At 70.7% G+C, this 56,472-nt stretch carries 49 protein-coding genes and 3 tRNA genes (1 of these 52 only partly in view); 25 read left to right on the plus strand and 27 right to left on the minus strand.

The window, feature by feature from the left end:
* Positions 1–315: 315 nt before the first annotated feature.
* Together DEJ35_RS12230 and DEJ35_RS12235 are read left to right on the plus strand one after the other, a co-directional pair.
* Positions 316–1,527 carry a sensor histidine kinase gene (locus DEJ35_RS12230; RefSeq protein WP_258369922.1) on the plus strand — a complete coding sequence of 404 codons (1,212 nt, stop codon included), beginning with the start codon at positions 316–318 and terminating at the stop codon, positions 1,525–1,527.
* On the plus strand, positions 1,524–2,195 hold the full coding sequence (locus DEJ35_RS12235) for a response regulator transcription factor (RefSeq protein ID WP_110861974.1): 672 nt from the start codon (positions 1,524–1,526) through the stop codon (positions 2,193–2,195). Before DEJ35_RS12230 ends, DEJ35_RS12235 begins: the two co-directional genes overlap by 4 nt.
* On the opposite strand, the gene DEJ35_RS12240 is transcribed toward DEJ35_RS12235, so the two are convergent.
* Positions 2,192–2,944 (minus strand): TetR/AcrR family transcriptional regulator, encoded by a 753-nt coding sequence (locus tag DEJ35_RS12240; protein ID WP_258370330.1) that lies wholly within the window; start codon positions 2,942–2,944, stop codon positions 2,192–2,194. The genes DEJ35_RS12235 and DEJ35_RS12240 overlap by 4 nt on opposite strands.
* A 79-nt stretch (positions 2,945–3,023) precedes the next feature.
* Between DEJ35_RS12240 and DEJ35_RS12245 the strand changes: the two genes are divergently transcribed.
* Positions 3,024–3,866, plus strand: coding sequence for an NAD(P)H-binding protein (locus tag DEJ35_RS12245; RefSeq protein WP_110861969.1), 843 nt, complete (start codon positions 3,024–3,026; stop codon positions 3,864–3,866).
* Here DEJ35_RS12245 and DEJ35_RS12250 read toward each other — a convergent pair.
* From DEJ35_RS12250 to DEJ35_RS12295, 10 genes are all read right to left on the minus strand, one after another.
* Positions 3,859–4,620: a triose-phosphate isomerase family protein gene (locus DEJ35_RS12250; RefSeq protein WP_110861967.1), complete on the minus strand. Its 762-nt coding sequence runs from the start codon at positions 4,618–4,620 to the stop codon at positions 3,859–3,861. The two genes, DEJ35_RS12245 and DEJ35_RS12250, sit on opposite strands and share 8 nt — an antisense overlap.
* Entirely contained in the window at positions 4,617–6,323 is a 1,707-nt protein-coding gene (locus DEJ35_RS12255; RefSeq protein ID WP_111192819.1) for a dihydroxyacetone kinase family protein, read from the minus strand. Before DEJ35_RS12255 ends, DEJ35_RS12250 begins: the two co-directional genes overlap by 4 nt.
* Positions 6,320–7,711: an MFS transporter gene (locus tag DEJ35_RS12260; RefSeq protein ID WP_110861963.1), complete on the minus strand. Its 1,392-nt coding sequence runs from the start codon at positions 7,709–7,711 to the stop codon at positions 6,320–6,322. Before DEJ35_RS12260 ends, DEJ35_RS12255 begins: the two co-directional genes overlap by 4 nt.
* Before the next feature lie 121 nt (positions 7,712–7,832).
* A complete protein-coding gene (locus tag DEJ35_RS12265) occupies positions 7,833–8,612 on the minus strand; it encodes an SDR family NAD(P)-dependent oxidoreductase (RefSeq protein ID WP_111192820.1) in 780 nt (259 codons plus the stop codon).
* Between the two features lie 17 nt (positions 8,613–8,629).
* Positions 8,630–9,583 carry a 3-hydroxyacyl-CoA dehydrogenase family protein gene (locus DEJ35_RS12270; RefSeq protein ID WP_110861959.1) on the minus strand — a complete coding sequence of 318 codons (954 nt, stop codon included), beginning with the start codon at positions 9,581–9,583 and terminating at the stop codon, positions 8,630–8,632.
* A complete protein-coding gene (locus DEJ35_RS12275; RefSeq protein WP_111192821.1) occupies positions 9,580–10,590 on the minus strand; it encodes a sugar phosphate isomerase/epimerase in 1,011 nt (336 codons plus the stop codon). The genes DEJ35_RS12270 and DEJ35_RS12275 overlap by 4 nt, the downstream gene beginning before the upstream one ends.
* A 92-nt stretch (positions 10,591–10,682) precedes the next feature.
* Positions 10,683–11,399, minus strand: coding sequence for a GntR family transcriptional regulator (locus DEJ35_RS12280; protein WP_111090800.1), 717 nt, complete (start codon positions 11,397–11,399; stop codon positions 10,683–10,685).
* A gap of 35 nt (positions 11,400–11,434) precedes the next feature.
* On the minus strand, positions 11,435–12,427 hold the full coding sequence (locus tag DEJ35_RS12285; RefSeq protein WP_111192822.1) for a matrixin family metalloprotease: 993 nt from the start codon (positions 12,425–12,427) through the stop codon (positions 11,435–11,437).
* A gap of 76 nt (positions 12,428–12,503) precedes the next feature.
* Entirely contained in the window at positions 12,504–13,463 is a 960-nt protein-coding gene (locus DEJ35_RS12290; protein ID WP_111192840.1) for a GNAT family N-acetyltransferase, read from the minus strand.
* A gap of 309 nt (positions 13,464–13,772) precedes the next feature.
* Positions 13,773–16,400, minus strand: a complete 2,628-nt coding sequence (locus DEJ35_RS12295) for a carboxylate--amine ligase/circularly permuted type 2 ATP-grasp protein (protein ID WP_258378477.1) — start codon at positions 16,398–16,400, stop codon at positions 13,773–13,775.
* Positions 16,401–16,487: 87 nt separating this feature from the next.
* Between DEJ35_RS12295 and DEJ35_RS12300 the strand changes: the two genes are divergently transcribed.
* Together DEJ35_RS12300 and DEJ35_RS12305 are read left to right on the plus strand one after the other, a co-directional pair.
* Positions 16,488–17,204: an ABC transporter ATP-binding protein gene (locus tag DEJ35_RS12300; RefSeq protein ID WP_111192823.1), complete on the plus strand. Its 717-nt coding sequence runs from the start codon at positions 16,488–16,490 to the stop codon at positions 17,202–17,204.
* The gene (locus tag DEJ35_RS12305; RefSeq protein WP_111192824.1) at positions 17,201–18,490 is read left to right on the plus strand and encodes a hypothetical protein; all 1,290 of its coding nucleotides are present in this window, start codon (positions 17,201–17,203) and stop codon (positions 18,488–18,490) included. Before DEJ35_RS12300 ends, DEJ35_RS12305 begins: the two co-directional genes overlap by 4 nt.
* Positions 18,491–18,567: 77 nt before the next feature.
* Here DEJ35_RS12305 and DEJ35_RS12310 read toward each other — a convergent pair whose 3' ends face one another.
* From DEJ35_RS12310 to DEJ35_RS12330, 5 genes are read right to left on the minus strand one after another with little or no spacing between them, the layout of a single operon-like run.
* Positions 18,568–19,446 (minus strand): ABC transporter permease, encoded by an 879-nt coding sequence (locus DEJ35_RS12310; protein WP_110861945.1) that lies wholly within the window; start codon positions 19,444–19,446, stop codon positions 18,568–18,570.
* A complete protein-coding gene (locus DEJ35_RS12315; protein WP_111192825.1) occupies positions 19,443–20,384 on the minus strand; it encodes an ABC transporter permease in 942 nt (313 codons plus the stop codon). The genes DEJ35_RS12310 and DEJ35_RS12315 overlap by 4 nt, the downstream gene beginning before the upstream one ends.
* Positions 20,381–21,601: a PotD/PotF family extracellular solute-binding protein gene (locus DEJ35_RS12320; RefSeq protein ID WP_220036895.1), complete on the minus strand. Its 1,221-nt coding sequence runs from the start codon at positions 21,599–21,601 to the stop codon at positions 20,381–20,383. Before DEJ35_RS12320 ends, DEJ35_RS12315 begins: the two co-directional genes overlap by 4 nt.
* Entirely contained in the window at positions 21,598–22,779 is a 1,182-nt protein-coding gene (locus DEJ35_RS12325; protein ID WP_375342440.1) for an ABC transporter ATP-binding protein, read from the minus strand. The genes DEJ35_RS12320 and DEJ35_RS12325 overlap by 4 nt, the downstream gene beginning before the upstream one ends.
* Before the next feature lie 30 nt (positions 22,780–22,809).
* On the minus strand, positions 22,810–24,264 hold the full coding sequence (locus DEJ35_RS12330; protein WP_111192826.1) for an aminobutyraldehyde dehydrogenase: 1,455 nt from the start codon (positions 24,262–24,264) through the stop codon (positions 22,810–22,812).
* A 133-nt stretch (positions 24,265–24,397) separates the two neighbouring features.
* On the opposite strand from DEJ35_RS12330, the gene DEJ35_RS12335 reads away from it, so the two are divergent.
* The 8 genes from DEJ35_RS12335 to DEJ35_RS12375 all read left to right on the plus strand — a co-directional run bounded on the left by DEJ35_RS12335 (position 24,398) and on the right by DEJ35_RS12375 (position 34,697).
* The gene (locus DEJ35_RS12335; RefSeq protein ID WP_375342441.1) at positions 24,398–24,880 is read left to right on the plus strand and encodes an Lrp/AsnC family transcriptional regulator; all 483 of its coding nucleotides are present in this window, start codon (positions 24,398–24,400) and stop codon (positions 24,878–24,880) included.
* Entirely contained in the window at positions 24,877–26,304 is a 1,428-nt protein-coding gene (locus DEJ35_RS12340; protein ID WP_111123756.1) for an aspartate aminotransferase family protein, read from the plus strand. Before DEJ35_RS12335 ends, DEJ35_RS12340 begins: the two co-directional genes overlap by 4 nt.
* 2 nt (positions 26,305–26,306) lie before the next feature.
* Positions 26,307–27,671: an FAD-binding oxidoreductase gene (locus tag DEJ35_RS12345; protein ID WP_111192827.1), complete on the plus strand. Its 1,365-nt coding sequence runs from the start codon at positions 26,307–26,309 to the stop codon at positions 27,669–27,671.
* Positions 27,671–29,014, plus strand: coding sequence for an NAD(P)/FAD-dependent oxidoreductase (locus DEJ35_RS12350; protein WP_111192828.1), 1,344 nt, complete (start codon positions 27,671–27,673; stop codon positions 29,012–29,014). Before DEJ35_RS12345 ends, DEJ35_RS12350 begins: the two co-directional genes overlap by 1 nt.
* A gap of 710 nt (positions 29,015–29,724) precedes the next feature.
* Positions 29,725–30,759 carry a nitrilase-related carbon-nitrogen hydrolase gene (locus DEJ35_RS12360; RefSeq protein WP_111192829.1) on the plus strand — a complete coding sequence of 345 codons (1,035 nt, stop codon included), beginning with the start codon at positions 29,725–29,727 and terminating at the stop codon, positions 30,757–30,759.
* Positions 30,756–31,799 carry an agmatine/peptidylarginine deiminase gene (locus DEJ35_RS12365; protein WP_111192830.1) on the plus strand — a complete coding sequence of 348 codons (1,044 nt, stop codon included), beginning with the start codon at positions 30,756–30,758 and terminating at the stop codon, positions 31,797–31,799. Before DEJ35_RS12360 ends, DEJ35_RS12365 begins: the two co-directional genes overlap by 4 nt.
* A gap of 99 nt (positions 31,800–31,898) precedes the next feature.
* Positions 31,899–33,311 (plus strand): APC family permease, encoded by a 1,413-nt coding sequence (locus DEJ35_RS12370; RefSeq protein WP_111090807.1) that lies wholly within the window; start codon positions 31,899–31,901, stop codon positions 33,309–33,311.
* Between the two features lie 21 nt (positions 33,312–33,332).
* A complete protein-coding gene (locus DEJ35_RS12375) occupies positions 33,333–34,697 on the plus strand; it encodes an NAD-dependent succinate-semialdehyde dehydrogenase (RefSeq protein WP_111192831.1) in 1,365 nt (454 codons plus the stop codon).
* 280 nt (positions 34,698–34,977) lie between these two features.
* On the opposite strand, the gene DEJ35_RS17345 is transcribed toward DEJ35_RS12375, so the two are convergent.
* The 4 genes from DEJ35_RS17345 to gabT form a co-directional block, all read right to left on the minus strand.
* The gene (locus tag DEJ35_RS17345) at positions 34,978–35,136 is read right to left on the minus strand and encodes a hypothetical protein (RefSeq protein WP_181420130.1); all 159 of its coding nucleotides are present in this window, start codon (positions 35,134–35,136) and stop codon (positions 34,978–34,980) included.
* A gap of 76 nt (positions 35,137–35,212) precedes the next feature.
* Positions 35,213–36,583 (minus strand): NAD(P)/FAD-dependent oxidoreductase, encoded by a 1,371-nt coding sequence (locus tag DEJ35_RS12380; protein ID WP_110861924.1) that lies wholly within the window; start codon positions 36,581–36,583, stop codon positions 35,213–35,215.
* Positions 36,580–38,067 (minus strand): NAD-dependent succinate-semialdehyde dehydrogenase, encoded by a 1,488-nt coding sequence (locus tag DEJ35_RS12385; protein ID WP_111192843.1) that lies wholly within the window; start codon positions 38,065–38,067, stop codon positions 36,580–36,582. The genes DEJ35_RS12380 and DEJ35_RS12385 overlap by 4 nt, the downstream gene beginning before the upstream one ends.
* Positions 38,068–38,135: 68 nt before the next feature.
* Complete coding sequence (gabT, locus tag DEJ35_RS12390) at positions 38,136–39,497, minus strand: 4-aminobutyrate--2-oxoglutarate transaminase (RefSeq protein ID WP_111192832.1); 1,362 nt, start codon at positions 39,495–39,497, stop codon at positions 38,136–38,138.
* 92 nt (positions 39,498–39,589) lie between these two features.
* Here gabT and DEJ35_RS12395 point away from each other — a divergent pair, with 92 nt between their 5' ends.
* Together DEJ35_RS12395 and DEJ35_RS12400 are read left to right on the plus strand one after the other, a co-directional pair.
* Complete coding sequence (locus tag DEJ35_RS12395) at positions 39,590–41,125, plus strand: PucR family transcriptional regulator (protein ID WP_110861920.1); 1,536 nt, start codon at positions 39,590–39,592, stop codon at positions 41,123–41,125.
* Positions 41,126–41,145: 20 nt separating this feature from the next.
* Positions 41,146–41,763: a TetR family transcriptional regulator gene (locus DEJ35_RS12400; protein WP_110861918.1), complete on the plus strand. Its 618-nt coding sequence runs from the start codon at positions 41,146–41,148 to the stop codon at positions 41,761–41,763.
* Here DEJ35_RS12400 and DEJ35_RS12405 read toward each other — a convergent pair.
* Entirely contained in the window at positions 41,746–42,432 is a 687-nt protein-coding gene (locus DEJ35_RS12405) for an NUDIX domain-containing protein (RefSeq protein WP_111123772.1), read from the minus strand. The genes DEJ35_RS12400 and DEJ35_RS12405 overlap by 18 nt on opposite strands.
* 90 nt (positions 42,433–42,522) lie before the next feature.
* Here DEJ35_RS12405 and DEJ35_RS12410 point away from each other — a divergent pair, with 90 nt between their 5' ends.
* The gene (locus DEJ35_RS12410) at positions 42,523–43,002 is read left to right on the plus strand and encodes a hypothetical protein (protein WP_111192833.1); all 480 of its coding nucleotides are present in this window, start codon (positions 42,523–42,525) and stop codon (positions 43,000–43,002) included.
* Between the two features lie 75 nt (positions 43,003–43,077).
* On the opposite strand, the gene DEJ35_RS12415 is transcribed toward DEJ35_RS12410, so the two are convergent.
* Positions 43,078–43,164, minus strand: a tRNA-Leu gene (locus tag DEJ35_RS12415).
* Positions 43,165–43,250: 86 nt separating this feature from the next.
* Here DEJ35_RS12415 and DEJ35_RS12420 point away from each other — a divergent pair.
* The 7 genes from DEJ35_RS12420 (at position 43,251) to pknB (ending at position 52,379) form a co-directional block, all read left to right on the plus strand.
* A complete protein-coding gene (locus DEJ35_RS12420; protein WP_111192834.1) occupies positions 43,251–43,931 on the plus strand; it encodes a DUF3662 and FHA domain-containing protein in 681 nt (226 codons plus the stop codon).
* The gene (locus tag DEJ35_RS12425) at positions 43,928–44,479 is read left to right on the plus strand and encodes an FHA domain-containing protein (protein ID WP_110861913.1); all 552 of its coding nucleotides are present in this window, start codon (positions 43,928–43,930) and stop codon (positions 44,477–44,479) included. The genes DEJ35_RS12420 and DEJ35_RS12425 overlap by 4 nt, the downstream gene beginning before the upstream one ends.
* A gap of 6 nt (positions 44,480–44,485) precedes the next feature.
* Positions 44,486–45,838 (plus strand): Stp1/IreP family PP2C-type Ser/Thr phosphatase, encoded by a 1,353-nt coding sequence (locus DEJ35_RS12430; protein ID WP_110861911.1) that lies wholly within the window; start codon positions 44,486–44,488, stop codon positions 45,836–45,838.
* The gene (locus DEJ35_RS12435) at positions 45,835–47,268 is read left to right on the plus strand and encodes an FtsW/RodA/SpoVE family cell cycle protein (RefSeq protein WP_110861909.1); all 1,434 of its coding nucleotides are present in this window, start codon (positions 45,835–45,837) and stop codon (positions 47,266–47,268) included. Before DEJ35_RS12430 ends, DEJ35_RS12435 begins: the two co-directional genes overlap by 4 nt.
* Positions 47,265–48,719: a penicillin-binding protein 2 gene (locus DEJ35_RS12440; RefSeq protein ID WP_110861907.1), complete on the plus strand. Its 1,455-nt coding sequence runs from the start codon at positions 47,265–47,267 to the stop codon at positions 48,717–48,719. The genes DEJ35_RS12435 and DEJ35_RS12440 overlap by 4 nt, the downstream gene beginning before the upstream one ends.
* Entirely contained in the window at positions 48,716–50,458 is a 1,743-nt protein-coding gene (locus DEJ35_RS12445) for a serine/threonine-protein kinase (RefSeq protein ID WP_111192835.1), read from the plus strand. Before DEJ35_RS12440 ends, DEJ35_RS12445 begins: the two co-directional genes overlap by 4 nt.
* Positions 50,459–50,582: 124 nt before the next feature.
* A complete protein-coding gene (gene pknB, locus DEJ35_RS12450; RefSeq protein ID WP_258369917.1) occupies positions 50,583–52,379 on the plus strand; it encodes a Stk1 family PASTA domain-containing Ser/Thr kinase in 1,797 nt (598 codons plus the stop codon).
* A gap of 99 nt (positions 52,380–52,478) precedes the next feature.
* Here the strand turns inward: pknB and DEJ35_RS12455 are convergent, their stop codons facing one another.
* Positions 52,479–53,123: an aminodeoxychorismate/anthranilate synthase component II gene (locus DEJ35_RS12455; protein ID WP_110861901.1), complete on the minus strand. Its 645-nt coding sequence runs from the start codon at positions 53,121–53,123 to the stop codon at positions 52,479–52,481.
* Between the two features lie 81 nt (positions 53,124–53,204).
* Here DEJ35_RS12455 and DEJ35_RS12460 point away from each other — a divergent pair, with 81 nt between their 5' ends.
* Positions 53,205–53,459, plus strand: a complete 255-nt coding sequence (locus DEJ35_RS12460) for a cell division protein CrgA (protein ID WP_110861899.1) — start codon at positions 53,205–53,207, stop codon at positions 53,457–53,459.
* A gap of 348 nt (positions 53,460–53,807) precedes the next feature.
* On the opposite strand, the gene DEJ35_RS12465 is transcribed toward DEJ35_RS12460, so the two are convergent.
* Positions 53,808–54,662, minus strand: coding sequence for a rhomboid family intramembrane serine protease (locus tag DEJ35_RS12465; protein ID WP_111192836.1), 855 nt, complete (start codon positions 54,660–54,662; stop codon positions 53,808–53,810).
* Positions 54,663–54,669: 7 nt separating this feature from the next.
* A complete protein-coding gene (locus DEJ35_RS12470) occupies positions 54,670–55,209 on the minus strand; it encodes a peptidylprolyl isomerase (RefSeq protein ID WP_027466924.1) in 540 nt (179 codons plus the stop codon).
* A 115-nt stretch (positions 55,210–55,324) separates the two neighbouring features.
* Between DEJ35_RS12470 and DEJ35_RS12475 the strand changes: the two genes are divergently transcribed.
* Positions 55,325–55,900: a hypothetical protein gene (locus tag DEJ35_RS12475; RefSeq protein WP_051597033.1), complete on the plus strand. Its 576-nt coding sequence runs from the start codon at positions 55,325–55,327 to the stop codon at positions 55,898–55,900.
* Between the two features lie 380 nt (positions 55,901–56,280).
* On the opposite strand, the gene DEJ35_RS12480 is transcribed toward DEJ35_RS12475, so the two are convergent.
* Positions 56,281–56,353: transfer RNA gene (locus tag DEJ35_RS12480), tRNA-Ala, on the minus strand.
* Positions 56,354–56,409: 56 nt separating this feature from the next.
* Positions 56,410–56,472, minus strand: a tRNA-Ile gene (locus DEJ35_RS12485); it runs 14 nt beyond the window's last position.

The raw sequence follows: 56,472 nt of genomic DNA on the forward strand, positions 1-56,472 counted from the left end.
ATTGCACCGCCGATGGTTCGCCGGGGGCACTGAGCGGCCGTCCAAGGTGGCCGGATCACGCAGAGGGTGTCCCGGATGCGCCGGTCCCACGGCTCCGGGTCCACCGCCGGCTTCACCCGGCAGGACGAGGCCCTTCGGTCGACCGCCCGATGCCCTCGGCCGTCCGGTTGCGCAGGCTGGGAACATGCAGACCTCGACCAAGCACACGATCGCCACCCTGCTGCTCTGCGCGGCGATCGTGGTCGCCACCGTCATCGCACTCATGGCCATGACCCCGCCCGCGTGACGCCGGTGCGGCATGGGAGGATCGCTCTCGTGACCGAACGGGGCAGGTTCCTCCGGCCGCTCGCCACCCGGTCGATCGTCATCGACGTGGCCTGGGCGGTCCTGGCGGCGTTCGTCTTCCTGCTGCCCATCGACCTCGAGCTCGAGCACGCGAGCCTCGCCGCGGTGCTGTCGGCCTCGGTGGCGATCGCCCTGCGTCGCGTCTCCCCGTCCGCCGCGATGGCGATGGTCGTCGTCCTCGGGGTGATCCAGGTCGGCGGCGGCGAGCGCCCGTCGCTGGTGGACCTCGCGCTGTTCGTCGTGATCGGCACCGCCGCCGTCGTGGGCACCCGCACCGAGGTCGTCGTCTCCGGCGTGCTCGCGGTCGTCGCCGGAGCGGGTGCGACGGTCTACCTGGCGTCGACGGGCTTCCGGTTCCTCGTGCTCATCAACGGCCCGCGCGACCAGGCCTTCCTGGCGATGGCCGCCCCGGTGACCGCGCTGCTCGGGGTCTGGGCGGGCGGGGTCGCCGTCCGGGCCTTCCGCTCCCGCGACCGCGAGTCGGAGCGCCGTGCCGACGCCGAGGCCGCAGCATCACGTGCCGAGGCCGTCGCCACCGAGGCCGAGGCCACCGCCACCCGCGCCATCGACGTCGCCGAGTCCGAACGCATCCGCGCCGACATCGCCCGCGACGTGCACGATGTCGTCGGCCACTCGCTCGCGGTCATCATCGCGCAGGCGGACTCGGTGCCGTTCCTCGACGACGAGGCGCGCATCCGAGCGGTCAGCGCCACCATCGCGAGCACCGCCCGGAGCTCCCTGGTCGAGGTCCGACAGGTCCTCGGGCACATCGACGGCTCTGCCGAGGCGACCGGCCCGGGCTCACTCGAGGAGATCGTGCAGGGCATCCGCGACGCCGGGGTCGACGTCGACCGCACGGTGCGCGGGGTCCCGCTGGCCCTGCGCCCGGACACCGGCACCGCCGCCCGCCGTGTGCTGCAGGAGATGCTCACGAACGCCCTGCGCCACGGTGCCCCCGGCAACCCGGTCGTCGTGCGGGAGACCTGGCGGAACGCCGACCTGGTGCTCGAGGTCGAGAACGTCGCCGGCGACGGCAGCACCGCGGGCTCGGGCCGCGGGATCGACGGCATGGACTCGCGCCTCGGCGCCCTCGGTGGGTCGTTCGACGCCGCCGTGCTGGACGACGTGTTCACGGCACGCGCCCGCATCCCGTTCGACGTCCAAGGGGGACCCGTCCGATGACCGAACCGATCAGGATCCTGCTCACCGACGACCAGGCGCTGTTCCGCGCCGGACTCCGGGTGGTGCTGGACGCCCAGGACGACATGCGCGTGGTCGGTGAGGCCTCCGACGGCGCCGAAGCGCTCGCACTCATCCCCGAGGTGCGCCCCGACGTGGTGCTGCTCGACATGCGGATGGCCGGCATGGACGGCGTGGAGACCGTCCGGCAGCTCCACTCCGGCGCCGTCCCGGGCCCGCTGCCCCGCGTCGTCGTGCTCACCACCTTCGGGCTCGACCCGGCGGCGGCGACCGCGATCCGGCTCGGCGCCAGCGGGTTCCTGCTCAAGGACACCACGCCGCCGTTCCTGTTCGCCGCGGTGCGGGCCGTGCACGAGGGCAGCTCGGTCATCGCACCGAACGACCTCGCGCAGCTGTTCGGCACCGACGTCGCGCGGGCCCCGGCACCGCAGCCGCCCGAGTTCGCGACCCTGACCGAGCGGGAGCGCGTCGTGTTCGGGTGGGCGTCCCGCGGCCTGTCGAACGCCGAGATCGCCACCAAGGAGTACGTCACCGAGTCGACGGTGAAGACCCAGATCTCGAGCATCCTCGGCAAGTTGTCGCTGCGGGACCGGGTGCAGCTCGTCGTCTACGCACACGACCACGGGCTGGCGGGCACCCGCGAGGACTAGTCCGCGGCGATCCGGTCGAGCCACTCCGCGAGCATCGTCCGCTCGGCTGCCGACAGTCGATCGAGCCGGGACGCTGCGGCACGGAGTGTGATCGCGGCGCTCGTCACGGCGTCACGCCCCCGGCCCTGACCACCCGGGGCCGCGCCGCCGTCGTCCGTCGTCGCCCCGCTCGGCACGAGGATCCTCCCGAGCACGGCCTCCAGGACGTCATCGGCGAGTGACGGGTCCCGCTCGTCCGCCGGAGCGGCCAGGATCGCGAGCACCGCACCGGTACCGGCCGCGTGCACGAGCTCGACCGCGCGGCGCTCCGGCACGGCCAGTCGTCCGGCCTCGGCCACCCGCCGGATGCGTTCGGCGAGCAGCGCGGTGCCGGCGCGGGCGGCTGCCGACCGACGACCGCGCTCCGGGTCGCTCAACAGCACGAACAGGTCGGGGTTCGCCAGCCCGAAGCCGATCGTCATCGACCACCCGGTGCGCAGGTCCTCGACGGGGTCGGTCGCCTCGTCACGAGCAGCTCGGACGGCGTCGGCCTTCATCGCCGAGAACGTCGCCATCGCGTGCTCGGCGACCGCTTCGAGCAGGCCGTCCTTGTCACCGAACAGCCGGTAGATGGTCGGTGCCTGGACGCCTGCGCCGTCCGCGACCGCCCGCGTGGTCACCGCCGCGGCACCGCGTTCGCGCAGCATGGAGCCGGCGACCTCGACGATGCGCGAACGCGTCTCGTCACGCTGACTTCCCTGCTCGACCACGGAACAACGATAACGGATGTGTGCTATCACTGTGTTACCAGCGATACCAACACGCTGTTTCCACCGATACGGAGAAGTCATGATCGTCATCACCGGGGCCACCGGAGCCCTCAACGGCGCCACCGCCGACCACCTGCTCGAGCACCTCGCGCCGTCCGACCTGGCGGTGGTGGCCCGCGACCCCGCCCGCGCCCAGCGGTTCGCCGACCGTGGCGTCGAGGTCCGCCGAGGCGACTACGCCGAGCCGGAGACCCTGCCGGCGGCCTTCGCGGGCGCCGACCAGCTCCTGCTCGTCTCGTCGAGCGACCCGGCCGCCGACGCCGTCGCGCTGCACCGTGCCGCCGTCGACGCAGCCGTGGACGCCGGCGTCGGCCGGGTCCTGTACACGAGCCACCAGGGCGCCGCGCACGGTTCGCCCTTCGTACCGGCAGCGCACCACGCCGCCACCGAGGACCTGCTCCGCGACTCGGGGCTGCCGTGGACGAGCCTTCGGAACGGCTTCTACGCGCACAGCGCCGCCTGGATGACGGGCCCGTGGCAGGAGACCGGCACGGTGTCCGTCCCCGTCGACGGCCCGGTGTCGTGGACCGCCCGCGAGGACGCCGCCGAGGCAGCCGCCGCGATCCTGCTCGCCGACCAGCCGTTCGACGGGCCGGTGACGCTCACCGCTCCGGACGCGCCGACCTTCGCCGACCTGGCTCGGCAGGCGTCCGAGGTGTCCGGTCGGACGATCGGGTTCGAGGCCCTGGGCGAGGACGAGTGGCGTGCCCGTGCGCTGGCCGCGGGACAGGACCCGCACATGGTCGGGTTCCTGCTCGGCATGTACCAGGCCGCCGAGCGGGGCCTGTTCGCCGGCACCGATCCGCTGCTCGGCGAGCTGCTCGGTCGCGCCCCGCGCCCGGTCCGCGACCAGCTCAGCTGAGCGACGCGACCTCGTCGAGGATCGCCCGGATCGCGGCGGGGTCGTGGGCGAACCGTCCGAGGAACAGCCCGCCGATCCGGCCCTGCCCCCGGGTGAGCAGGCCCGGTCCGGCACTGCCCCCGTAGAGGACGGTGCTGCCGTGCAGCTCGGGCCGGGTGGCGAGGTGCTGCTCGATCCCGTCGAGCACCGCGACGATGTGGTCGTCCGGTGCGGGTGCCGGTGCGCCGATCGCCCACACCGGTTCGTAGGCGACGGTCAGGGGTTGGGCGAGACCGTCCGCGACGGCGGTCGAGACGGCCCGGTCGAGCTGCGCGGTCACCGCCGCCACGGCCTGCGTCGGATCGGAGGCCCGGTCCGGCTCCCCGACGCAGACCAGCGGACGCAGGTGGTTGCGGTAGGCCGCGTGCACCTTCCCCGCGATCGTCGCGTCGTCCTCGTGGAACAGCGAGCGCCGTTCGGCGTGCCCGATCTCGACCAGGTCGACACCGATCTCCCGCAGTTCGGCGCCGGAGACTTCTCCGGTGAACGCGCCCGCATCGGCCCACGACAGGTCCTGCGCGGCGAGCTGCACACCGGTGCCGGCGAGCAGGTCACGCACCGGGACGAGCGCCGGGAACGTCGGCGCCACGAAGAGCGACGCAGCACCCGAGCACACCGCGGGGTGTCGCCGGGCGATGTCCGCGACCTCAGCCGCCCACGACAGCGTCCGGGCGTGCGAGAAGTACGTCTTCAGCGACACCCCGACGGTGATCACGGGGCGACCGTCTCCACGACGAGGGCGAAGGACAGCGCGCCGGGGTCCGCGGTGCCGACGGCCTGGTCGGCGTGCGTTCGCGCCCGGCCCATCTTCGGCACGAGGGACTCCGTCGCGTCCGCTGCCTGACGGGCGGCACGGACGGCGTCGCCCCAGGCCTCGGCGAGCGCCGCCCCGGCGTCGAGCCGGGTGCGGAGCACCTCGTCGAACGGAACCAGGGCGTCCACCATCGTCTTGTCACCGACGGTGGCACCGAACGCGAGCACGGCCTCGGTGGCCGCGCGGACCCCCTGCGCGACGGTGGCACCGGACGGACGCGAGTCGTCCCCGACCACGCGACCCAGTGCCTCCAGGGCGGCGCCCCAGATCGCACCGGACGTGCCGCCGGCCTTGTCGGACCAGGCGTCCGCGGCGACCAGCAGGACGGTGCCGGCACCGGCACCGCGGGTGACCGCGTCGGCAGCTGCGGCGTCGGCGGCGTGCGATCCACGCTGCATCCCGATGCCGTGGTCGCCGTCGCCGGCCACGGCGTCGATGCGGCCGAGTTCGTCGGCGTGCTCGTCGAGGACGGCGCGGACCGCGGCGAACCCGGCGGCGACCTGCTCGGCGACCGCGCGGGACTCGTCGGTCGCCGGGCCGATGCCGACGCCCTCGGCGTCCGCCACCACGGTGGACGGGTCGACGCGCTGTCCGGCGACCGCACCGCCCTTGCGGTAGGCGGGGGTGTCCGCGGGTGCTGCCCAGAGTTCCTCGAGCTCGTCGTCGAGCCAGAACAGCGTCAGGGAGACCCCGGCCATGTCGAAGCTCGTGACGAGTTCGCCGACCTCGGGCTCCACGATGACGACGCCGGCGTCCGTCAGGCGCCGCTGCACCGAGCGGTAGACGACGAAGAGCTCCTCGTACTTGACCGAGCCCAGACCGTTCAGGATCGGCACCACCCGCTGGTTCTCGAGCGTCACGCCGTCGGGCAGTTCGTCGAGCAGCCGGGACACCAGCAGCTCGGCCAGCCCGTCCGCGGTGGGGACGTCCGTCTCGTCGATGCCCCGCTCGCCGTGGATGCCCATGCCGACCGCCATCCGCCCCTCGGGCACCGTGAACAGGGGTTCCTCGGCACCCGGCAGCGAGCACCCGGAGAACGCGACGCCGAAGCTGCGCGTCCGGTCGTTCGCCCGCTCGGCGACGGCGGTGACCGTGTCGAGGTCGTCCCCGCGCTCGGCGGCGGCGCCGGCGATCTTGAACACGCAGAGGTCACCCGCGATGCCGCGGCGCTTCGCGCGGTCGTCGGCCGGGGCGCTCGTCACGTCGTCGGTGACGCGGACCGTCCGGACCGGGATGCCGTCGGCCTCGAGCGTGCGCGCCGCGGCGTCGAAGTTCAGGACGTCACCGGCGTAGTTGCCGTAGCTGAGCAGCACACCGCCACCGTGCTCCGCGGCCTTCGCGACACCGGTGACCTGCTGGGCGCTGGGGCTGGCGAACAGGTTGCCCATCGCGGCACCGGCGGCCAGTCCGTGTCCGACCAGTCCGCCGAACGCGGGGTAGTGGCCCGAGCCCCCGCCGATCACGACCGCGACCGTGCCGTCGGGGCTCGTGGTGGAACGGGCGACCCCGCCGTGCACCCTGCGCACCCACCGCTCGTTCGCGGCGACGAAGCCGTCGGTCGCCTCGTCGGCGAAGTCCGCCGGGTCGTTGAACAGTCTGGTCATCGCTTGCTGCCCTTCGGGTCGGTGGTGCGGACGTGCGAGGTGTCGAGCAGTTCGTCGGCCTTGGCCCCGCGGAAGAACTTGGTGCAGAAGATCATCACCGCGGCGACGAACGCCAGGACGCCGAGCGAGACGATGCCGAACGCACCGCTGTCGGTCGGCACCACCTCGTTGATCGCGGTGCGCATGATCGGGGCGACGAACCCGCCCAGGTTGCCGAGCGAGTTGATCAGGCCGATGCCCGCGGCGGCTGCGGCACCGGTCAGGAACGCCGTCGGGTACGCCCAGGTGATCGGGCCGACGGCCAGGAAGCTCGCGACGGCCAGGGTGATGAACAGGATGCCGAGCACGGGCTGCCCGTTCGCACCCGCCCACGCCGAACCGAGGATCGACAGGCCGGTCGTGACGTAGAACAGGGTGCCCCAGCGACGTCGACGTCCGACGGAGTCCGCCCGTGACCCGATCAGGTAGCAGGCGACGAGCCCGACGAGCCACGGGATCGCCGACACCAGACCGACCTGCCAGCCGACGTCCTGCCCGAGCAGCGAGGACACCTGCTGCGGCAGGTAGAACGTCGTGCCGTACACGGCGACCTGCAGGCAGAAGTAGATGATCGTGAAGTACCAGACGCGCCCGCTCGCCATCGCGCGCCAGATGCCCTTCGGGCCGTCCTCGCTGCGGGCGGTGTCCTCGCGCTCCATGGCCGCGGTGAGCGATGCCTTCTCACCCGGTTCGAGCCACTTCGCCTGCTGCGGACTGTTCGTCAGGAACACCAGGGCCGCGATGCCCGCCAGCACCGCGAGGATGCCCTCGCCGGCGAACATGACCTGCCAGCCGTGGAACGGCGTCACCTGGTCGCCGATGCTGATGAGCCCGCCGGACAGCGGGGCACCGATCATCTGCGAGAACGGCTGCGCCAGGTAGAAGATCGCGAACATGCGCACGCGTACCTTGTTCGGGAACCACTCGGACAGGTACATGATCACGCCCGGGAACAACCCGGCCTCGGTCACGCCGAGGATGAACCGCAGGATGATGAACATCGTGTCGTTCGTCGTGAAGGCGAACAGTGCGGCGACGATGCCCCACGTGACGGCGATGCGGGCGAGCCAGAAGCGCGCACCGAACCGCTTGAGCAGCAGGTTCGACGGGATCTCGAAGATCGCGTAGCCGATGAAGAAGATGCCGGCGCCCAGGGCGAAGGCGGCGTCGGAGATGCCGCGGTCGACGCGCAGGGCCTCTTCGGCGAAGCCGACGTTCGTGCGGTCGAGGAACGCGACGAAGTACAGGATGACGAGCATCGGCATGAGGTGCTTCGTCGCCTTGCCGATGGCGGACTGCAGGCCGGGGTCGTTCGTCGACCCGAGCGCGGGGGCAGGGGGTAGTGACACGGGTTCGCTCCTTTGCGAGCACGGTGCGGTCGTTCGTGGCGTCCGGCGGTCGGTTGGGTCGTCCGGACGGGAGGCACGGATCGCGTCGCACGGTCGGCGCGCGTTCCGTGGGCGGCTGGCCCTAGTGCATGTACAGGCCGCCGTCGACGTTGAGTGTCTGGCCCGTGACGAACCCGGCGTCCTCGCTGATCAGGTACGCGACGGCCGCGGCGATGTCCCGCGGCGTGCCGATGCGCGGCAGCACGCCGTCGGCGGCCATCTCGGCCTTCCGTTCCTCGGACAGGGTGCCGCCCATGATGTCGGTGTCGATCGGGCCGGGGGCGATCGCGTTGACCGTGACGCCGCGCGGGCCGAGCTCGCGCGCCAGGCCACGGGTCAGCCCGATCACGCCGGCCTTCGCCACCGTGTACGGGGTCTTGCTGAAGGTGCCGCCGCCGCGCTGGGCGGAGACCGACGACAGGTTCACGATGCGCCCGTAGCCGGATCGCACCATCGACTCCGCCGCCCGCAGGCTGGCGAAGTGCACGCCGTCGAGGTTGATCGACAGCACCCGGTGCCACTCTCCCTCGGGCAGGTCGAGGTAGGCGTGCGCGGACGAGACCCCGGCCAGGTTCACCAGTGCGGTGATCGGCCGGAGCTCGGCCTCGATCGTGTCGAAGGCGGCACGGACGGCGGACTCGTCGGCGACGTTCGCACCGACGCCGACGGCCCGCACGCCGTGCTGCTCGCGGATCTCGTCGGCGACCTGCTCGCTTGCCGTCTGGTCGAGGTCGATGATCCCGACGTCCCACCCGGCCTCGGCCAGGTGGTGGGCGGTGGCGCGGCCGATGCCCCGCGGTGAGGCGGCCCCGGTGAGGACGACGGTGCGGTCCTGGGGGCCCTGGGGGTTCTGTGTGCTCATCGTTCGTGCTCCGGGGCTCAGTGGATCGGCGCCGGGCCGAGGTCGTCCAGCAGCTTCTGCATCGCGACGTACGCCTTGTTCCGGTAGGCGACGAGCTCGGGCGTGCGGTCGGCGGGGACCTCGAGGTACCCGGCGCCGGACTTCGTGCCGAGTTCGCCGGCGTCGACGTGCTGCTGCAGCGACGGCGGGGTGGCGAAGCGTTCGGGCCAGCGGGTCTGCAGCGACTCGAAGCAGAACGCGTACACGTCGAGCCCGGCCATGTCGGCGATCGCGAACGGGCCGAAGAACGGCAGGCGGAACCCGAACGTGGTCCGCACGATGGTGTCGATGTCGTCGGGGCTCGCGATGCCCTCGTCGGCGATCTTCGTGGCCTCCTCGAACAGCGCGTACTGCAAGCGGTTCAGGACGAACCCCGTGGAGTCCTTCACCCGCGCCGACTGCTTGCCGGTCGCGGCCACGACGGTCTCGCCGACCTCGATCGCGTGCTCGTTCGTGGTCGGGTGCGGGATGAGCTCGACGCCGGGGATGAACGGCGCCGGGTTCGAGAAGTGCACACCGAGGAACCGCTCCGGGCCCACGACCGCCTCGGCCAGCGACTCGATCAGGATCGTCGAGGTGTTCGAGCCGATCACGGCGTCCGGGCGGGCGGCCTCGCTGATGCGGCGCAGCGTGGCGTGCTTGATCTCGAGCTTCTCGGGCACGGCCTCCTCGATGAAGTCCGCGTCGGCGACGGCGGCCTCGATCGACTCGGCGGCGCTCAGGTGTGCGCGGACCCGTTCGACTGCGTCCTCGGGGAACAGCCCGTCGGCGACGAACTGGGCGGTCTCGCCGAGCAGCCGCTCCAGGTTCTGCTGGGCGATCTCGGCCGAGACGTCGGCGATCCGGACGGTGTGGCCGGCGAGGGCGAGGACCTGGGCGATCCCGCCGCCCATGTAGCCGGACCCGACGACGGCGATGTCGAGGGTGCTCATCGCGTTGCTCCTTCGGTGCTGGTTGCCGTCGCCGCGTCGAGCTTCGTGGTCGCGAGGACGGATCGGATGTACTGCTGGTTGGTGGCGCAGACGCCGAGGCTGTCCCCGCCGTACTGCTCGGTCATGACGATCCCGCGGAACCCGTCGGCGACGGCGTCGCGCAGGACCTGGCGGTAGTTGATGAGGCCCGTCTCCATGGTGCTCGGCGCACTCGTCGCCCAGCTGCCGTCGCCGGCCTCGTCACGCGTGTAGTTCTTCACGTGCAGGTAGTTGGTGTGCGGCATCGTCTTCGCGAAGAGCTCCCGCCAGTCCTCGACGGGTCGGTGCAGACGGATGAGGTTCGCGACGTCCGCGTTCAGCCCGACGTTGTCGAGCCCGATCTCCTCGACCAGGCGGACCGCGCTGTCGGCGGTGCCGAGGTACGTGTCCTCGTACAGTTCGAGCGCCATCGGCAGCCCCACCGAGGCAGCGTGCTCGCCGAGCTCCCGCAGGCGCTTGACCGCCGCGGCCCAGACCTCGGGGTCGTCCGGGTCCTTCGGTCCCGGCACCGTCCAGAACCACAGCGCGCGCTTCTGGGCGTCGGTGAACGGCTGGTGCAGCCCCGTCGAGAAGACCTGCATGCCCCACTCGGCCGCCGCGTCGATGGTGCGGTGGGCGTAGGCCAGGTTCTCGTCCTCGTGCCCGGGCTGGATGACGCTCTTGCGCTGCAGGTGCACGGACGGGATCCCGATGCCGTGCGACTTCGCGACGGCGAACAGCTCGTCGCGGCGGGAGGCTTCGAGGTCTGCGGGCCGGATGTGGCTGTCGGCGAGTTCGGCGAGCGAGAAGCCGACGGCCTCGATCTGCGCGAACACCTCGTCCCACACCTCGGCGGGGGCATCGTGGAAGGCCGTCCCGTCGCGGGTGACCTGCGCGAACCCGTGCAGGCACGCGGCGATCGGCCAGGTCTTCGACGTCCAGGTGGTGGGGTCCCAATCCTGGTCGACCCAGTCCTGTGGAGTGGTCACGGAATGCTCCCTTGCATGTCGTGGTGGTTCAGCGATGAACCTCTTTCCTATAGGAAAGATACTCCCACGTCGCCGGAACGCAACCCCTCGCCTCAGCTCGTGTGCGAAGCGTCCGCGCGCGAACGCAACCGGACGGCGTCGATGTGGAGCCGCATCGCGGCGACGGCCGACGTCGGGTCCGCAGCCAGCGCCTCCAGGATGGCCCGGTGCTCCCGAACCGCACGATCCGTGTCGTCCCCGCCGCCCTCGACGATCTGCCGCATGCGGTGCACGCGCGTCGTGATGATCTCGGACATCTCCTCGAGGAACGGGTTCCGCGTCGCGTCGAAGATCAGCTGGTGGAACTGCCAGTCGCTCCGGAAGAAACGGGCCATCAGCGCTTCCGGGGCGTGCGCAGCACCGACGGACGCGACCTCGGCGGCCACCGCAGCCTGCTCGTCGAGCGCTGCCGCCAGTCGCTCGCGCAGGCCGTCGACGTCGCCGCGGGCCGCGAGCTCGACGGCGCCGCTCTCCACGATGAGCCGGGCGTCGAACAGGGCCTCGAGCTGGTCGCCGGCCAGGGGCGGGGAGACGCGGTAGCCCTTGTTCGCCTGTCGGGTGACGAGGCCGGTGCGTTCGAGTTGCACCAGGGCTTCGCGCACCGGGGTCGGCGAGACCCCGAGGGAGCGCGCCAGTCCGTCGATCGACAGTCGCATGCCCGGTTCGACGTCGTGGCCCATCAGGACCTCGAGCACCCGGTCGTAGACGCGGTCACGCAGACCGAGCTGCGTGATGCGCTCCGTCCCGAAGCCGGGCATGGTCGTGGACATGGATCGATCCTAGAGAATCCACGAACTCGCTCCGATCAGTAGATCGCGTCGATCCCCAGGAGGTCACCGAGGCCGAGGCCGCGCTGACTCGTCTCGCACGTCGACACCGACGGCTTCATCACCAGGCCGCTGTTCGCGGCCGTGTGCCCCAGCCCGTAGGCATGACCCCACTCGTGCGTGGCGACGCCTCGCAGGTCGAACCGTGCCCCGGAGCAGGTCGCGGCGGCGGACCAGTTGACCGACGTCGAGTACCGCTGGTCCGTCTCGACGGCCGTGCCGGAGCGCGACCACACGCAGGTCACGCCGAGGGTGCCCTTCGGCAGCGACCCCCACCCGACCACGCTCGACGCGTTCGCGGCTCCGCAGCCACCGGTCGCGGTGACGCCCATCGCCTGCTTGAGCACCCCGAGGTGCTTCTGGTCGGCGGTCGACGTAATCGTCCGTCCGCACGACGAGACCGGCCCGGTCCAGGCGTCGGCTCCGGCCCCGATCGCCGACGGACCGGTGACCTTCTGGTTGTTCGGGTTGTAGCTCCAGTTCACCGGGCCCGCCCAGCGGAACCCGAGCCGGGTGTACGAGGTGTCGGTGCAGCTCGTGGCCGCCTTCGTGGCCGACGTGGTGGCCGCTCCGCGCGACACGACAGCGGCGGCCACCCTGTCGCGCAGCGCCTGGCGTTCCTGCCGGACGGCGGCCGCCGACCCGGACCACGCGTCATCGACGCGCACCGCGACACCCGCACGGCCGGTGTTCGTGATCGACACGTCCCCGCCGTCGTCCACACCCGACGCGGCCACCGGCAACGCGGTGACCGTCGTGCCCGGTTCCGGCACGACGAACTGCCGGCCGTCGGGCAGCACGATCGTCGGCGTGGCCACGGCGCACCCGCTCGCGAGCTGCTCGAGGGTGACACGGTCCCCCTGGCACGCCGGCGCTGCGACCGCCGGCGAACCCGGGCCGGTCGAGACGACGACCGCGGCCAGCGCGATACCGAGGGTGACCGCACCTGCGGTCCACGACGACGTCCTCACGATGATGGTTCTCCTGTCATGACGCGCCGAGGTCCCCCGGCGACCAGGACAGTGTGCGGATCGTCACTCGGGGCAGTCAACCCCCCGAACTGCCACTCCCGGCCGGTCGATCGCTCCCGTCCGGCACCCGCACGAACCGCGGCGCCCCACGGTCCCGCAGTCGGAACCCCAGGTGCTGGTACAGCCCGATCGCCCCGGTGTTCCCGGCGGCCGCGTGCATCAGAGGAGTCTCGCCGCGCTCCCGGATCCCGTGCGCGACGGCGAGCACCAACCGACGCCCGAACCCCTGCCCCCGGTACGCCTCGTCCGTGCACACCGCGCTGATCTCGGTCCACCCCGGCGGGTGCAACCGCTCCCCCGCCATCGCGACGAGCCGACCGTCCCGCCGGATGCCCAGGTACGTGCCGAGCTCGATCGTGCGCGGCAGGAACGGCCCCGGCTTCGTCCGCTCCACCAGGGCGGTCATCTCCGGCACGTCGTCGGGCGTGAGCACGACGGCTTCGCGATCCGGCGCACCCTCGATCGCCTCACCGGTGAGCTGCACGCCGCCGGCGCCCTCGACGAGCTCCCACCCCTCGGGCAGGACGGCAGCCGCGCCCACGCCGAGCATCCCGCCCGACCCGAGCAGCGCCCGGACGTCCTCCCAGTCCTGCGCAGTGGGCTGCGCGGGGATCCCCGTCCACACCGACACGTCGGTCTGGTACCGGACGACGTCGCCGCGCCGCTCGGCGAACCGGGCGTGGTGGCTGTTCAGCGCGGCCATCGCGGGCGCGTCGAGCACCCGTGTCGGGGTGCCGTCGTCGGCCATCGTCAGGTCGAGGGTCCGGAGCGCCTCGCCGCGCGGGTCACCGCCACGGAACCCGAGGTCCTCGATCCGCCGACGATCGCCGTCCGCCCACCCGGCGGTGTCCGCGACGACACCGGAGGCGTAGTGGTTCGTGGCACGGTGGATGACCAGCTCGACGTCTGCTGCCGAGGTCACGAGGACCTCTCCGGGTCGGGTCAGCGCGGTCGAGGTCGGCGCAGTCGTCGTCATCCCACCATTCTCCGCCCGCGGCGAGCGCCGCCGGCGCATCGTTGCACCCGGTGACGGCGCACCGCGGCTCGCACGGTGCGAGGGGCCCACGGCCCGTGCGAGGTTCCGTACTCGGTGCGAGGGCACGTGCACCGCACGGAGTACGGAACCTCGCACCAGACCGAGCGTCAGCGCCCGCGCCAGCCTCTGGCCGTACTTCGTGGCGGCAGCGGCCGCGATCCACGGTTCGGTGTCCCGGTAGAAGGTCGCGAAGTCGCTCATCCCGCACACCGCGACCGTCGAACCGGATCTCGCCCGCGAGTCCACACATCAGCGCTCTCCCTCGGTGTCCGCCGGCGCGGGGTCGGTGTCCGCCGGCGCGGGGTCGGTGTCCGCCGGCGCGGGTTCGGTGTCCGCCGGGGCGTTCCCCACGATCCACGTGTCCTTCACGCCACCGCCCTGCGACGAGTTGACGACCATGCTGCCCTCGGGCGCGACGCGCGTCAGGGCGACGTCGGCCAGGTGCACGTCGTCCGGTCCGGTCCCCGTCGCGTAGACGAAGGCCCGCAGATCCACGTGCCGCGGGTCGAGACCGGCGGGTCCGATCGTCGGGTGCGAGGACAGCTGCACCACCTCCTGCCCCACCCACGCGGCGGGGTCCGCGGCGATCTCGCGTCGTCGCTCGGCCACCTCGGGGGCGCTCGCGCTCGGTCCGATCAGGACCCCGCGCCCGCCCTCGCCGTCGACCGGCTTCGTGACGAGTTCCCCGACGCGGTCCAGGACCGACAGCCGTTCGACCTCGATGCTCGTGCGGTACGTCGGCACCGATGCCAGCAGGGGTTTCTCGTCCAGGTAGTACCAGATCAGGTCCGGCACGGTGACGTACATCGCCTTGTCGTCGACCAGCGCGTTGCCCGGTGCGTTCGCCAGGTAGACGCGTCCTGCCTCCGCCGCGTCGAGGATCCGGGCACCGAGGTCGGGAGCCTGCTCCGACGTCAGTGCGGTGACGTCGCGGTCGATCCGCAGGTACAGCCCGTCGAGCACGTCGCCCGTCGTCGCGTCGACCACGCGTCCGTCACGGACGTCCAGGTCGGATCCGGACAGGAGGCGCAACCCGGCCCCGCGGGCCAGGCTGCGGTGTTCGAACCACGCGCCGGCGGCGGGGCCGTCGCTGACGAGTGCGATCACCGGGTCGGTCGCGCCCGTCACCGCGGTGGTGTTCGCGCAGAGGGTCCGGCGGAGCCGGTCGGTCACGCCGTGCGGGTCGCGCAGGTGCACCGGCCGCGGGGCATCCGGCACGACGTCGTCCATCAGCTCGCGCAGGGCAATGCCGTACGCGACGCCCGAGGGCGAGCGGACGTTGTCCTCGAGCACCCGCCAGCCGCCGAACTCGTTGCGCACCAGGTCGAACCCGAGCACCGGCGCACGGACGGCGGTCGCCGGCAGCCGGGTGGCGTCCGGGTCCCAGCCCTTCGCACCGACGAAGTGGTCCGCGTCCAGCACGCCGTCGGCCACGATCCGCCGGTCGCCGTACGCGTCACGCAGGAACAGCTCGATCGCACGGGCCCGCTGCCCCAGGCCACGCTCGAGCTGCGACCACTCGTACGCGCTGATCGTCCGGGGAACCAGGTCGCAGCCGAACTCCTGCGCACCGCCGTCGACAACGAAGCCGACGTGGTGCTCGCGGGTCCAGACGTCGCGCGCCGTGCACCGCTCGATCGCGGTCTGGGCGTCCCAGCCGCTGAAGAAGGCCGCCAGGTCACGGAACGCCGGACGGGGGCGTGCCCCGGGGCCGACCGCCTCGTCGCCGGCGCGGACGCGGTACCCGGGGATCGGGACCACCGGGTCCTCCTCGCGTCCGGACGGGAGCCCAGCGGTGTCCTCCACCACCAGGGCGACGACGTCGTCCATCTCCCCCCGCTCGGCGTACGCGGTGCGCTGCCGGTCCGTGGAGTTGCCGCGGGCCAGGGTCGCCTCGAGCAGCTCCGTCACCGTCCCCCAGTCGCCGAGCTCCTCGAGCTCCGGCCGCAGGCGGGACACGAGCTGGCGCACCGCGACCTCGGCGGGCAGGCGTTCGGGGTGCTGTCCGAGGCCGACGAGTTCGCCGCTCAACCCGGAGCGGGCGGCCTGCCACATCGCCGCACGGTGCAGGGGCTCGCTGCGCGGGTGCCACTCGGCGCCGGACACGACCGACTTCTCGGCCTTGCGCACGGCGGCGCGGAAGAGTCCGGCGATGAGCACGGCGTCGTCCACCACCGGGGTCGCGTCGCAGACCCGCAGCTCGAGCGTCGGCGCGTGCGACGACGGCCGCACGTCGAAGTAGGCCATCTTCTTGTCGGCGATCACGCCCGAGGCGATCAGGTCGTCGAGCACCCGGTCGTACTCGGCGGCGTCCGCGACCGGTCCGAAGCTGCCGGCCGACGGCCACCGCTGCCAGATGATGCTCCGGAACGAGGCGTACCCGGTGTCCTGCCCGTTCCAGAACGGACTCGACGCACTCAGGGCCAGCAACGCCGGGAGCACCGGCGCCACACGCTGGGCGACCAGCACCGCCAGGTCGCGGTCGCTCACGCCGACGTGCACCTGCAGCCCGCAGATGAGCTGTTCGTCGACGAGCATCCGGTACTGCTCCTGCATCCGGCCGTACCGACCGCCGGCGCTCAGCTCGAAGTCGGCGTACTCCGACCTCGGCGCGGTGCCGACGGCGGCGATGGTGACCCCGGCCGGGGCGATCGCGGCGCTGAGCTCAGTGCGCAGGTCGACGATCACCCGCCGCAGGTCGTCGAGGGTCCGCACCACCGGGGTGTTCGTCTCGATCGTCGTGCGCTGCAGTTCCGCGCCGAAGCGATCCGTGGGCAGTTTGGGCAGAAGGCGCGGGGCCTTCGCGGAAAGTCGGCCGGACTCGAGGTCGATGAGGTGCAGCTCTTCCTCGGCGCCGAGCGTCAGCTCTGCACTCATGGCTGGAACCTACGCGTCTGCCCTGTGGCGCGTCCGCCGCCGGCTCCGGCCGACTCATGCTCGTAACATATGTCATATATTGGTGTGATGACTCCCCTCCTTGAGACATCGGCGCTGACGCGGCGGTTCCGCAGCGCAGCAGGCCATGACGCGACCGTCCTCGAAGACGTCTCCGTGAACGTCGGCCGCGGCGAGTTCGTCACCGTCGTCGGTCCGAGCGGCTCCGGCAAGTCGACGCTCCTGCAGTGTCTGTCCGGGCTGGACTCGCCGACCAGTGGCACCGTCCGGATCGACGGCACCGACCTCGCGACCCTCCGGGGCGACTCGCTGGCTGCCTTCCGACGCGACCACCTGGGGTTCGTGTTCCAGTCGTACAACCTCATCCCCGCCCTGACCGCTTTCGAGAACGTGGCGCTGCCGCTCCGGCTCGTGACCGGGTCGGTCGATCGCGTGGTCGTCCGGAACGCCCTCGAAGCGGTCGGTCTCGGCGCGGTCGTCCAGAACCGCCCCGGCCAGCTCTCCGGCGGTCAGCAGCAGCGCGTGGCGATCGCCCGCACCATCGTCACCCAGCCGGACGTCGTGTTCGCCGACGAACCGACCGGCGCCCTGGACACCGAGTCCGGAGCACGCGTGCTCGAACTCCTGCGTGCGGCGGCCACGGGGTCGCGTTCGGTCGTGATGGTCACGCACGACCTCGAGGCCGCGGCACTCGGCGACCGCGTGCTCGTCCTGCGCGACGGACGCCTGCACCGGGAGCTCGTCACTCCCTCGGTGCCGGAGATCCTCGAGGCGGTGTCCCGGTGATCACACGTCTCGTCCTCGCCGAGGTCGTCCGGGCTTGGCGGCTCTGGACCTCGACGTTCGTCGTCATGGTCTTGACCGCCGTCGTCGCGCTCGTCTGCGCGGGTGACGTCTCGACCGCCGCTGCGATCACCGACACCGTCGACGCAGCCGGCCTGCGCAACCACGCGATGGTCTTCGGAGCGATGAACGCCATCGTGGTCATCGGCGCACTCAACGTGCTCGTGACGTTCGCGATCCGCGTCCAGCGCCGGACGTACGCGCTGTGGCAGTTCGGCGGTCTCGGGCCTGCGCTGATCCGCCGGGTCGTGCTCGCACAGGCGGTCACGTTGTCCCTCGTCGCGTTCGGAACCGCCCTGACGCTGATGCCTCTCACACTCCGGAGCCTGATGGCCTTCCTCTCGGCGCCCCTCCGGAACCCCGGCGCGCCAGCCCTCGATCCGCGCCTCGGCGTGCTCGAGGCAGTCACCGCCTTCGTGGTGTTCGAGCTCGTGGTGCTTCTCAGCGCACTCGGGGCTGCACGTTCGGCGTCGACGACCCCCGCCCTGGACGCCGTCCGTGAGTCCGAATCCGAGCCCGCCCGTCCCAGCCGCGGCCGGAAGATCACCGCCTGGGTGCTCGGAGGCGTCACCGTCACGATGTACGTGCTGACGCTGCTCGGCGCGCGGGGCGTCACGATGCTCTTCCTCGTGCCCGCGATGGGGTTCGTGATCACGGTCGCACCCTGGTCCTGCCGATCGCTCGTGTCGGCGTGGACCGCAGTGCTCCCCGGGGCTCCGGCGGCGTGGTTCCTCGCGCGCGAGTCGCTGAGGTACCACGTCGCGCGGAGCCACTCGGCGATCGCACTGCTCGCGGTGGCGATGCTGCTGGGCTCACTCACCGGCCTGGCGGGCGTCTGGGACTCGCCCGCGTACTACCTGGGCGGCCTCGCCATCTTCGGCGGCCCGGTCCTGATCGTCCTCTTCACCGGTGCTGCCACCGTGGTGATGACGACGATGGGCCGACGACGGGACGTTGCCCTGCTCGTCGCCGCTGGCGGGACCTTCCGGACGGGGCTCGTCGCTGCGGTACTGGAAGCCGTCGCGGTGGTCGTCACCGCGGCGCTCATCGCAGTACCACTCGCGATCGCGACCATCCCAGCGGCCCTGACGAGTTGGACGGACCCGCTTCGTCCCGTGCCGTTCGTGGTCGCCGTCGGACTCGTCATCATGGTGGTGGCGACGACCGCACCGGTCCTGCAGGCTCGGCGCCGACCGTTGGGCCCACAACTCATCGACACCGGAGTTTGAGCCCGCATCCGCCGGTCGAACACCAACGGGGCCGAGCACCGTGCGCACCTCGACAATCCCTGCCAGCGCGCGGTGCCCTACCCCCGCGTCCGCGCCAACCGCCGGTTCAGCGCCCCGTTCAGCAGCGCGACGAGCAACCCCACCGCGAACACGAGCGTCCCGAAGCACAGCACCTGCGGCGGCATCCCGGCCTTCGCAGCCCCGTAGACGAACAGTGGGAAGGTGACCGCGGGCCCGGCGACGAACGAGGTGATCACGTAGTCGTCGATCGACATCGCGAGCGCGAGCAGCCCCGCGGCGAGCATGCCCGGCGCCAACAGCGGCAGGGTGACGAGCCGGAACGCCTGGAACGGCGTCGCCCCGAGGTCACCCGCGGCCTCCTCGAGTGCGCGCGAGGTGCCCGCGATCCGGGCCCGCAGCACGACGACGACGTAGGCGACGTCGAACGCCACGTGCGTGATGAGCACGGTCAGGAACCCGGTGCCGAGCCCCACCGACAGGAAGAAGGAGAGCGACGCGGAACCGACGACGATCGAGGGGGCCGCGATGTCGGCGAACACGACAGTGTTCACGGCACCGCGACCCGGGAACCGGTACCGCTCCAGCGCCAGCGCGAGGGGCAGCCCGATCGCGACGGAGATGATCGCGGCGAGGAACGCGACGAGCACCGAGGTGACGAACGCCGCCCCGAGCCCGGACACGTTCACCAGGTTCGCGTACCAGTAGGTCGTGAAACCGTTCCAGGCGAACGACAGCCGGTTGGTGGGGGCGTCGTTGAACGAGTACACGATCATGTAGACGATCGGCACGAGGGTGATCGCGATCGTCACCCAGTACACGATGGCGAGCCAGGGCCCACGACGGTTCACCCCGTGACGACGCGGACGGCCGGCGACGGAACCGGTCACGGGCGAGGCCGGAGCGGCGGCGGAACGGGACGGTGCGACGGCGGTCATACGAGGTCCTCGAGGTCGTCGGTGCCGGAGACGCGGGCGTAGATGAACAGGATGATGCCGAGCACGACCATGAGCACGGTCGACAGGGCTGCGGCGACGTTGTACTGCTGGTTGCCGGAGTAGGCGTCCTGGATCGCCTGACCGATCGTGTACGTGTTCGTGCCGCCGAGCAGGGCGGAGTTCACCGGGTCACCGACGCTGTCGATGAAGACGAGCAGCACCCCGGCGAAGATGCCCGAGCGGGACAGCGGCAGCGTGGTGTGCCAGAACGCCCGGAACTTGCCGGCGTACAGGTCGTTCGCGGCCTCGCCGAGCCGGGGGTCGATGCGCTCGAGCGCGGCGTAGATCGGCAGCACCATGAAGGCCAGGTCGTTGTAGGCGTCGCCGAAGATCACCGCGCCCCCGGTGCCGAGGATGTGGAAGTCCTTGCCGGCGAGCCCGATCCCCTGCAAGAAGGTGACGACCGGCCCCTGCGACGCGAGCACGAACGCCCACATGTCGGTGCGGATGATGAACGACACCAGGAAGCTGATGAAGACGAGCATGAGCAGCGGGTTCTTCCGCCGCGGTGACACCCGGAACGCGATGAAGTACGCCACCGGGTACCCGACGACGATGCAGGCGATCGTGGCGGCGGCGCCGTACCAGAGCGACCGGAGCAGGAACGTCAGGTAGGGCACCTGCGGGTCGACGAACAGCGAGCCGTAGATCCCGAAGTTCCAGGTGAACGTGTAGCCGTCGTCCGGGTTGCCGGTCATGAGCGAGACGATCAGCCCGGACACCAGCGGGATGACGAAGAACACGCAGAGGTACGCGGTGCCGACGAGCGCCAGGAAGAACGGCGTGCTCCGACGGCGTCCCCGCCGCACCGGCGCGGGGCCGGCGGACCCACCGGGACCACCGGGAGCGAGCCCCGGCGCCACCCCGACCGCGCTCACGACTGCACCACCGCGTTGAAGATGCCGTTCCACTCCGAGTACTCGTCGTAGTTCTCGAACACCCGGAACTCGTGCGACTGCTCCAGCACGTCCTCAGAGGGGAACACGAGCGGGCTGTCCGCCACGGTGGCGTCGTCGAGTTCGTCCCGCACGTAGTCCTCGGCCGCGGGTACCGGGCAGACGTAGTTGACCCAGTCCTCGACGATCCCGGCGACCTTCGGCGTGTAGTAGAAGTTCATCCACTCGAGCGCCGACACCGGGTTCGCGGCCTGCCGTGGGATGAGCATGTTGTCGTGCCAGGTCATCTGCCCCTCTTCCGGCGTGACGAACTCCAGGTCGGGGAACCCGGACTGCTGCGCCTGGAACACGTCGCCCGACCACGCCTGGGTGATCCAGGTGTCGCCGTTCTCCAACCGGTTGATGTAGCTCTGGTCGTAGAAGCCGGTGACGCTCGGCCGCAGTTCGCGCAGCCAGGCCTGGGCCTTCCGCCAGTCGGCGGGCGTCGAGGTCTCCGGGTCGATGCCGAGCGCGAGCAGTCCGAGCGACCCGAGTTCGGTGTTGTCGCTCATCAGCCCGATGCGGCCCCTGAAGGCCGGGTCCTGCAGGTCCTTGAGCGAGGTGATCTTCCGCCCGGTGTACTTCGGGTTGTAGGCGAGCCCGGTGAACCCGGTCTGCCAGACGACGGAGTGCTTGTTGCCCGGGTCGTAGATGGGGTCCTTGACGGAGTCCGAGGCGTTCGCGGCGAAGTTCGGCAGCCGCGAGTGGTCGAGCTCGCACACGAACCCGTTCTTGATCATCTGGGTCAGCTCGAACCCGTTCGTCATGACGACGAGGTCGTAGCCGGTCGCACCGTGTGCCCGCAGGATCGGGGAGACGGTCGCGTAGAAGGTCGCGTTGTCCTGGATCACCGCCTGGTAGTCGACCGCGATGCCGGTCTCCTGCTCGAACAGCGCCAGCGACTCGGACTTGCCGTGGTCGGAGTCGATGTACAGCGGCCAGTTCGCGAAGTTCAGGGTGCCGGTCGCCTTCGTGTCCTTCCAGAACGCCGCCCAGTCGACGGTGTCCTCGGCGCCGGCGGCGGCGGAGCCCTTGATGCTGCAGCCGGTGAGCAGGGCGGCCAGCGCGGCGGCCCCGCCGCCGGCCAGCAGGCCGCGTCGGCTCACGCGGGCCGACGTCAGCCCGCGCAGCAGGTCCGGACCGGGCACCGTGCCGGTCACGCGAGCGATCCTGCCGTGGCGGGGACGGCCTGGAGGCCCGGGTCGTCCTGGGTGGTGACGGTCGCGTCGGACGCGGGGTGCGCCTCCAGGCCGAAACCGTGGTCGACGCCCCACGTGAGCCAGACCTCGGTGCCGGTCGCGATCCGCGGCCCGCCCTTCGAGTTCTGCGCGAACACCGAGACGCGACCGGCGCCCGGCACGTCGACCAGGTACTGGGTGCTGACGCCGGAGAACGAGACGTCCACGACCCGACCTGGGCCGAGGATGTTCCGTCCGGCCTCGGGGGTCGGTTCGGCGGTGCGGATCTTGAGCTTCTCGGGCCGGACGCCCACGACGACGCGACCGGTGGTGGCGACGGCCCGGTCGGCCGGCACGGCGATGGACCCGGCCGCGGTGGCGACGACGAGCAGGCCGGCGTCGGTGCCGCGGACCTCGCCCTCGAGCAGGTTCGACTGGCCCAGGAAGTTCGCGACGAACGCCGTGCGCGGCAGCTCGTACAGGTCCTGCGGGCTGCCCATCTGCTCGATCCGACCGCCGTTCATGACGGCGACCGTGTCGGCCATCGTCATCGCCTCTTCCTGGTCGTGGGTGACGTGCAGGAACGTGAGTCCGACCTCGGCCTGGATCGTCTTCAGCTCGAGCTGCATCTGGTGGCGGAGCTTCAGGTCGAGGGCGCCGAGGGGCTCGTCGAGCAGCAGCAGGGCCGGCCGGTTCACGATCGCGCGGGCCAGGGCGACGCGCTGCTGCATGCCGCCGGAGAGCTGGGCGGGCCGCTTCGACGCCGACCCCTCGAGCTCGACGAGCCGCAGCGCCTCCTTCGCCTTCGCCATCGGGTCCGGGATCCGGCGCCGCTTCAGCCCGAACGCGACGTTGTCGAGCACGCTCATGTGCGGGAACAGCGCGTAGTTCTGGAACACCGTGTTGACGGGCCGCTGGTACGGCTTCGTGTCGGTGACGTCCTGGCCGCCGATGGTGATGGTGCCGCTCGTGGGTTCCTCGAGCCCGGCGACGAGCCGCAGGGTCGTCGTCTTGCCGCAGCCCGACGGGCCGAGCAACGCGAAGAACGAGCCGGCGGGCACCGTCAGGTCGAGACTGTCCACCGCGGTGTGGCCGGGGAAGGACTTCGTGATCTGGTCGAGCCGGAGATCGGCTCCCGATTCGGCGAACGTTCCGGTCATTGCCATGGTGCCTCCAGGGGGTGGTCGGCCTCAGCCGATGTAGGACATGACGTGCTTGATGCGGGTGTAGTCGTCGAAGCCGTACTGGGACAGGTCCTTGCCGTACCCGCTGTGCTTGAACCCACCGTGCGGCATCTCGGCGACGATCGGGATGTGCGTGTTGATCCACACGCAACCGGAGTCCAGGTCACGGGCGAAGCGCATCGCACGCGCGTGGTCGGTCGTCCACACCGAGCTGGCCAGGCCGTACTCGACGCCGTTCGCCCACGTCAGCGCCTGCTGTTCCGTCGAGAACCGCTGCACGGTCTGCACCGGGCCGAAGATCTCCTGCTGCACGGCCCGGTCGTCCTGGCGCAGGCCGGCGACGATCGTGGCCTCGTGGAAGTACCCGCGGTCGCCCTGTCGTGCGCCGCCGAGCTCGATCGTCGCGTGGTCCGGCAGCGTGTCCAGGAACGACCGCACGTGCGCGAGCTGGTTCGCGTTGTTGACGGGCCCGAAATAACCGTCTGATCCGGTTCTTGCGTTGTGCCGTGCTTCTTCGGCGAGCGCCGCGACGAACTCGTCGTGGATGCCCTGTTGCACGAGCAGCCGGGTGGCGGCGGTGCAGTCCTGTCCGGCGTTGAAGAACCCGGCGGCGACGATCCCGGCCACCGCCGAGGGGATGTCGGCGTCGTCGAACACGATCACGGGTGCCTTGCCGCCGAGCTCCAGGTGGGTGCGCTTGAGGTCACCGGCGGCGGCGCGGGCGACCTCGGTGCCGGCGCGGACGGACCCGGTGATGGACACGAGCTGCGGGGTGGGGTGGTCGACCATCGCGGCACCGGTGGTGCGGTCCCCCACCACGACGTTCAGGACCCCCGGCGGCAGGAACTCGGCGGCGACCTCGGCGAGCAGCAGGGTCGACAGGGGTGTCGTGTCGCTCGGCTTGAGCACGGCGGTGTTGCCCGCGGCGATCGCCGGCGCGAACTTCCACACCGCCATGTTGAGCGGGTAGTTCCACGGGGTGACCTGGGCGACGACACCGATGGGCTCGCGCCGGACGAACGAGGTGTGGTCGGCCAGGTACTCGCCCGCGCTCCGACCCTCGAGGTTCCTGGCGGCCCCGGCGAAGAAGCGGATCTGGTCGACGGACAGCAGGATCTCGTCCTCGACCAGGGTGGCGCGAGGCTTCCCGGTGTCGAGCGACTCGAGGTCGGCGAACTCCGACGCCCGCTGCTCCATCGCGTCGGCGATCCGGAACAGGGCGAGCTGCCGTTCCCCCGGGGTGGTGCGGCGCCACGTCTCGAACGCGGTCGCGGCCGCACCGAAGGCGGCGTCGACGTCGGCGGGGGTGGACACCGGGGACGTGCCGTAGACGTGCTCGTCGGTCGGGTCGACCAGGTCGAACGTGGTGTCGGCGGTCGACTCGACGGAGGCGCCCCCGACGAAGTTCCGCAGGACCCGGGTGTCGGTGTCCGCCGTCGCCGTGCTCTGTGCGTCCAGCATGGCGGTGATACTGACACGGATTCCGGCGGCGCGGAAGAAGGATCCGGAGGTTGTGGAGAACCGTAACAACGGAAATCGTCGCGAAACACGGTGTTCACAACGGAATCCCTTGCGCGCCCCGAACCTCGCTGCCATGCTGTCCGGCATGGCGGCAGCACCACGACGTCCGGGACCCATCGACGACACCTCGAAGCGGATCATCGAACAACTCCAGGCGGACGGGCGCCGCCCGTACGGCGAGATCGGCAAGGCCGTCGGTCTCAGTGAAGCGGCGGTCCGGCAGCGCGTGCAGAAGCTGACCGAGACCGGCGTCATGCAGATCGTCGCGGTCACCGACCCGATGCAGCTCGGCTTCCACCGGCAGGCGATGATCGGCATCCGGGTCAGCGGCGACACCCGAACCGTCGCCGATGCCCTGGAACAGCTGCCGGCGGTCGACTACCTCGTGATGACCGCCGGCAGCTTCGACCTGATGGTCGAGGTCGTGTGCGAGGACGACGACGACCTGATCGAACTGCTCAACGGCACCATCCGGGCCATCTCGGGCGTCGCCGGCACCGAGACCTTCGTCTACCTGCAACTCCGCAAACAGCTCTACGACTGGGGAACGCGATGACCATCGAACAGCCCACCCGCCTCGGCTCCTACGACCCGTTCGCACCGGTCGACGACGCCGACCTGCAGCGGAAGTCCCGGGACCACCTGTGGATGCACTTCGCCCGGCACGGCGCGAACCAGGCCGGCGCCGACGTGCCGATCATGGTGCGCGGCGAGGGCCACCACGTCTACGACAGCCACGGCAAGGAGTACATCGACGGGCTGTCCGGCCTGTTCGTCGTCGCCGCCGGGCACGGGCGGAAGCGCCTGGCCGAGATGGCCGCGAAGCAGGCGGAGACGCTGAGCTTCTTCCCGATCTGGTCGTACGCGCACCCCGCGGCGATCGAGCTCGCCGACCGGCTGGCCGAGCACGCCCCCGGTGACCTCAACAAGGTCTTCTACTCCACGGGTGGCGGTGAGGCGGTGGAGACCGCCTTCAAGCTCGCGAAGTACTACTGGAAGCTCCAGGGCAAGCCCATGAAGCACAAGGTGATCTCCCGCGCGGTCGCGTACCACGGCACCCCGCAGGGCGCCCTGGCGATCACCGGCATCCCGGCGATGAAGGAGATGTTCGAGCCCCTCACCCCTGGTGGCTTCCGGGTGCCGAACACGAACTCGTACCGCGCCGAGGAGATGGGCTTCCCCGGGGGTACCGAGGAGCAGTTCGGCTCCTGGGCGGCGGAACGGATCCGCGAGATGATCGAGTTCGAGGGCCCCGACACCGTCGCCGCGGTGTTCCTCGAGCCGGTGCAGAACTCCGGCGGCTGCTTCACCCCGCCGCCCGGGTACTTCCAGCGGGTGCGCGAGATCTGCGACGAGTACGACGTGCTGCTCGTCTCGGACGAGGTCATCTGCGCCTTCGGCCGGATCGGCACGATGTTCGCCTGCGACACCTACGGCTTCGTGCCGGACATGATCACGTGCGCCAAGGCCATGACCTCCGGGTACTCCCCGATCGGCGCGACGATCATCAGCGACCGGCTGTTCGAGCCGTTCTCCAAGGGGGACACGACCTTCTACCACGGCTACACGTTCGGCGGGCACCCGGTGTCGGCCGCCGTCGCGATGGAGAACCTCGACATCTTCGAGGAAGAGGGACTGCTCGCCAACGTGCAGCAGAACGCCCCGCTCTTCCGCGCCGAGCTCGACACCCTGCTCGACCTGCCGATCGTCGGCGACGTCCGGGGTGACGGCTACTTCTACGGCATCGAGCTCGTCAAGGACAAGGCCACCAAGACGACCTTCGACGACGACGAGTCCGAGCGGCTGCTGCGCGGGTTCCTGTCGAAGGCACTGTTCGACGCGGGGCTGTACTGCCGGGCCGACGACCGCGGTGATCCCGTCGTGCAGCTCGCACCGCCGCTGACGATCGGGCAGCCGGAGTTCCGCGAGATGACGTCGATCCTGCGGAGCGTCCTGTCCGAGGCCTGGACGAAGATCTGACCGTGGGCGGCTACCGGGGCGTCTCGTTCTGGCTCGACCAGCTCGCGTCCACCGGACGCGACGACCTGACGCCCCGGCCGCCGCTCGACGGCGACACCACGGCCGACGTCGTGATCGTGGGCGGTGGACTGACGGGTCTCTGGACCGCGTGGTACCTGCACCGGGCCGACCCGCGCCTCCAGATCGTCGTCCTCGAACGCGAGATCGCCGGCTTCGGCGCGTCCGGTCGGAACGGCGGCTGGTGCTCGGCGCTGTTCCCGCGGTCCGCCTCCGCGATCGCCGAGGAGCACGGGCGCGACGCCGCGCTCGCGCTGCGGGCCGCCATGCGCGACACCGTCGACGAGGTCGGCCGCGCCGCGTCCGAAGCCGAGGTCGACTGCGACTACGTGAAGGGCGGGACCGTCCTGTACGCACGCTCCGCCGTGCAGGAACGCGCCGCCCACGACGAGGTCGCGTCCTCCGCGGCATGGGGCGACGACATGACGTGGCGACCGGCTCGAGCGGGCGACGCCGCCGGATCGGCGGGTGTCGCGTGGACCCCGGACTGCGCGCGCGTGCAGCCCGCCGCGTTGGTGCGTGGCCTCGCCGCCGCCCTGGAGGCCCGTGGCGTCCGGATCGCGGAGCACACGCCCGTCTCGTCCTGGGATCGCGGGCGTGTGATCACGTCGCGCGGGACCGTCACGGCGGGCGCCGTGGTGATCGCGGTCGAGGGGTACGGCGCCCAGCTGGAGCAGACGAAGCGGCGGATCCTGCCGCTGTACTCGCTGATGATCGCGACGGCCCCGCTGCCGGCGTCCGCGTGGGAGCGCATCGGGCTCGAGCACGGGCAGACGTTCTCCGACTACCGGCACCTGCTCGTGTACGGGCAGCGCACGGCCGACGACCGGTTGGCGTTCGGTGGCCGCGGAGCCCGGTACCACTGGGGTTCCGCGATCACGCCCGGGTACGACCGGGTGCCGCGGGTGTTCGAGCACCTGCGGAGGGCGCTGGTCGACCTGTTCCCCGTCGTCGCGGACGCCCCGGTCACCCACACGTGGGGCGGACCGCTCGGGGTCCCGCGCGACTGGTGCGCCTCGGTGACCTGGGACGGCCACGTCGGCAGCGCCGGCGGGTACGTCGGTGACGGCCTGTCGACGACGAACCTGGCCGGACGGACCATCGCCGACCTCGTGCGCGGGGAGTCGACGGCACTGACCGCACTGCCGTGGGTGAACCACCGATCGCCCGACTGGGAGCCCGAGCCGCTGCGGTTCCTCGGGGCGAACGCGGGACTCGTCGCGACCGACCTGGCCGACCGCGAAGAGGCGCTGACCGGGCGGCCGAGTCTGGCGGCCCGGCTCATGGCACCGCTGACCGGAGGACACTGATGGCTGCTGGTCTCGACGCCGACGTCGTGGTCGTCGGAGCGGGGGTCGCCGGGCTCGCCGCCGCCCGGGCGCTCGCACTCGGCGGGCAGCGGGTCGTCGTGCTCGAGGCCCGCGACCGGATCGGCGGACGCACCTGGACCGACTCGTCGCTCGGGGTTCCGGTCGACCTCGGCGCCTCGTGGATCCACGGGGTCGACGGCAACCCGCTCTGGGCCCTGGCGTCGGCGTTCGGCTTCGACACCGTGGAGTTCACGGTCGGCAGCTTCCAGTTCGACGGCCGACCGATCGCCTGGCACGACCCGTCCGGCGCTGCACTCTCCGCCGAGGACACGTCGGCGTTCGTCACGGACCTGCACACCGTCGACGCGGCCCTCGACGCCGTCGTCGCGCATGCTCCACCGCCCTCGACCTACGCGGCCGCCGTCGACACCGTGCTGCGGTCGCTGCGGTGGCAGGGCGACCGGGCCGCACGGATCCGCGAGTACACGGCCCACCGCTCCGAGGACCTCTGCGGTGCCCCCGTGACCGTCCTCGACGCGCACGGCCTCGACGAGGAGCACGTCCCCGGTGACGAGGTGGTGTTCCCCGGCGGCTACGCCCAGTACGCCCGCGCGCTGGCCGAGGGTCTCGACGTGCGACTGTCGTCGGTCGTTCGGTCGGTGACCCAGGCCGGCGACTCGGTGACCGTGGGGCTCGCCGACGGCACCACCGTGGCCGCCCGGCAGGTCGTCGTCACGGTGCCGCTCGGGGTGCTGCGGGCCGGCGACGTGGTCTTCACCCCGCCCCTGTCCGCACCGGTGACCGGAGCGCTCGGCCGACTCGGGATGGGCGCCTACGACAAGGTGTTCCTGCGGTTCCCCTCACGGTTCTGGGGCGACTCGTGGGTGGTCCGGCAGCAGGGGTCCGCCGGGGTCGACTGGCACTCCTGGTACGACATGTCCCGGGTGACCGGTGCGCCGGTGCTCGCCGCCCTGGTCGGTGGTGCCGGAGCCCGTCGGCTCGAGACCCTGCCGGACGCCGTGGTCGTCGACGAGGGGGTGGCGGCGCTGCGGAAGATGTTCGGCGCGTCCGTCCCCCGGCCCGAGGCGTTCCGGATCACCCGGTGGGCCGAGGACCCGTTCTCGCGGGGCTCGTACTCGTACCTGCACGTCGGGGCATCACCCGATGACCACGACCTGCTCGGCACCCCGTCCGGCCGGGTGCAGCTCGCCGGCGAGGCCACCTGGAGCGACGACCCGGCGACGGTGCACGGTGCGCTGCTGTCCGGGCTGCGGGCAGCCGGGCGGTTGCTCGGCACCGAGGTCGCGCCGCTCTCGCTCGCCGACCCGCTGTCCACGCCCTGAGCGCCACACCCCCGAGGGTGTCGGCCCGTGCGACACTCGCTCCCTGACCCCGACGAGGACCCGACCGAGACACGAACACCGGGCCCCGGTCGCCGTCGCGGTCCTGGTGAACCTGGCGCTGAGCCTGTTCCTGCCCGACGAGGTGCTGTTCTTCCCGTCGTGGGTGGTGCCCGTCCTGGGCGTCCTGCTGCTCGCCCCGCTCATCGTCTTCAACCCGCGGCGTCTTCGCGCGCGGTCAACATCATCAGCTGACCCTCCCGACACGACCCGACGGGCACCCCGCGCGAGATGCGCGGGGTGCCCTGGGGCTCAGCCCTTGCGCCACAGCTCGAGCAGGAGCCGGGCCACGGTCACGAGCAAGCTCGCGATCCCCAACCACGGCACTCGACGGCCGTGACGCGGTTCGGTGTCGTTCGACATCGGACCACCTTCGTGTCAGCGCCGGCGGACACGAGAAGTGCAGGCCGAGGGATGCAGCTCGCTCGAGGAGCGGGCTACACTGGTCCGAGTTTGATGCTCGGGACCCCTTGCGTCCCTCGTTCTCCACTCGGAGGACAAATCGAAGCCCACCACTGTTGCTGCAGTGGTGGGCTTCTTCTCTGCCCGGGCCCACGTCCCGGCGATGACGCAGACCCAGGCACCAGCATACTGATATCCGGTGATGCGACCGGGGGTCTTGCACTAGTTGATCGGACGATCAACAATGGCGCATGGACGTCGTCACCGCACCCTCGCTCCCGTCGCCGCTGCACGCCGACACCGGCGCACCCCGCCGGTCCCTCCGCGTCGCCCTCGTGCAGGTGCGGTGGCTCCCCGACCCGGACGAGCACCTGGCCCAGCTCGCCGACGGCATCGCGACCGCCGCAGCGAACGGCGCCACCGCGGTGTTCCTGCCCGAACTGACGCTGCGCCGCTACCCGGGCGACACCCCGGCGAGCGGGACCCCGAAGGACCTCGCCGAGTCGCTGCAGGACGGCCCGACCGTCACCTTCGCCCGTGCCCAGGCGATCGACCACGGGGTGTTCGTGCACGCCTCCCTGTACGAGCAGCCGGACGACGACGACCATCCCAACGACCCGCGCGGGTACAACACGGCGGTCCTCGTCGCCCCCGACGGCGCCCTGGTCGGCCGGACCCGGAAGACCCACATCCCGATCAGCGCCGGCTACCACGAGGACACCTGGTTCCGCCCCGGCGCCGACGCCGACCCGTTCCCCGTCCACGAACCGGCCGGCCTCGGCGCCCGGGTCGGGCTGCCGACGTGCTGGGACGAGTGGTTCCCCGAGGTCGCCCGCGCCTACGGGCTCGCCGGGTCCGAGGTGCTCGTGTACCCGACGGCGATCGGCTCCGAACCGACGTTCCCCGACTTCGACACCGCGCCGATCTGGCAGCGGGTGATCGTGGCGAACGGCATCACCGCCGGGCAGTTCATGGTCGTGCCGAACCGGTGGGGCGACGAGGGCGACATCACGTTCTACGGCTCGTCCTTCATCTCGGACCCGTTCGGCCGCGTGCTCGTCGAGGCTCCCCGTGACACGAGCGTGGTGCTCGTCGCCGACCTCGACCTCGACGCCCGGACGGAGTGGCTCCGGCTGTTCCCCTTCTACCTGACCCGGCGCCCCGACCTGTACGCCGGACTCGTCGACCCCGTCGACGAGGAACGCCACGCGTACGGCGCACGCGAAGCGATCGACGCGGCCCTGGCCGTGGAACCGGCCACCGCCCGGCGCGGGGCGCGCGCATGACGTGGTTGATGCCTCCCGAGACGGCTCCGCAGGAACGCACCTGGATGGCGTTCCCACGCCCCGGCCTGACGCTCGGCGACGACGCGGCGAGCGCCGAGGCCGCGCGCCTGGCCTGGGCGACCACGGCCAACACGATCAGCGAGCACCAGCCGGTGACGGTCGTCGTGGACCCGGTCGCACGCGCGGATGCCGGTCGCCTGCTGTCGTCCGGCGTGGACGTGCTCGAGACGCCTCTCGACGACTTCTGGATGCGCGACATCGGTCCGACGTTCGTCGTCGACGACGACTCCGGGCGACTCGGCGCAGTCGACTGGGTGTTCAACGGCTGGGGTGCGAACCCGTGGTCGACCTGGACGCGTGACGCCGAGGTCGCCGCGACCGTCGCCCGTGCTGCGGGAGCCACGCGGATCCCGTCGTTGCTCGTCAACGAGGGCGGGGCGATCCACGTCGACGGCGCCGGCACCGTGCTCGTGACGGAGACGGTGCAGCTCGACCCGCGCCGGAACCCGTACGCCGACCAGGAGCGCGTCGAGCTGGAGCTGGTGCGCACGATCGGCGCCACGCGGGTCGTCTGGCTGCCACGCGGTCTGACGCGGGACTACGACGGCCTCGGCACCCGGGGCCACGTCGACATGGTGGCGACCTTCGCCGACCCGGGCACGGTCCTGCTGCACGCCCAGCCGGATGCCGGCCACCCGGACCACCTGGTCATGCCCCAGATCCGGCGAGCGCTCGAGCGGGCGACCGACGCGACGATCATCGAGCTGCCGGCTCCGTCGACGCTGTCCGACGACGGTGGACCGGTGGACTGGAACTACGTGAACCACGTCGTGGTGAACGACGCCGTGATCGCCTGCGCGTTCGGCGACCCGGTCGCTGACGACCGCGCCAGGGGCATCCTCGCCGAGGCGTACCCGGGCCGACGCATCCGCTCGATCGACGCCCGCGAGGTCTTCGCGCGGGGTGGTGGGCTGCACTGCATCACGCAGCAGCAACCGGCGGCCCGAGCCACTGCCGCGGTGTACAGCGGGTGCCGATGACCTGTACACCGCGGCCGGTCCGCCCACTGCCGACCCGTCGGTATGGTGCTCCGAACTGATCGGGCGACGCTGCCCGGCCCCGAAGAGCAGGGAAGTCACATGGCATCACCGATCGCGGTCACCGCGCCGGCAGCACCGGTGCGCGGCGGGTCGCTGAAGCGGAGCCTCGGGCTCTGGGCGATCGTCGGACTCGGTCTCGGCTACATGACCCCGACGGTCGTGTTCGACACCTTCGGCATCGTCTCCGAGCAGACCGACGGGGCGGTGCCGAGCGCGTACCTCATCGCCCTGGTCATCATGGCGCTCACCGCGATCAGCTACGGGAAGATGGTGCGCGTCTACCCCGCCGCCGGTTCGGCGTACACGTACGTCCGGGAGTCGATGCACCCGAACCTCGGCTTCATGGTCGGCTGGACGTCGCTGCTCGACTACCTGCTGCTGCCGATGGTGAACGCCCTGATCATCCGTCTCTACCTGGAGCAGGTGTTCCCGGGGCTGCCGCCGTGGGTGACCGTCGTCGTCTACTCGGTCTTCGTGACGACGGTGATCTGCCTGTCGATGCGCGGCACGTCGAACCTCAACATGGTGCTGCTCGTCGGTGCGGTCCTGGCGATGATCGCGTTCGTGGTCTTCACCGTCATCGAGCTCTCCCAGGGCGCTGGTGCGGGCACGATCGTCAGCGCCGAACCCTTCGTGCACGACGGCGTGACGATGTCGGCGCTGCTCACCGGGGCGACGGTGGTGTGCTTCTCGTTCATCGGCTTCGACGCCGTGACGATGTACACGGAAGAGGCGAAGTCGATCCGCATCATGCCGAAGGCGATCATGCTGACCGTCCTGCTCGGCGGCGCGATCTTCCTGGTCTCCGCCTACTTCGCCCAGCTCCGCTTCCCCACCAACGCACCCTTCGGCGAGTTCACCGACGACCCGCTCCCCCAGATCGGCCTGCTCGTCGGCGGCCCGGTGTTCCAGGCGGTCCTCGTGTCGGCCGGCTTCGTCGCCGCGCTCGCCTCGGGTCTCGCCTCGCACGCCAGCGTCGCCCGCATGCTCATGGTGATGGGGCGGAACAACGTGCTGCCGAAGCGGGTCTTCGGCTACGTGCACCCCCGCACGCACACCCCGGTGTTCAACGTCGTCTTCGTCGGCGCGGTCACCCTGCTCGCGATGAGTTTCTCGCTCGACACGATCGCGGCCTACATCAACTTCGGCGCCCTCATCGCGTTCACCTTCGTCAACGCCACCGTGATCGTGCACTTCGCGGTCCGGAACGGACGTCGTCACACGGCGGGCGACCGCTGGCGCTACATCGTGCTGCCGGGGGTCGCGATGCTCCTGACCGGGGTGCTCTGGTCGCAGCTCCATGCCGACGCCCTGATCGCAGGAGGAGTGTGGGCGGCGATCGGGTTCGTCTACCTGCTCGTCATCACGAAGGGCTTCCGGGTCGCACCGAAGGGCTTCGACGAGAACCAGCCCGTCACCGGTGTGAACAAGCAGCTGACCGACCAGGCCTGACCGCCACCACGAGAGGACGCCATGTACGCCGTCACCGACCCCTCCACGGGCACGACCCTCGAGACCTACCCGACCATCACGGACGCCGAGCTGCACGACGCCGTCGCAGCCGCCGACCGCACGCACACCGAGTGGTCGCGGACGACGACGGTCGCCGACCGTGCAGCCCTGCTCCACCGGGTCGCGGACCTGTACCGGGAGCGGCACGCCGAGCTCGCCGCCACGATCGTGCGCGAGATGGCGAAGCCGATCGACCAGGCCGAGGGCGAGGTCGACTTCTGCGCCGACATCTACGACTACTACGCGGACCACGCCGAGGCGTTCCTGGCCGACCAGCCGATCACCCTGGCGGACGGGTCCGAGGGGTCCGCGTTCATCCGCAAGGCCTCCATCGGCGTCGTGCTCGGCATCATGCCGTGGAACTTCCCCGCCTACCAGATCGCCCGGTTCGCCGGACCGAACCTGGTCATCGGCAACACCGTCCTGCTGAAGCACGCACCGCAGTGCCCGGAGTCCGCGCTGGCCATCGAGCGGATCTTCCAGGACGCTGGCTTCCCGGCCGGTGCCTACACGAACGTGTTCGCGACGAACGACCAGGTCGCCGACGTCATCGCCGACCCGCGCGTGCAGGGCGTCTCGCTCACGGGTTCGGCGCGCGCCGGTGCCGCGGTCGCCGAGATCGCCGGCCGGAACCTGACGAAGGTGGTGCTCGAACTCGGCGGCTCCGACCCCTTCATCGTGCTGTCTACCGACGACCTGGACGCCGTCGTCGAGTCCGCCGTCACCACTCGGCTCGAGGGCAACGGCCAGGTCTGCAACGCCCCGAAGCGGTTCCTGGTGGTCGACGGCTTGTACGACGACTTCCTGTCGAAGTTCACCGCGGCGATGTCGGCGGTCGAACCGACGGATCCGAGCGTGCCCGGTGCCGAACTCGGCCCGTTGTCGTCCCCGGCCGCGGCCGACCGGCTGCAGGAGCAGCTCGCCGCCGCGGTCGAGCAGGGTGCGACCGTCGTGACGGGCGGCGATCGCCAGGGCAACGCCTTCCTGCCGACGATCCTGACCGACGTCACGCCGGACAACGACGCCTACCGCGAGGAGTTCTTCGGTCCCGTCGCCGCCGTGTACCGCGTCGCCGACGAGGACGAGGCGATCACCCTGGCCAACGACACCCCGTACGGCCTCGGTTCGTACCTGTTCACCACCGACGCCGACCAGGCACTCCGGGTCGCCGACCGGATCGAGGCCGGCATGGTCTACGTGAACATCGTCGGCGCGGACAGCCCGGAGCTGCCGTTCGGTGGCGTCAAGGGCAGTGGCTTCGGCCGTGAGCTCGGCCCCCTGGGGGCCGACGAGTTCGTGAACAAGAAGCTGATCCGCATCGGCTGACCGACGCGAAGACGCCGGCGTCTTCGCGAGACGCCGCCGAATCAGGCGGCGTCTCGATGATGTGACGGCGCCTGACCAAGACGCCGGTGTGTTGCCTCCCGTCCGTCCGTCCGTCGCCGCTCCCGCCTCGCCACCGGAAGACGCCGTCGTCACGCTTCGACGCCGCGGAACGCGCGAGACGCCGCCGGATCCGGCGGCGTCTCGATGGCATGGAGGCGTCGAGCGAACACGCCGGCGTCTCACGCCGCCACGCCACAGCGCTGCCGCGCGACCGCCGCCGCTACTGCTGCGGGTCGGCGGGCTCGCCGCCGGAGTCCGTGTCGCTGTCCTGCGCGGGGTCCTCCGTCGCGTCGCCCGTGGGCGACCCGTCCGGCAGGTCCTCGGTGTACTGCTCCTGGTCCTTCGTGGGGTCGCTGGACCCGTTCGCTGCGTCACTCATGGCCCGGACGGTACGCGTCAACACCTGGACACGTCAGCGGCTGGATGCGGCACGAATCCGTGACCGGTCGAGACGGTTACGGTGTCGAAGCTGCCTGCGGAACAACCGCCAGGATCTCCTCGGCGACCTCGCGACCGATGCGCACTGCGCCGTCGACGTGCTGGTAGCCCTGCCCGGCCAGGTCGCTCGAGGCGAACCGGATCGGACCGACCGCGGCACGCTGGTCGGCGCCGTAGCGGACGAGCCCGCCCAGGTCGAAGCTCGCCGCGTAGGCGCCGCGCGTCCACTCCTCGGTGCCCCAGTCGCTCTCGTAGTAGACGACCGGTCGCAGGGCCTCGTCGCCGTAGTAGTGCGCCAGCGAGGCGAGCACCCGGGCCCGCCGTTCCCCGGTCGACAGCGCGAACAGGTCGTCGGCGTGCTGGTCGGAGACGAACCCGACCAGGGTGCCCTGCTCGGAACCGTGCGAGGTGTTGTCGTACGCCTCGTGCACGACCTCGTACGGGCTGAACGCGGTGCCGGACAGGCCCGCCGCGCGCCAGAAGGGACGGTCGTAGACGGCGTGCACCTTGATCACGAAGCCCATCGACAGGTGCTGGTGGAGCTGGTGCTGACGTCGGGGCAGCGGCGGCTCGTACGAGATCCGCGAGTACAGGGGCGGCGGGACCGCGACGAGGGCCTGTCGGGCGTGCACCTCGATCCCGCCGTCGGCGAGCGCGACGACCCCGTCGTCGCCCCAGCGCAGCGTCCGGACCGGGGCGTTCAGGTGCACGTCGTCGCCGAGGCGCTCAGCGAGCCGCTCGGACACCTGCTGCATGCCGCCGACGACCCGCTTGTCCAGGATGAAGTCGGCGTCGACCAGGTTGGTGAAGCTCCCGGCGGACGCCGCCATCAGCAGGGCCTGCAGCGCCGAGAACGCGTGCGCGGGCTTCGTGAGCATCGCGCCGGCGATGAACAGCTCGACGTTGTCGGTCGCGACCCGGTCCGGGCTCAGGTCGTGCAGCCAGGCGCGGAACGAGACCTCGTCGAGGGCGGCCGCGTCCGGGGTCTCCCAGGGGCGGGCCGGGTCGACCTTCGCGACGTACTCGTCGACGACGGCGACGAGGCGTTCGATCTCGTTCGCCGTGGCCTCCGGCAGGGGGAAGATGTCCCCGGTGTACTCGGTTCGGGTGCCGTCGGCGTCGATGTAGACGCTGGAGCCCTCGCGGTACCGGTCGTACGTCTGCAGGCCGAGCTCGTCGAGGGTCTCGAGCAGTGCGGTCTGGTCGGGCGAGACCCACTGCCCACCGATCTCCAGGGTCACCCCGTCGATGTCGTTCGTCCAGGTGCGGCCCCCCACGCGGTCGCGGGCCTCGAGCACGGCGACCCGCAGGCCGGCAGCCCGCAGGCGGTTCGCGGCGGTGAGACCGGCGACACCGGCTCCGATGACGACGACGTCCTTCTCGATCATCGAGCTGCTCCTTGTGCGGTCGTGGTGCTGTCGGTGTGCCGGAACGGGTCCGGGGTCAGCGTGTACATGGTCTCGAGGTACTCGGCGATGCCCTCGCCGCCGCCCTCGCGACCGAGGCCGGACTGCTTGACGCCGCCGAACGGTGCCGAGGCGTTCGACACGACCCCGGTGTTCAGCCCCAGCATGCCGGTCTCGAGCCGCTCCATCAGGCGCTGCCCGCGTGCCGGGTCCTCGGTGAACGCGTAGCCGACCAGACCGTACTCGGTGTCGTTCGCGGCGGCCACGGCCTCGTCCTCGGTGCGGAACGGGCGGATGGCGAGCACCGGCCCGAAGATCTCGTCGTCGAGGATCGCGCTGCCGGGCTGCACGTCGGTCAGGACGGTCGGCTCGTAGAAGGTGCCGGGTCCGTCGACAGCGTGCCCGCCGGTGCGGAGCGTCGCCCCGCGCTCGACCGCGTCGGTCACCAGTCGATGGGCCTTGTCGACGGCACGGGCGTCGATGAGCGGTCCGATCGCGACGCCGTCCTCGGTGCCTCGACCGACCCGCATGGCCTCGACGCGCTCGGTGACCCGCCGGGTGAATTCGTCCACGACGTCCGCGTGCACCAGGAACCGGTTCGCGGCCGTGCAGGCCTGGCCGGTGTTCCGGAACTTCGCGGCGAGCGCGCCCTCCACCGCGAGGTCGAGGTCGGCGTCGGCGAACACCAGGAACGGGGCGTTGCCCCCGAGCTCCATGCTCGTCCGGAGCACGTTCTGAGCCGCCTGACCGAGCAGCGTGCGTCCGACCGGCGTGGAACCGGTGAAGGACAGCTTCCGCAGGCGGCGGTCGGCGATCACGGGCGCGGAGACGTCGGCGGCCCGGGTGGTCGGGACGACGTTGACCACGCCGGCGGGCACACCGGCCTCGACGAGCAGGTCGGCGAACAGCAGGGTGGTCAACGGCGTCAGTTCGGCCGGCTTCACGACGACGGTGCAGCCGGCGGCGAGCGCCGGTGCGATCTTGCGGGTCGCCATCGCCAACGGGAAGTTCCACGGTGTGATCAGGAACGCGGGTCCGACGGGCTTGTGCGAGACGGTGGCGCGGCCGGTCCCCTCGGGGTTAATGCCGTACGAACCGCCGATCCGGACCGCTTCCTCCGAGAACCAGCGGAGGAACTCGCCGCCGTAGGCGACCTCGCCGCGGGCCTCGGCCAGGGGCTTGCCCATCTCCAGCGTCATCAGGAGCGCGAACTCCTCGCGTCGCCCCTGAAGCAGGTCGAACGCGCGGCGCAGCACCTCGGCGCGCTGCCGCGGGGACGTGGTCGCCCAGCCGTGCCGTGCGGCGACGGCGGCGTCGAGCGCCTTCCGGCCGTCCTCGGGCGAGGCGTCGGCGATGTGCAGCAGTGTTTCGCCGGTCGCAGGGTCGACGACGGCGAAGGTCCCGCCGTCGGCCGCCGGCTGCCAGACGCCGTCGACCAGGAGGCCCGTGGGGACGCGGTCGAGCACCGCCTGTTCGGCGGCTGGTCCGGTGGCGTCGGGGACGCTGGGCCAGGCTGCTGCGGGGATCGTCGCGCTCACGACGCGGCCAGCCCGTCGAGGACGACGGCCAGGCCGTCGCGGAGCAGGTCGTCGTCGATCGACAGCGGCGGCAGGAAGCGCACGACGTTGCCGTACGTGCCGGCCGTGAGGGCGATGACCCCGTGCTCGAACGCGTACTGCACCACCCGTCCGGTGAGCCCGGGGTCAGGATCACCGGTCACGGGGTCGACGAGCTCCATCGCGACCATCGCACCGCGGCCGCGGACGTCGCCGATGCGGGGGTCGTCGGCCTGGGCGCCGCGCAGGGCGTCGAGCAGGACCGTGCCGATCGCCCCGGCGCGCTCGACGAGTCCGTCGTGTTCGAACGCGTCGATGGCCGCGAGGGCTGCGGCGCAGGCGATCGGGTTGCCGCCGTACGTCCCGCCGAGGCCGCCGACGTGGGCGGAGTCCATGATCGCCGCACGCCCGGTCACACCGGACAACGGGAGTCCGCCGGCCATGCCCTTCGCGGTCGTGACGACGTCGGGCACGATCCCCTCGTGCTCGCTGGCGAACATCGCGCCGGTGCGGGCGAACCCGGTCTGGACCTCGTCGGCGATGAACACGACGCCGTTGGCGGTGGCCCACTCGGACAGTGCGGTGAGGAACCCCGGCGCCGGGACGACGAAGCCGCCCTCGCCCTGGATCGGTTCGATCAGGACCGCGGCGGTGTTCGCAGCCCCGACCTGCTTCTCGATCTGGCTGATCGCACGCTTCGCCGCCTCGGGTCCCGACAGCCCGTCGTGGAACGGGTACGACATCGGGACGCGGTAGACCTCGGGTGCGAACGGACCGAAGCCGTTCTTGTAGGGCTGGTTCTTCGCGGTCAACGCCATCGTCAGGTTCGTGCGGCCGTGGTAGGCGTGGTCGAAGACGACGACGGCCTGCCGACCGGTGTGCTTCCGGGCGATCTTGACGGCGTTCTCGACGGCCTCGGCCCCGGAGTTGAACAGCGCCGTCCGCTTCTCGTGGTCGCCGGGGGTCAGACGGTTGAGTGCCTCGGCGACGGCGACGTACCCGTCGTAGGCAGCGATGGTGAAGCACGTGTGCGTGAAGGCAGCCACCTGCTCGGTGACCGCAGCGACCACGCCGGGGTGGGCGTTGCCGACCGACGTCACGGCGATCCCGGACCCGAGGTCGACGAACGAGTTGCCGTCGGCGTCGACCACGACGCCGCCACCGGCCGCGACGACGGTGATGGGCACGGCGACGCCGACCCCGGCCGCGACGGCGACGGCCTTCCGGGCGAGCAACTCCTGCGATCGCGGGCCGGGGACGGCGGTGACGAGCCGTCGTTCCTGGGGCAGCGACGGGCCGCCGGTGGTCGCTCGGGTCGCGGACGCTGCGGTGGAGGACATGCGGCGATGGTAGGAGCCAGCAGCGCGCACTCCCACTGTCCACGGCGTACACCGTCCCCCCGGCAGATCGACCCGGTGGATAGGGTGACGGCATGCCCGCAACGCTGCGCTCCCTGCTGCACCGGGGTGAACTCCACCTGCGCCCACTCAACGACGCGGACGAGCACGCCCTCGATGCCCCGCTGTCCTGGCTGCACAGCTCGGACCTCGAGGACCCGACGCCGTTCCTCTCCGAGGGTCAGGGGCTGCTCACGACCGGCACGCAGTTCGGCGCCGAGGCCGAGGTGCGCGACGACGTCGCCGAGGCCTACGTCCGGCGGCTCGTGGACGGTGGTGTCGTGGCGCTCGGCTTCGGCACCGAGGTGGTCCGCGCCGGCACCCCCGACGCCCTGGTCGCCGCCTGCACCCGGCACGGACTGCCGCTGTTCGAGGTGCCCTACGAGACCTCCTTCATCGCGGTCGCGCAGGCCAACGCCGAAGCGGTCGCGCGGGATGCCAACGCACGCGGTGCCTGGGCCCTCGCCGCGCAGCGGGCCATCTCGCTCGCCGCGATGCGACCCGACGGACTCGGCGCGACCATCGCCGAGCTGTCCCGGCAGCTCGACGGGTGGGTCGGCCTGTTCGACGTCTCCGGTCGGCTCGACCGCGGACACCCCGCTGACGGGCTGCCCGCTGCCGACCTCGACCTCCTGCGGACCGAGGCGCTACGGCTGCTGCGCTCCGGCCAGCGGGCGAGCCTGCCGGTCGCCACGGACGGTGGTGGCGGGTACACCCTGCAGACGCTCGGCAGCGGCGGGCACCTGAGCGGCGTGCTCGCGATCGCGAACGGCGGAGCCCTCGACCGGGCCGGACGCGAGGTCGTCACGGCCGTCATCGCCCTGGCCGGCCTCGCCCTGCAGCAGAACCGTGAACTCGCCCGCGCCCGGGGACTCCTGCGCACCGGACTCCTCACGATGCTGTCCGTCGGCGAACCCGAGGTGGTGCAGGCGACGTCACGCGAGGTGTGGGGGCCGCTGCCCGCCGAACCCGTCCGGATCGCCGCTGTCGACGTCCTCGACCACGACCTCGACACCGTGGTCGACCTGCTCGAACTGTGGGTGCAGGACCGGCCGGGGCACCTGTTCTTCGCGGTCGACGACGCCCTGTTCCTCTGCGTGAACGCGGACGACACCGGGATCGTCGCTGAACTCGTCGACCGCTTCGACCTGCGCGCCGGCCTGTCCGACGGCACTGCGTACCGGTCGTTCGGACGCGCCCGCACCGAGGCAGTGCAGGCACTCGACCGACGCCGTGAAGGACGCCCGGGCACCACCGAGTTCGGCGACCTCGCGCGCGAGGGCGTCCTCGCCCACCTCGCCCACGTCGACGTGGACGCCGGTGCCGTCGCCCGCGCGTTCCTCGCCCCGCTGCTCGACCACGACCGCACGGCCGGCACCGAGCTCACGGGCACCGTCCGGACCTGGCTGCAGGAGAACTGCGAGTACGACCGGGCCGCACGGGTCCTCGGCATCCACCGGCACACCGCCCGCGCCCGGGTGGAGCACGCGGGAAGGCTCCTCGACCGTGACCTCTCCGTCTTCTCGACCCGGGCCGACCTCTGGGCAGCCTTCGTGGTCGAGGGCGCGTGACGCGCGGATACGGTGGGACGATGCCGTCGACACCGGCCCGCCGGCGCCTGAGCCCGGCCGAACGCGAAGACCAGATCACGGCGGCCTCCGTCGACCTGGCGCGCGCCGAGGGCCTCGCGGCGGTGACGCTCCGCGGGGTCGCCGCCGTGATCGGGGTCGCGCCCTCGCTCGTCGCCCACTACCGCCCGAGCATGGAGGACCTGGTCGGCGAGACGTTCCGCACCGTCGCGGTCGCCGAGGTCGCCGAGGTCCGCGCGGTCGTCGCCGCTGCGCCCGACCCCGTCTCCCGCCTCCGCACCCTGCTCGGCTGCATCGCCGATCCCGCCCGCGACGACGTCGCCACCCTGTGGGCCGACGCGTGGAGCATCGGCCGCACGAACGCGGCACTGGCGACCGCGGCGCGGGACGTCATGGACGACTGGCAGCTCCTCGCGACCACGGTCGTCGTCGAGGGTGTGCGCGCGGGCGTGCTGCACACCGACGACCCGGACGGCGTCGGACGCCTGCTCTTCGCGCTCGTCGACGCCACCAACGGGTACGCCCTGGTCGACTACCTCGACCGCCCGACCCGCGAGGGGCTGGTCCGCACGACGATCGCGCGAGCGGTGGGCCTGGACGGGTCAGCCCTGTCGGGGTGACGCCCGCCGCAGCGCCACCCACTGCAGCAGCATGATCGTCTTGCCGTCGGCGATCCGACCGTCCGCCACCATCGCGAGCGCCTCGTCGAGCTGCACCTCGAGCACCTCGATGTCCTCGCCCTCGTCCTCCACGCCGCCACCGGCCTCGACACGGTCAGCCGGGGTGTACGCGCCGAGGTAGAAGTGGACCCGCTCGGTGACCGAACCGGGGCTCATGAACACGTCGCCCAGGTGCTCGAGCGCACCGAGCCGGATGCCGAGCTCCTCGGCCGCTTCACGCCGCACCGCGGTCTCGGGGTCGTCCTCGTCGAGCAGTCCCGCCGCGGCCTCGACCAACATGCCGTCCGGATGTCCGTTCACGTACGCCGGCCACCGGAACTGCCGCGTGAGCAGGACGGTGCCGCGCTCGGCGTCGTACGGCAGGACCGTCGCACCGTTGCCGCGGTCGTAGGTCTCGCGCTGCTGCCGGTCCCACCGACCGTCACGGCGCCGGACGTCGAGGGTCGTGCGGCGGAGCACGTGCCAGCCGTTCGACACCACCTCGACGTCCCGCACGACGACGTCGGGGTTGCGGTCGAGGGCACGGCCCACGGCGTCGAGTCCGATGCGGCCGCGGTCGTCGGGCACGTCGACTCCGGGACGGTGGACGGTCGTGCGTTCCTCGGTCACCCGGTCACCGTAGCGGGCCACCTCGGCAGGACTCCGTCCGCTCGGTACGCTCGACGTGCCGCACCAGGGAGCGGCAGAGGACGGTGCAGCATGACCAGGACGTTCATCCTCCGACGACCGGACCGACCGCAGGTGGTCACCGTGTCCTTCGTGCTGTGGCTGGTGTGGGTGGCAGCCTGCGTCGCCGCCACCGTGCACCGGTTCTTCGCGACGGACGCGGCGGTCGGCCAGGCACCGGTCCTCGCCGGGATCGTCGCGCTGGTGCTCTGGGCCCTGGTGACGTGGGCGGTGTTCCGGATGGCCGCGGGGTCCCGGGTCGCGCGCATCGTGCTCGTCGCCGTCGCGGCCTTCCGCGCGCTCCTGAGCCTCACCGGCGGCGAACTCGCGGTCCTGACGATCGCGCTGTCGGTCGTCGCCGCGGTCCTGCTCTTCCTGCCCAGCGCGCGCCCGTTCTTCGCCTCGCAGCAGGCACGGAGAGCCGACCACGGGTTCGACGGAACCGGCGTGTCGGGGCCGAGCCGTGCCTCCAGGCCGGATGCCGACCACACGACGGACGCCGATGGGGCCTGACAGCCGGGAACCGCGGACGACTCCGAAGAAACAGGAAAGGCCCCGGATTCCTCCGGGGCCTTTCCTGTTTTCGCCTGGTGCGCGAGGGGGGACTTGAACCCCCACGCCGTTTCCAGCACACGGACCTGAACCGTGCGCGTCTACCAATTCCGCCACTCGCGCCAGCCCCGAAACACTACCACGCACAGACGGGTGTCAACGCCAACCACTACCATGCAGTGGTTGACGACCGACGACACGGGAGACGCATGGGCCTGCTGGACAACTTCGAGCGAGGGTTGGAACGCGCCGTCAACGGCGCGTTCGCGAAGACCTTCCGCTCCGGGGTGCAGCCCGTCGAGATCTCGAGCGCCCTGCGGCGCGAGCTCGACACGAAGGCCGCAGTGGTCTCCCGCGAGCGCATCCTCGTGCCGAACGAGTTCACCGTGCGTCTGGCACCGCCGGACTTCACGCGCATGAACGACGTCGGTCGCCCGCTAGTCGACGAACTGACCCAGATGGTGCACCAACACGCCGTCGCGCAGAACTACTCGTTCTCCGGCCCTGTCACCATCCGACTCCAGCAGGACGGCACGCTCTCGACGGGGATCCTGCAGGTCGACTCCACCACCGTGCAGCGCGATGTGGCCTGGATCCCGGTGCTCGACATCGGCTCGCAGCGACACCGTCTGCACCGCGGGCGCACGGTGATCGGGCGCGGCAGCGACGCCGACATCACCATCGCGGACACCGGGACGAGCCGGAAGCACGTCGAGTTGCTGTGGGACGGCAAGCACGCCCAGGCCACCGATCTCGGCTCCACGAACGGCTCGAAGCTGAACGGTCAGCACTTCCAGCAGGCGATCGTCGAGCCGGACTCCACCATCGAGATCGGTCGTACCCGTATGGTGTTCCGGGTGATCCCGGAGAACGACGGAGGTGCTCGATGACCACAGGCCTGACCCTGCTCGTCCTGCGCTTCGCCTTCCTCGCGGTGCTCTGGCTGTTCGTCTTCGTGATCGTGTTCGCCCTGCGCAGCGATCTCTTCGGCCAGCGCGTCCGCACGATCCCGACCGATCCCAAGTCGGCGCCGTCCGGACCGAGCACCCCCACCGTCCCTGCTGCGGCGGCCCCCGGCCCCGCCTCGAGCGGTGCGTTCACCGACGTGATCGGCCAACCCGGTGGTGCGCAGCGTCCCGCCTCGCCGGCCGCGTCCCGCCTGGTCATCACCGAGGGTGCGCGCGAGGGCATGGAGATGCCCCTGGGCGGCGGCCCGATCACGATCGGGCGTTCGAGCGAGTCGAACGTCGTGATCCGTGACGACTACACCTCGACCAACCACGCCCGCCTCGACCTCCGCGCCGACGGCTGGCTCCTCACCGACCTCGAGTCCACGAACGGCACCTTCGTCAACGGTCAGAAGGTGAGCGCTCCCGTCCTCGTGGCGGAGGGCACGCCCATCACGATCGGGACGACGACGTTCGAGCTGCGGCGGTAACCCGGCATGACCGCTCGCACGCTGAGCGCCGCTGTGTCCCACGTGGGGCGCATCCGCGCGAACAACCAGGACTCCGGCTACGCCGGGGCGCACCTGTTCGCGGTGGCGGACGGCATGGGCGGCCACGCCGGCGGTGACGTCGCCTCGGCGATCGCGATCCGACGCATCCGCGAGGTCGACCGCGAGTTCCCGTCGGCACACGACGCCGAGTTCGCGCTGCAGTCGGCACTCATCGCGGCGAACCAGCTGATCACCGAGACCGTGTTCGAGCACCAGGAGCTCACCGGCATGGGCACCACGGTGTCCGCGATGATCCGCGTCGGCGAGCAGATCGCGATCGCGCACATCGGCGACTCCCGCATCTACCGTCACCGCGACGGCGAGCTGCAGCAGATCACGTCCGACCACACCTTCGTCCAGCGGCTCGTCGACAGCGGCCGGATCACGCCGGAGGAAGCCGCGGTCCACCCGCGTCGCTCCGTGCTGATGCGCGTGCTGGGTGACGTCGACGCCGCACCCGAGGTCGACACGGCGATCATGGACATCCAGCCGGGCGACCGCTGGTTGCTCTGCTCCGACGGCCTGTCCTCGTACCTGGCCGAAGAGCGCATCCGCCACGCCCTGGCCTCGAACATGGACGCCAACCAGGTCACGCAGCGCCTGGTGAAGGAGACGCTCGACCACGGCGCCCCCGACAACGTCACCGTCGTGGTGATGGACGTCACGGACACCGAACCCGAGGACGACGACGACGCGGCCACCACGGTCGGCTCCGCTGCGGCACCGCTCACCTTCGAGGCGTCGACCGGCCGCAAGCCGATCCGCCTCCCCACGATCCTGCTGCACCCGCTCAAGGTCACCACCGCTCCGGAGGACTCGCACTTCGAGCCCGAGTCCGACCAGTTCTTCGCCGAGCTCATTGCCGAGGACCGCCGACGTCGCATCCGCCGTCGGGTGTCCTGGACCGTCGCGCTCGTGGTCGCGGTCGCCGTGCTCGTCGGCGCGGTGTTCGTCGGCTGGCGGATCACGCAGGACCACTACTACGTCGGCACCGACCGCGGCACCGTCGCGATCTACAAGGGCGTGCAGCAGTCGATCGGGCCGTTGGCCTTGTCGGACGTGTACGAGGACACCGACATCGCAGTCTCGTCGCTGCCGGACTACACCCGCGAGAACGTCCGCTCGACGATCAACGCACAGTCCCTCACCGACGCCCGTGACATCGTCGACCGTCTGCGCAAGGCCGCCGCGACCGGCGAGGACCAGGCCGGCACCGGTGGGGACGGCGACGCCAGCTCGTCACCGTCGCCCTCGCCGACGCGATCAACGTCGCCGAGTCCGACGCGGAGCCCGCGATGAGCAACGCCACGGCCGCCCAGTCCTTCACCCAGGCGATCACGATCAAGCTCCGGGAGCCCGCCCGCGCGCGGAACCTCGAGCTCTTCCTGCTCGTCATCGCATGCGGCATCTGCGCGGGTGCGATGGTGCTCGTGCAGCTCGGCACCAAGGGCCGGCTGTTCGACCAGTCGGTGCTCTGGGTCGGCGGTGGCATCCTCGGCCTCGCGCTCGTCATGCACGTGGTGCTGCGCGTCGTGGCGAAGAACGCCGACCCGTTCATCCTGCCGATCGCGCTCGTCCTGAACGGCATCGGCATCGCCGAGATCTACCGCATCGACGTCCACAACGGCCTGTCGGGCTGGGACGCCATCGGCGTGAAGCAGATCGTCTGGACGATGCTCGCGATGGTCCTGGCGATCATCACGCTCGTCGCCGTCCGGAACCACCGGTTCCTGCAGCGGTACCGGTACATCTTCATGGCGCTGACGATCGTCCTGCTGCTCCTGCCGATGCTGCCGGGCATCGGCACGAACATCGGTGGCGCCCGGGTCTGGATCAGGATCGGCCCGTTCTCGTTCCAGCCCGGTGAACTCGCGAAGATCACCATGGCGCTGTTCTTCGCCGGGTACCTCGTCACCGCCCGGGACTCGCTGTCGATCGTCGGCAAGAAGTTCCTCGGCATGACGTTCCCGCGCGCCCGCGACCTCGGCCCGATCCTGGTGATGTGGGGCGCCGCGATGGCCGTCCTCGTGTTCCAGCGCGACCTCGGCACCGCCCTGCTCTACTTCGGCCTGTTCCTCGTGATGATCTACGTCGCCACGGCACGGATCAGCTGGGTCGCGATCGGTCTCACGCTGTTCATCGGTGGTGCCCTCGTCGCACAGAGTGTCCTGGAGTACGTGCGCGGCCGCTTCGAACAGTGGCTCGACCCGTTCAACCAAGAGGTCTTCAGCCGCGACACCCAGGCGAGCTACCAGCTCGTGCAGGGCCTGTTCGGCTTCGCGAACGGCGGGATCACCGGAACCGGGCTCGGGCAGGGCAGGCCGTACATCACGCCGGTCGCCAACGCCGACTACATCGTCGCGTCGCTCGGTGAAGAGCTCGGCCTGATCGGCGTCTTCGCGATCCTCGCCCTCTTCATCGTGTTCGCATCGCGTGGCATCCGCGTCGGGTTCATGGCGCAGGACGACTTCGGCAAGCTGCTCGGTGTCGGCTTCGGCTTCATCATCGCCCTGCAGGTGTTCGTGGTCGTCGGCGGCATCACCCGGATCATCCCCGTGACGGGCCTGACGACGCCGTTCATGGCCGCCGGTGGTTCGTCGCTCATCGCCAACTGGATCATCGCCGCGATGCTGCTGCGCCTGACCGACTCGATCCCCGCCGAACAGCGTGTCCAGCAGGGCGCGCTCCCCGCCGCGAGCGGGCGGACCAGGAAGGAGCGTCGTCGATGAACCGACAGCTCCGCGGTGTCTCGACCGTCATCGTGCTCATGTTCGTCGCCCTCTTCGTGTCGACGACGTCGATCCAGTTCTTCGCAGCGGACTCGTTGCGCGCCGACTCCCGGAACTCCCGAACCATCCTGGACAGTTACTCGACCAAGCGCGGCGCGATCCTCGTGGACGGCAGCCCGATCGCCGAGTCGACGCCGGTGGACGACCAGTACCAGTACCAGCGGAAGTACACGAACGGCGACCTGTACTCGGCGGTGACCGGGTACTTCACGATCGGGCAGGGCAACACCGGCATCGAGAGCGCGGAGAACACCGTGCTCTCGGGCAACTCGGACGCCTCGTTCTTCCAGAACCTCAACTCGATCCTCACCGGCCAGGACGTCCAGGGCGACAACGTCAACCTGACCATCGACCCCGACGTGCAGCAGGCCGCGTACGACGCCCTCGGCACCAACAGCGGTGCCGTCGTCGCGATCCAACCGAAGACCGGCAAGATCCTCGCGATGGTCTCGAAGCCGAGCTACGACCCGAACTCGCTCACCTCGCACGACACGGCCGAGGTCAAGCGGCAGTACGACGCCCTGCTCGGCGCCGACACCGCCCCGCTGCAGAACCGCGCCATCGGCGGTGACCTGTACACACCCGGGTCGGTGTTCAAGCTCGTGGTGGCCTCTGCGGCACTCGAGGGTGGCAAGTACAACCTCGACTCCACGTTCCCGAACCCGTCGCGACTGCAGCTGCCCGGGACGAGCTCGTACATCAACAACGCCGAGGGCGGCACCTGCGGCGGCGGCGACAAGGTCAAGCTCCGCACGGCCATCCAGTACTCGTGCAACATCCCCTTCGCCGAACTCGGCCAGAAGCTCGGGTACGACGCGATCAAGAGCATGGCCGACAAGTACGGCTTCGGCGACGCGATCGAGATCCCGATGGCTGCCACCGCGAGCCAGTACCCCGACGTCGACTCGACGGCCCAGCTCATGCTGAGCGCCTTCGGCCAGGCCAGCGTCCGGGTCTCCCCGCTGCAGATGGCGATGGTGTCGGCCGGCATCGCGAACGACGGCAAGGTCATGCAGCCCTCACTCATCGACTCGATCACCACGAGCGACCTGAAGACGGTCGAGTCCTTCTCCCCGAGGCAGTACAGTGATCCGCTGTCGCCCTCCGAGTCCGCTGACCTCACCGAGGCCATGCAGAGCGTCGTGAGCGCGGGGACCGGTACCAATGCCAAGATCGACGGTGTCGACGTCGCCGGCAAGACCGGCACGGCCGAAGGTGGCACCGGCGATCCCTACACGCTCTGGTTCACGGGGTTCGCCCCCGCCAAGGACCCGGAGGTCGCCGTGGCGGTCGTCGTCGGCAACGGCGGCGGGCTCGGGCAGTCCGGAGTCGGCAACACGGTCGCGGCCCCGGTCGCGAAGAAAGTCATGGAGGCGGTGCTGAACAAATGAGACCCACCAGCGGACTCACCTTCGGTGGGCGGTACCAGCTCTCCTCCCGGGTCGCCATCGGCGGCATGGGCGAGGTGTGGCAGGCGACCGACCTCGTCATCGGCCGAACCGTCGCACTCAAGATCCTCAAGGACGAGTACCTCGGTGACCCCGGTTTCCTCGAGCGCTTCCGCGCCGAGGCCCGGCACGCTGCCCTCGTCAACCACGAGGGCATCGCCAACGTCTTCGACTACGGCGAAGAGGACGGCAGCGCCTACCTCGTGATGGAGCTCGTCCCCGGCGAGGCCCTGTCGACCATGATCGAGCGCGAGCACACGCTTCCGGTCGACAAGGTGCTGGACATCGTCGCGCAGACCGCGAACGCCCTGCAGGCCGCACACGCGGTCGGCCTGGTGCACCGCGACATCAAGCCCGGCAACCTGCTCATCACGCCCGATGGTCGCGTCAAGATCACCGACTTCGGCATCGCCCGCATCGCCGACCAGGTCCCGCTCACCGCGACCGGCCAGGTGATGGGCACGGTGCAGTACCTGTCGCCCGAGCAGGCGAGCGGCCACCCCGCTTCGCCGTCGACCGACATCTACTCGCTCGGCATCGTCGCGTACGAGGCCCTGGCGGGTCGTCGTCCGTTCACGGGCGAGTCGCAGGTCGCGATCGCGATGGCACACATCAACGAGCAGCCGCCGCCGCTGCCCGGGGACATCCCGGAGCCCGTCTCGGCCCTGGTCATCTCGTGCATCGCGAAGAAGCCCGCCGACCGTCCCGCGACGGCCGCCAACCTCGCCCGTGCCGCACAGGCGCTGCGTCGAGGTGACGTCGCCGCTGCCACCGTGGCCGTCCCCGCGATCGCGCAGAACGGCACCGTCGCGTTCAACCCGCCGCAGGGCCAGGGGAACGACGCAGCCACCGCACTCCTCGGTACCCAGGCCGGCGCGATGGTCGGCGGACCAGGGACCCCGGGGTCCCCCGTCGGTGAGGAGCCCGAGGAGCCGAAGAAGAAGCGCGCCTGGATCTGGTGGGTCGTCGGTGTCGTCGTCCTGCTCGCCGTCGCAGCCGTCATCGGAGCCGTCGCGCTGAACGGTGCAGGTGACCCCGAGCCGGCTCCGACGAAGAGCTCGAGCTCGCCGAAGCCGACCCGCAGCCAGACCCCGACGCCGACCGCGACCCCCTCACCGAGCCGAGTGACGGTGTCCCTGGCGGACTACACCGGCGTGAAGGCGACGGACGCCCAGGCGCGCCTGCAGCAGCTCGGACTCGAGGCGACGATCGTCGACGGCGACCCGGCTTCCGACGCCGGTCAGGTCGGCACGGTGCAGTCGCTCGACCCCACCGGCAACCTCGAACCCGGCACGCTCGTGACCATCAAGGCGTACACCGCGGTGCCGACGGTCACGACCGCGCCCGATGCCCCGACCGCCGGGACGGTCTCGGCGGACGGCAAGGTGACGTTCTCGTGGAACGCCTTCACGGCGTGCCCGGCGGGTCACTCGCTGAGCGGGTACACCTACACGATCAACAACGGCACCGACGCGAAGAACCAGTCGACCGGCACCGTGACCACGACCTCGATCGAGGTCACCGGCGCCGAACCCGGCACGATCTCGCTCTCGTACACGGCGAAGTGCGGCGACCTGACCTCGCCGAGCTCGTCCACCACGAGCGCCACGTGGGAGGCTACCGACGAGCCGACCATAGACCCGAACGACGGCATCAACCCGACGGAGACCCCGCAGGACTGACACCCGGCCCCCGGATGGGGACTGTCGACACCGTTCGGTAACGGTTCGGTCGAGCGCGCGGTGACCGGCCTCCCACCAGGTGGGGCTGCCGTACACTAGCCCGGACCGACAGACGGAGGAGTACGTGCCAGAAGGTGTGACCGCGGGGATCACGCTCCTCGCGAATCGCTACGAGATCGGTGACGTCATCGGTCGGGGCGGCATGGCGACCGTGCACCTCGGCAACGACACCCGCCTCGGCCGGAAGGTCGCGGTGAAGCTCCTCAAGCCGAGCCTCGCGAACGACCCGGTCTTCCGCACGCGGTTCCGCCAGGAAGCCCAGGCCGCTGCGCGCATGGCACACCCGACCGTCGTCCGCGTGTACGACGCCGGCGAAGAGACGGTGTCGGAGCCGTCGGGTGCCGAGGTGCAGGTCCCCTTCATCGTGATGGAGTACGTCGAGGGTCGGCCGCTCTCCGACATCATCGCCGAGGGTGCCGTCGCCCCGGACGAGGCCGTCCGCATCACCGAGGGCATCCTCACGGCGCTCGAGTACTCGCACCGGGCGGGCGTCGTGCACCGCGACATCAAACCGGCCAACGTGATGGTCACGCACAGCGGCCAGGTCAAGGTCATGGACTTCGGCATCGCGCGGGCCATCACCGACACCTCGGCCACGGTTGCGCAGACCACGTCGATCCTCGGTACCGCGTCGTACTTCTCACCGGAGCAGGCCCGCGGCGAGACCGTGGACGCCCGTACCGACCTGTACTCGACCGGCGTCGTGCTCTTCGAGCTCCTCACCGGTCGCGCGCCGTTCCTCGGTGACACCCCGGTCGCGGTCGCGTACCAGCACGTCAGTGAGCAGCCCGTCGCGCCGTCCACCATCACCCCCGCGATCTCCCCGGCGCTCGACGCGGTCACACTCCACGCCCTCGTCAAGGACCGCACCCGCCGGTTCCAGAACGCCGCCGAGTTCCGCTCCGATCTGCAACAGGCCGCCGCCGGGCACGTCCCGGCATCGACGAAGAAGCTGCAGCAGAACGCCGCGAACGACGCCTCGACGGTGTTGTTCGGGGTCGATCCGCGCATGACCTCGAACGCCGCGTCGGCCTTCCGTGAGCTCGACGACGACACCGCCGAACACCGTCCGCAGCGCACGCAGAACCGCCCGCCCGTCGCGTGGATCTGGGTCGGCGTCCTGCTGACGGTCGCCGTCGTGGTCGGGGTCGTCTTCTTCGTGGCGAACCTGCAGCCGGGCAAGCCACCGGTGTCGTCCTCGGTCTCGGTGCCGAACGTCGCCGGGTTGTCCTACGACGCCGCCGCCGCCGCGTTGGAGAAGCGCGACCTGAAGGCGGTCCAGGTCGAGGAGAACTCCGACGACGTCGACAAGGGGACGGTCATCCGCACCGACCCCGGCTCAGGGATCAACGTCGGACGCAGCCAGAGCGTGAACGTCATCGTGTCCTCGGGTCCGGAGCCCGTTGCCGTCCCCGAGCTGAGCGGCCAGTCACAGGCAGCAGCACAGCAGGCGTTGGACAGCGCGGGCTTCACACTCGGCGCCATCACGTCCGGGTACTCGCCCGATGTCCCCTCCGGCACCGTGATGAGCTCCGATCCAGCGTCAGGCTCGATCCAGACCAAGGGCTCCGCGGTGAACCTCACGGTCTCGAACGGCAAGGTGCAGCTGCCGAACGTGACGAACCAGCCGTACACCGAATCCAAGGCGTCCCTCGAGCAACTCGGACTGACGGTCGCTCCGGCACCGTCGAACTCGTGCACCGGCGGCCTGGTCACCCAGCAGAGCACCCCACAGGGCGACATCGCCCAGGGCAGCACCGTCACCTTGGCCTACTGCGCGGCACCGAACGAACCGGCGAAGAACCCGACCCCGAGCGGCGACAACGGCGACCGCGGCGGTGACGGTGACGACGGACGCTGACGGTGACGACGGACGCTGATCCGTCCGTCGTGCGCACGACCGGTCGGACGCCACAGCCCCGAGCGTGATCTCCGGGTCCACGCACGGCAGACGGGTGCGTCAGGCGCGGTGCGTGGCGATGAGTGGCCCGAGGTCAGCGGCGCGCTCAGCGGCTCCGATCAGGCCGGTGGTCTCGAGCCAGTTGCCGACCATGCGGTACCCGCCCTCGGTCAGGACCGACTCCGGGTGGAACTGCACGCCGAAAACGGGGTGCTCACGGTGCTGGACGCCCATGATGACCCCGCCCTCGGTGCGCGCGGTCACGGTGAGCTCGTCGGGGACGGTGCCGTCGACGATGGCGAGCGAGTGGTACCGCGTCGCCGTGAAGGGGTGGGGGACGCCGGCGAAGAGCGGGCTGTCGTCGTGGTCGACCTCGGAGGTCTTGCCGTGCATGAGCTCCTCGGCGTGCGTGACCGTGGCACCGAGGGCCTCAGCGATGGCCTGGTGCCCCAGGCAGACTCCCAGCAGCGGGGTCTCGGCTGCGATGGCCGCGTGCACCGTGGGGATCGAGACGCCCGCAGCCGCCGGCGTGCCCGGGCCCGGTGACAGGAGCACGCCGTCGTACTCGGCGATGCGGTCGGCGATCTCGGACTCGGGGAAGGCATCGTTGCGCACGACGTCGGTCTCGGCGCCGAGCTGCTGCACGTACCCGTTGAGCGTGTAGACGAAGCTGTCGTAGTTGTCGACGACGAGGATCCTGGTCATGGCGGTTCACCGTACTCGTGGGGGATGTGTGCGGCGGTCCGCGGGCCGATCCACACACGTGGTCACGGTAGGATACCGGCCATGGCCAAGGACAAGGACCGCACCAAGCCCGCCCGGACGACCCGAGCTGACGCGGTCGACACCGCGGGGGACGCCCCGAACCCGGTGTGGTTCAAGCCGGTCATGTTCGGCTTCATGCTCATCGGTCTGGTGTGGGTGATCGTCTTCTACATCTCGAACGCCACGCTGCCGGTTCCGAGCCTCGGCTCGTGGAACATCGTGATCGGCTTCGGCATCATGTTCGTCGGCTTCCTCATGACCACCCGGTGGCGCTGACCCCGAGCCTCCCGTTCTCTCGACGCCCGTCGCACCGCAAGGTGCGGCGGGCGTCGTCGTTCTCCACAACGTCGAGCACCAGTGGAACGCAGATCCTCGACGATCGGGCCGTTCTCCACACTTTTCCACACTCTCCACACGGTCATCCACACCCGCACCCCGGAGTTATCCACAGGTGAGTCCACAGTGGGGATAATCACACTGGTGTAACTCGATGAGTTCTCCACACCTGTGGATAACTCCCGGCGGCGCTGTGGAGAGCCGTGGATGAGCAGGAGCGAGTGCCCCGGGACGACGAACGCCCCGCCGCAGTGCGACGGGGCGTTCGAGGGTGGTGCTGCGGCCGTGTCAGCCGACCGTGACGGCGTACCCGACTGCAGTGAGGGCGAGACCGAGCACCGCCGCAGCGACGATCAACGCGATCTGCAACGGACGCTTCCGGATGTTCCGCGTCTGCGCGAAGACGAAGCCCATCACGAAGCCACCGATGATCCCGCCGACGTGCGCCTGCCACGAGATGTTGGTCCCGGGCAGGAACCCGATCACCAGGTTCAGCCCGATGATCACGAGGAGTTGCACGGCGTTGTTCCCCAGACTGCGCTGCAGCACGAAGAACGCGGCGAAGAGACCGAAGATCGCGCCGGACGCTCCGACGACCCAGGTGCCCGGGGCGAGGAAGGTCACGAGCATCGACCCGAAGATCCCGGTGATGAAGTACAGCGCCAGGAACCGCCAGGCACCGAGCATGTTCTCGAGCATCCGACCGAAGATCCACAGCGCCCACATGTTGAACAGGATGTGGAAGATGCCCGAGTGGACGAACAGGACCGTCACCACGCGCCAGGGCTGGGTCGGGAACAACAGCGAGTTGTAGGCGAACAGGCTCGAGAAGAACCCACCGCTCACCTGGTCGAGCAGCCAGATGGCGACCGAGATCGCGATGATGACGACCGTGACCTTCTGGTCGAGCATGGCGAAGCGCCGCCGAGCGACCGTGAACCCGCTGGGGGCTCCGGACGCTCGGCGGTTCGCTGCGAACTGTGCACGCTGTTCACGCACGCACTCCGGGCAGTGCACCCCGACCGCCGCCGGCGTCTGGCACTCCGGGCAGATCGTCCGCCCGCAGCGCTGGCAGAGGACGAAGCTCTGCCGGTCCGGATGCCGGTAGCAGGTGTTGTTCGGGTTGTACGCCTGGTCGGTCACGTGAGGATCAGACGCCTTCGACGTCGATGCTCTGGATGACGACGTCCTCGACGGGCTTGTCACGACCGTCGGTCGGAACACCCTCGATCGCGTCGACGACCGCGCGGGACTCGTCGTCGGCGACCTCACCGAAGATGGTGTGCTTGCCCTGCAGCCACGGCGTTGCCACCGTGGTGATGAAGAACTGCGAGCCGTTGGTGCCGCGGCCGCCCTGGATGCCGGCGTTCGCCATGGCGAAGATGTAGGGGTTCTGGAACGTGAGCTCCGGGGAGATCTCGTCGTCGAAGCGGTAACCGGGGCCACCGATGCCCTGGCCGAGCGGGTCGCCGCCCTGGATCATGAAGTCCTTGATGATGCGGTGGAAGATCACGCCGTCGTAGAGCTTGTCGGTCGAGACCTTGCCCGTGCCGGGGTGGGTCCACTCCTGCTGGCCCGTGGCGAGGTCGACGAAGTTCTTGACGGTCTTCGGTGCGTGGTTGCCGAACAGGTTGACGCGGATGTCGCCCTTGTTGGTGTGGATCGTTGCGACAGCGGTGTGCAGAGACATGTTCCGATTCTCGCATGTACTCCTGACCGCGGACGGATTGCACAGCAGCGGTTCCGTGACCTGTCAGGCAGTGTGGTGGCAGGATGGGGGCACGCCGATCCGATGGAGGTACCAGATGACGACGATCGAGATCCCGCGAAAGCGTCGGAAGCAGATCAAGAAGCTCAAGGGCCAGACCGCCTCGCTCCTCGGCGAGCAGCGCAAGGTCCTCGAGCACGCGAACGCGATCCTGGCCGAGGCCCGGTCGAATGCCGCGGACGCAGCTCGCAAGGACATCGCACCACGCGTGCAGAACGCGATCGACAACGGGATCCGTCCCGCGTTCGCCACCGGCGTGCACGCTGCCACCTCGGCAGCGCAGAGTGCTTCGCACAAGTTCCAGTCCGAGGTGGTCCCCGGACTCGTCTCGACCGCTGGTTCGGTGCTGAGCGTGACCGATCTCGCGAAGGACCCCCGGGTCAAGAAGATCGTGAAGAACGCGCAGAAGAAGAGCAAGAGCGCGAAGAAGGCCGCGGCGAAGTACGTCCCGTCGCAGCAGAAGAAGGGTCTCGGCTTCGGCGGAGTCGCACTCATCATCGTCGGCGTCGTCGCCGTCGCCGGTGCTGCGTACGCCGCGTACCAGACGCTCCGCGCCGACGACGACCTCTGGGTCGCCGACGACGCCGACACGGCGGAGAAGCCCGCCGCCTGACCTCCCGGTTCGTACGAAGGGCCCCGGCTGTCGCCGGGGCCCTTCGTCGTTCCCGGGCCTGGCATTCGTGCACCGGCGCACGCGTGCCCTGAACGCGCCCATCCACCGACCTGGAGGCCCGCACCGGCCTGGCCCCGCGCCTCCCGTCCGTCACTGATCGCGCAACCTGCCGGGGTGGCCACCGAGAGGTCGCAACCCGTCGCCGACGCGCTTGCCGGCCGACAGTTCACGCAACCTCGCCAGCGCGCATGCGGGATGTCGTGACCACTCGAAGAAGACGACATCGCATGGCGGACCCAGCCATCGCGGAGCAGCGCGCACGAGCACAGAACGAAGCCCCTGGGCAGACGACGAAGTCGTCAACCAGGGGCTGGTGCGAGTGGAGCCTGGGAGAATCGAACTCCCGACATCCTGCTTGCAAAGCAGGCGCTCTACCAACTGAGCTAAGGCCCCGAGTGCCACCGAGGTGATCGGCGACGGGATGGAGTTGTCGTGGTGTTCCGGAGAACTGGTGGGGCTACAAGGACTTGAACCTTGGACCTCTTCGTTATCAGCGAAGCGCTCTAACCGCC

The organism is Curtobacterium sp. MCPF17_051, from assembly GCF_003234595.1.
Lineage (GTDB): Bacteria > Actinomycetota > Actinomycetes > Actinomycetales > Microbacteriaceae > Curtobacterium > Curtobacterium flaccumfaciens.

Bases quoted from the DNA above. Each gene is read 5' to 3' on its own strand.
- DEJ35_RS12255 (WP_111192819.1), bottom strand. From the start codon at position 6,323: ATGACCAGACTGTTCAACGACCCGGCGGACTTCGCCGACGAGGCGACC.
- DEJ35_RS12330 (WP_111192826.1), bottom strand. From the start codon at position 24,264: ATGCTGGACGCACAGAGCACGGCGACGGCGGACACCGACACCCGGGTC.
- DEJ35_RS12300 (WP_111192823.1), top strand. From the start codon at position 16,488: ATGACTCCCCTCCTTGAGACATCGGCGCTGACGCGGCGGTTCCGCAGC.
- DEJ35_RS12460 (WP_110861899.1), top strand. From the start codon at position 53,205: ATGGCCAAGGACAAGGACCGCACCAAGCCCGCCCGGACGACCCGAGCT.
- DEJ35_RS12360 (WP_111192829.1), top strand. From the start codon at position 29,725: ATGGACGTCGTCACCGCACCCTCGCTCCCGTCGCCGCTGCACGCCGAC.
- gabT (WP_111192832.1), bottom strand. From the start codon at position 39,497: ATGTCCTCCACCGCAGCGTCCGCGACCCGAGCGACCACCGGCGGCCCG.
- DEJ35_RS12235 (WP_110861974.1), top strand. From the start codon at position 1,524: ATGACCGAACCGATCAGGATCCTGCTCACCGACGACCAGGCGCTGTTC.
- DEJ35_RS12430 (WP_110861911.1), top strand. From the start codon at position 44,486: ATGACCGCTCGCACGCTGAGCGCCGCTGTGTCCCACGTGGGGCGCATC.
- DEJ35_RS12425 (WP_110861913.1), top strand. From the start codon at position 43,928: ATGACCACAGGCCTGACCCTGCTCGTCCTGCGCTTCGCCTTCCTCGCG.
- DEJ35_RS12280 (WP_111090800.1), bottom strand. From the start codon at position 11,399: ATGTCCACGACCATGCCCGGCTTCGGGACGGAGCGCATCACGCAGCTC.
- DEJ35_RS12350 (WP_111192828.1), top strand. From the start codon at position 27,671: ATGGCTGCTGGTCTCGACGCCGACGTCGTGGTCGTCGGAGCGGGGGTC.
- DEJ35_RS12400 (WP_110861918.1), top strand. From the start codon at position 41,146: ATGCCGTCGACACCGGCCCGCCGGCGCCTGAGCCCGGCCGAACGCGAA.
- DEJ35_RS17345 (WP_181420130.1), bottom strand. From the start codon at position 35,136: ATGAGTGACGCAGCGAACGGGTCCAGCGACCCCACGAAGGACCAGGAG.
- DEJ35_RS12245 (WP_110861969.1), top strand. From the start codon at position 3,024: ATGATCGTCATCACCGGGGCCACCGGAGCCCTCAACGGCGCCACCGCC.
- DEJ35_RS12365 (WP_111192830.1), top strand. From the start codon at position 30,756: ATGACGTGGTTGATGCCTCCCGAGACGGCTCCGCAGGAACGCACCTGG.
- DEJ35_RS12310 (WP_110861945.1), bottom strand. From the start codon at position 19,446: ATGACCGCCGTCGCACCGTCCCGTTCCGCCGCCGCTCCGGCCTCGCCC.
- DEJ35_RS12370 (WP_111090807.1), top strand. From the start codon at position 31,899: ATGGCATCACCGATCGCGGTCACCGCGCCGGCAGCACCGGTGCGCGGC.
- DEJ35_RS12475 (WP_051597033.1), top strand. From the start codon at position 55,325: ATGACGACGATCGAGATCCCGCGAAAGCGTCGGAAGCAGATCAAGAAG.
- DEJ35_RS12470 (WP_027466924.1), bottom strand. From the start codon at position 55,209: ATGTCTCTGCACACCGCTGTCGCAACGATCCACACCAACAAGGGCGAC.
- DEJ35_RS12335 (WP_375342441.1), top strand. From the start codon at position 24,398: ATGCTGTCCGGCATGGCGGCAGCACCACGACGTCCGGGACCCATCGAC.
- DEJ35_RS12295 (WP_258378477.1), bottom strand. From the start codon at position 16,400: ATGAGTGCAGAGCTGACGCTCGGCGCCGAGGAAGAGCTGCACCTCATC.
- DEJ35_RS12435 (WP_110861909.1), top strand. From the start codon at position 45,835: ATGAGCAACGCCACGGCCGCCCAGTCCTTCACCCAGGCGATCACGATC.
- DEJ35_RS12445 (WP_111192835.1), top strand. From the start codon at position 48,716: ATGAGACCCACCAGCGGACTCACCTTCGGTGGGCGGTACCAGCTCTCC.
- DEJ35_RS12420 (WP_111192834.1), top strand. From the start codon at position 43,251: ATGGGCCTGCTGGACAACTTCGAGCGAGGGTTGGAACGCGCCGTCAAC.
- DEJ35_RS12380 (WP_110861924.1), bottom strand. From the start codon at position 36,583: ATGATCGAGAAGGACGTCGTCGTCATCGGAGCCGGTGTCGCCGGTCTC.
- DEJ35_RS12340 (WP_111123756.1), top strand. From the start codon at position 24,877: ATGACCATCGAACAGCCCACCCGCCTCGGCTCCTACGACCCGTTCGCA.
- DEJ35_RS12455 (WP_110861901.1), bottom strand. From the start codon at position 53,123: ATGACCAGGATCCTCGTCGTCGACAACTACGACAGCTTCGTCTACACG.
- DEJ35_RS12410 (WP_111192833.1), top strand. From the start codon at position 42,523: ATGACCAGGACGTTCATCCTCCGACGACCGGACCGACCGCAGGTGGTC.
- DEJ35_RS12265 (WP_111192820.1), bottom strand. From the start codon at position 8,612: ATGAGCACACAGAACCCCCAGGGCCCCCAGGACCGCACCGTCGTCCTC.
- DEJ35_RS12290 (WP_111192840.1), bottom strand. From the start codon at position 13,463: ATGACGACGACTGCGCCGACCTCGACCGCGCTGACCCGACCCGGAGAG.
- DEJ35_RS12375 (WP_111192831.1), top strand. From the start codon at position 33,333: ATGTACGCCGTCACCGACCCCTCCACGGGCACGACCCTCGAGACCTAC.
- DEJ35_RS12395 (WP_110861920.1), top strand. From the start codon at position 39,590: ATGCCCGCAACGCTGCGCTCCCTGCTGCACCGGGGTGAACTCCACCTG.
- DEJ35_RS12270 (WP_110861959.1), bottom strand. From the start codon at position 9,583: ATGAGCACCCTCGACATCGCCGTCGTCGGGTCCGGCTACATGGGCGGC.
- DEJ35_RS12440 (WP_110861907.1), top strand. From the start codon at position 47,265: ATGAACCGACAGCTCCGCGGTGTCTCGACCGTCATCGTGCTCATGTTC.
- DEJ35_RS12325 (WP_375342440.1), bottom strand. From the start codon at position 22,779: ATGACCGGAACGTTCGCCGAATCGGGAGCCGATCTCCGGCTCGACCAG.